This window comes from Amaricoccus solimangrovi (genome assembly GCF_006385685.1).
GTDB lineage: Bacteria > Pseudomonadota > Alphaproteobacteria > Rhodobacterales > Rhodobacteraceae > Amaricoccus > Amaricoccus solimangrovi.
On record NZ_VFRP01000027.1, the window covers coordinates 1 to 50,735 of the forward strand.

General features: G+C 67.4%; 48 protein-coding genes and 1 CRISPR repeat array. Of the genes, 17 read left to right on the plus strand and 31 right to left on the minus strand.

Annotated elements, in window-relative coordinates:
* The first annotated feature begins 482 nt into the window (after positions 1 to 482).
* Positions 483 to 1,985, plus strand: coding sequence for a calcium-binding protein (locus FJM51_RS19160; RefSeq protein WP_140455747.1), 1,503 nt, complete (start codon positions 483 to 485; stop codon positions 1,983 to 1,985).
* Between the two features lie 312 nt (positions 1,986 to 2,297).
* On the opposite strand, the gene FJM51_RS19165 is transcribed toward FJM51_RS19160, so the two are convergent.
* From FJM51_RS19165 to FJM51_RS19240, 16 genes are all read right to left on the minus strand, one after another.
* Entirely contained in the window at positions 2,298 to 3,014 is a 717-nt protein-coding gene (locus FJM51_RS19165; protein WP_140455748.1) for an ABC transporter ATP-binding protein, read from the minus strand.
* Positions 3,011 to 4,249 carry an ABC transporter permease gene (locus FJM51_RS19170; RefSeq protein ID WP_140455749.1) on the minus strand — a complete coding sequence of 413 codons (1,239 nt, stop codon included), beginning with the start codon at positions 4,247 to 4,249 and terminating at the stop codon, positions 3,011 to 3,013. Before FJM51_RS19170 ends, FJM51_RS19165 begins: the two co-directional genes overlap by 4 nt.
* Complete coding sequence (locus FJM51_RS19175; protein WP_140455750.1) at positions 4,246 to 5,241, minus strand: efflux RND transporter periplasmic adaptor subunit; 996 nt, start codon at positions 5,239 to 5,241, stop codon at positions 4,246 to 4,248. The genes FJM51_RS19170 and FJM51_RS19175 overlap by 4 nt, the downstream gene beginning before the upstream one ends.
* A gap of 788 nt (positions 5,242 to 6,029) precedes the next feature.
* Positions 6,030 to 6,524, minus strand: coding sequence for an RES family NAD+ phosphorylase (locus tag FJM51_RS19180; protein ID WP_140455751.1), 495 nt, complete (start codon positions 6,522 to 6,524; stop codon positions 6,030 to 6,032).
* A gap of 5 nt (positions 6,525 to 6,529) precedes the next feature.
* Entirely contained in the window at positions 6,530 to 6,880 is a 351-nt protein-coding gene (locus FJM51_RS19185; protein WP_140455752.1) for an antitoxin Xre/MbcA/ParS toxin-binding domain-containing protein, read from the minus strand.
* A gap of 402 nt (positions 6,881 to 7,282) precedes the next feature.
* A CRISPR array of direct repeats spans positions 7,283 to 10,057; the repeat unit is 29 nt; unit sequence CGGTTCATCCCCGCTCGCGCGGGGAACAG.
* A gap of 81 nt (positions 10,058 to 10,138) precedes the next feature.
* Complete coding sequence (gene cas2e, locus FJM51_RS19190) at positions 10,139 to 10,426, minus strand: type I-E CRISPR-associated endoribonuclease Cas2e (protein WP_140455753.1); 288 nt, start codon at positions 10,424 to 10,426, stop codon at positions 10,139 to 10,141.
* Positions 10,427 to 10,441: 15 nt separating this feature from the next.
* Positions 10,442 to 11,380: a type I-E CRISPR-associated endonuclease Cas1e gene (cas1e, locus tag FJM51_RS19195; RefSeq protein ID WP_140455754.1), complete on the minus strand. Its 939-nt coding sequence runs from the start codon at positions 11,378 to 11,380 to the stop codon at positions 10,442 to 10,444.
* Positions 11,377 to 12,048, minus strand: coding sequence for a type I-E CRISPR-associated protein Cas6/Cse3/CasE (gene cas6e, locus FJM51_RS19200; RefSeq protein WP_140455755.1), 672 nt, complete (start codon positions 12,046 to 12,048; stop codon positions 11,377 to 11,379). Before cas6e ends, cas1e begins: the two co-directional genes overlap by 4 nt.
* A complete protein-coding gene (gene cas5e, locus FJM51_RS19205) occupies positions 12,045 to 12,734 on the minus strand; it encodes a type I-E CRISPR-associated protein Cas5/CasD (protein ID WP_140455756.1) in 690 nt (229 codons plus the stop codon). The genes cas6e and cas5e overlap by 4 nt, the downstream gene beginning before the upstream one ends.
* Positions 12,734 to 13,816 (minus strand): type I-E CRISPR-associated protein Cas7/Cse4/CasC, encoded by a 1,083-nt coding sequence (gene cas7e / locus FJM51_RS19210; RefSeq protein WP_140455757.1) that lies wholly within the window; start codon positions 13,814 to 13,816, stop codon positions 12,734 to 12,736. Before cas7e ends, cas5e begins: the two co-directional genes overlap by 1 nt.
* Positions 13,813 to 14,361 (minus strand): type I-E CRISPR-associated protein Cse2/CasB, encoded by a 549-nt coding sequence (casB, locus tag FJM51_RS19215; protein ID WP_140455758.1) that lies wholly within the window; start codon positions 14,359 to 14,361, stop codon positions 13,813 to 13,815. Before casB ends, cas7e begins: the two co-directional genes overlap by 4 nt.
* Entirely contained in the window at positions 14,358 to 15,839 is a 1,482-nt protein-coding gene (gene casA, locus FJM51_RS19220) for a type I-E CRISPR-associated protein Cse1/CasA (RefSeq protein ID WP_140455759.1), read from the minus strand. The genes casB and casA overlap by 4 nt, the downstream gene beginning before the upstream one ends.
* Before the next feature lie 329 nt (positions 15,840 to 16,168).
* Entirely contained in the window at positions 16,169 to 18,715 is a 2,547-nt protein-coding gene (gene cas3 / locus FJM51_RS19225; protein ID WP_233713188.1) for a CRISPR-associated helicase Cas3', read from the minus strand.
* A gap of 341 nt (positions 18,716 to 19,056) precedes the next feature.
* Positions 19,057 to 22,056 (minus strand): M10 family metallopeptidase C-terminal domain-containing protein, encoded by a 3,000-nt coding sequence (locus FJM51_RS19230; RefSeq protein ID WP_140455760.1) that lies wholly within the window; start codon positions 22,054 to 22,056, stop codon positions 19,057 to 19,059.
* A gap of 323 nt (positions 22,057 to 22,379) precedes the next feature.
* Positions 22,380 to 23,258 (minus strand): hypothetical protein, encoded by an 879-nt coding sequence (locus FJM51_RS19235; RefSeq protein WP_140455761.1) that lies wholly within the window; start codon positions 23,256 to 23,258, stop codon positions 22,380 to 22,382.
* Position 23,259: 1 nt separating this feature from the next.
* A complete protein-coding gene (locus FJM51_RS19240; protein ID WP_140455762.1) occupies positions 23,260 to 25,062 on the minus strand; it encodes a hypothetical protein in 1,803 nt (600 codons plus the stop codon).
* A 118-nt stretch (positions 25,063 to 25,180) separates the two neighbouring features.
* Here FJM51_RS19240 and FJM51_RS19245 point away from each other — a divergent pair, with 118 nt between their 5' ends.
* The 3 genes from FJM51_RS19245 to FJM51_RS19255 all read left to right on the plus strand — a co-directional run bounded on the left by FJM51_RS19245 (position 25,181) and on the right by FJM51_RS19255 (position 28,715).
* Positions 25,181 to 26,374, plus strand: coding sequence for a phage exclusion protein Lit family protein (locus FJM51_RS19245; RefSeq protein WP_140455763.1), 1,194 nt, complete (start codon positions 25,181 to 25,183; stop codon positions 26,372 to 26,374).
* A gap of 181 nt (positions 26,375 to 26,555) precedes the next feature.
* The gene (locus FJM51_RS19250; protein WP_140455764.1) at positions 26,556 to 27,653 is read left to right on the plus strand and encodes a hypothetical protein; all 1,098 of its coding nucleotides are present in this window, start codon (positions 26,556 to 26,558) and stop codon (positions 27,651 to 27,653) included.
* 9 nt (positions 27,654 to 27,662) lie between these two features.
* Complete coding sequence (locus FJM51_RS19255; RefSeq protein ID WP_140455765.1) at positions 27,663 to 28,715, plus strand: hypothetical protein; 1,053 nt, start codon at positions 27,663 to 27,665, stop codon at positions 28,713 to 28,715.
* Positions 28,716 to 28,809: 94 nt separating this feature from the next.
* Here FJM51_RS19255 and FJM51_RS19260 read toward each other — a convergent pair whose 3' ends face one another.
* Genes FJM51_RS19260 through FJM51_RS19275 form a run of 4 tightly spaced genes read right to left on the minus strand, consistent with a single transcriptional unit; the run spans position 28,810 to position 29,775 of the window.
* Complete coding sequence (locus FJM51_RS19260; RefSeq protein ID WP_140455766.1) at positions 28,810 to 29,115, minus strand: hypothetical protein; 306 nt, start codon at positions 29,113 to 29,115, stop codon at positions 28,810 to 28,812.
* The gene (locus tag FJM51_RS19265) at positions 29,112 to 29,321 is read right to left on the minus strand and encodes a hypothetical protein (RefSeq protein ID WP_140455767.1); all 210 of its coding nucleotides are present in this window, start codon (positions 29,319 to 29,321) and stop codon (positions 29,112 to 29,114) included. Before FJM51_RS19265 ends, FJM51_RS19260 begins: the two co-directional genes overlap by 4 nt.
* On the minus strand, positions 29,318 to 29,527 hold the full coding sequence (locus FJM51_RS19270) for a hypothetical protein (RefSeq protein WP_140455768.1): 210 nt from the start codon (positions 29,525 to 29,527) through the stop codon (positions 29,318 to 29,320). Before FJM51_RS19270 ends, FJM51_RS19265 begins: the two co-directional genes overlap by 4 nt.
* A gap of 38 nt (positions 29,528 to 29,565) precedes the next feature.
* On the minus strand, positions 29,566 to 29,775 hold the full coding sequence (locus FJM51_RS19275) for a hypothetical protein (RefSeq protein WP_140455769.1): 210 nt from the start codon (positions 29,773 to 29,775) through the stop codon (positions 29,566 to 29,568).
* Positions 29,776 to 29,873: 98 nt separating this feature from the next.
* Between FJM51_RS19275 and FJM51_RS23875 the strand changes: the two genes are divergently transcribed.
* Positions 29,874 to 30,035, plus strand: coding sequence for a hypothetical protein (locus FJM51_RS23875; RefSeq protein ID WP_181164639.1), 162 nt, complete (start codon positions 29,874 to 29,876; stop codon positions 30,033 to 30,035).
* A 217-nt stretch (positions 30,036 to 30,252) separates the two neighbouring features.
* On the opposite strand, the gene FJM51_RS19280 is transcribed toward FJM51_RS23875, so the two are convergent.
* The 3 genes from FJM51_RS19280 to FJM51_RS19290 form a co-directional block, all read right to left on the minus strand.
* Complete coding sequence (locus FJM51_RS19280; RefSeq protein WP_140455770.1) at positions 30,253 to 30,657, minus strand: type II toxin-antitoxin system VapC family toxin; 405 nt, start codon at positions 30,655 to 30,657, stop codon at positions 30,253 to 30,255.
* Positions 30,657 to 30,911 (minus strand): type II toxin-antitoxin system Phd/YefM family antitoxin, encoded by a 255-nt coding sequence (locus FJM51_RS19285; protein WP_140455771.1) that lies wholly within the window; start codon positions 30,909 to 30,911, stop codon positions 30,657 to 30,659. The genes FJM51_RS19280 and FJM51_RS19285 overlap by 1 nt, the downstream gene beginning before the upstream one ends.
* A 303-nt stretch (positions 30,912 to 31,214) precedes the next feature.
* Positions 31,215 to 31,376 carry a hypothetical protein gene (locus FJM51_RS19290; protein ID WP_233713189.1) on the minus strand — a complete coding sequence of 54 codons (162 nt, stop codon included), beginning with the start codon at positions 31,374 to 31,376 and terminating at the stop codon, positions 31,215 to 31,217.
* A gap of 347 nt (positions 31,377 to 31,723) precedes the next feature.
* On the opposite strand from FJM51_RS19290, the gene FJM51_RS19295 reads away from it, so the two are divergent.
* Positions 31,724 to 32,104 carry a DUF3768 domain-containing protein gene (locus tag FJM51_RS19295; protein WP_140455772.1) on the plus strand — a complete coding sequence of 127 codons (381 nt, stop codon included), beginning with the start codon at positions 31,724 to 31,726 and terminating at the stop codon, positions 32,102 to 32,104.
* Between the two features lie 191 nt (positions 32,105 to 32,295).
* Positions 32,296 to 34,128: a ParB/RepB/Spo0J family partition protein gene (locus FJM51_RS19300; RefSeq protein WP_140455773.1), complete on the plus strand. Its 1,833-nt coding sequence runs from the start codon at positions 32,296 to 32,298 to the stop codon at positions 34,126 to 34,128.
* Between the two features lie 500 nt (positions 34,129 to 34,628).
* Here FJM51_RS19300 and FJM51_RS19305 read toward each other — a convergent pair whose 3' ends face one another.
* Both FJM51_RS19305 and FJM51_RS19310 read right to left on the minus strand, forming a co-directional pair.
* On the minus strand, positions 34,629 to 34,949 hold the full coding sequence (locus FJM51_RS19305) for a helix-turn-helix transcriptional regulator (RefSeq protein ID WP_140455791.1): 321 nt from the start codon (positions 34,947 to 34,949) through the stop codon (positions 34,629 to 34,631).
* Positions 34,950 to 34,976: 27 nt separating this feature from the next.
* Positions 34,977 to 35,225, minus strand: coding sequence for a type II toxin-antitoxin system RelE family toxin (locus tag FJM51_RS19310; protein WP_140455774.1), 249 nt, complete (start codon positions 35,223 to 35,225; stop codon positions 34,977 to 34,979).
* Positions 35,226 to 35,707: 482 nt separating this feature from the next.
* Between FJM51_RS19310 and FJM51_RS19315 the strand changes: the two genes are divergently transcribed.
* The 3 genes from FJM51_RS19315 (at position 35,708) to FJM51_RS19325 (ending at position 37,514) form a co-directional block, all read left to right on the plus strand.
* The gene (locus FJM51_RS19315) at positions 35,708 to 36,595 is read left to right on the plus strand and encodes an ArdC family protein (RefSeq protein WP_140455775.1); all 888 of its coding nucleotides are present in this window, start codon (positions 35,708 to 35,710) and stop codon (positions 36,593 to 36,595) included.
* Positions 36,596 to 36,654: 59 nt separating this feature from the next.
* A complete protein-coding gene (locus tag FJM51_RS19320) occupies positions 36,655 to 36,876 on the plus strand; it encodes a hypothetical protein (protein ID WP_140455776.1) in 222 nt (73 codons plus the stop codon).
* Positions 36,877 to 37,100: 224 nt separating this feature from the next.
* Complete coding sequence (locus tag FJM51_RS19325) at positions 37,101 to 37,514, plus strand: hypothetical protein (RefSeq protein WP_140455777.1); 414 nt, start codon at positions 37,101 to 37,103, stop codon at positions 37,512 to 37,514.
* A 241-nt stretch (positions 37,515 to 37,755) separates the two neighbouring features.
* Here FJM51_RS19325 and FJM51_RS26000 read toward each other — a convergent pair whose 3' ends face one another.
* The 4 genes from FJM51_RS26000 to FJM51_RS19345 all read right to left on the minus strand — a co-directional run bounded on the left by FJM51_RS26000 (position 37,756) and on the right by FJM51_RS19345 (position 40,734).
* Positions 37,756 to 38,085 carry a VapC50 family PIN domain-containing toxin gene (locus FJM51_RS26000; RefSeq protein WP_438502768.1) on the minus strand — a complete coding sequence of 110 codons (330 nt, stop codon included), beginning with the start codon at positions 38,083 to 38,085 and terminating at the stop codon, positions 37,756 to 37,758.
* A 255-nt stretch (positions 38,086 to 38,340) separates the two neighbouring features.
* On the minus strand, positions 38,341 to 38,766 hold the full coding sequence (locus FJM51_RS19335) for an excisionase family DNA-binding protein (RefSeq protein ID WP_181164640.1): 426 nt from the start codon (positions 38,764 to 38,766) through the stop codon (positions 38,341 to 38,343).
* A gap of 634 nt (positions 38,767 to 39,400) precedes the next feature.
* Complete coding sequence (locus FJM51_RS19340) at positions 39,401 to 40,015, minus strand: hypothetical protein (protein WP_140455779.1); 615 nt, start codon at positions 40,013 to 40,015, stop codon at positions 39,401 to 39,403.
* Positions 40,012 to 40,734: a nucleotide-binding protein gene (locus tag FJM51_RS19345; protein WP_181164641.1), complete on the minus strand. Its 723-nt coding sequence runs from the start codon at positions 40,732 to 40,734 to the stop codon at positions 40,012 to 40,014. Before FJM51_RS19345 ends, FJM51_RS19340 begins: the two co-directional genes overlap by 4 nt.
* Positions 40,735 to 41,271: 537 nt before the next feature.
* Here FJM51_RS19345 and FJM51_RS19350 point away from each other — a divergent pair.
* The 5 genes from FJM51_RS19350 (at position 41,272) to FJM51_RS19370 (ending at position 46,210) form a co-directional block, all read left to right on the plus strand.
* Complete coding sequence (locus tag FJM51_RS19350) at positions 41,272 to 41,826, plus strand: DNA mobilization endonuclease VirD1/MobC family subunit (protein ID WP_233713190.1); 555 nt, start codon at positions 41,272 to 41,274, stop codon at positions 41,824 to 41,826.
* A complete protein-coding gene (locus FJM51_RS19355) occupies positions 41,823 to 43,541 on the plus strand; it encodes a relaxase/mobilization nuclease domain-containing protein (RefSeq protein ID WP_140455781.1) in 1,719 nt (572 codons plus the stop codon). Before FJM51_RS19350 ends, FJM51_RS19355 begins: the two co-directional genes overlap by 4 nt.
* Complete coding sequence (locus tag FJM51_RS19360; RefSeq protein WP_140455782.1) at positions 43,541 to 45,508, plus strand: type IV secretory system conjugative DNA transfer family protein; 1,968 nt, start codon at positions 43,541 to 43,543, stop codon at positions 45,506 to 45,508. Before FJM51_RS19355 ends, FJM51_RS19360 begins: the two co-directional genes overlap by 1 nt.
* A 142-nt stretch (positions 45,509 to 45,650) precedes the next feature.
* Positions 45,651 to 45,896 (plus strand): type II toxin-antitoxin system ParD family antitoxin, encoded by a 246-nt coding sequence (locus FJM51_RS19365; RefSeq protein WP_140455783.1) that lies wholly within the window; start codon positions 45,651 to 45,653, stop codon positions 45,894 to 45,896.
* The gene (locus FJM51_RS19370) at positions 45,896 to 46,210 is read left to right on the plus strand and encodes a type II toxin-antitoxin system RelE/ParE family toxin (protein WP_140455784.1); all 315 of its coding nucleotides are present in this window, start codon (positions 45,896 to 45,898) and stop codon (positions 46,208 to 46,210) included. The genes FJM51_RS19365 and FJM51_RS19370 overlap by 1 nt, the downstream gene beginning before the upstream one ends.
* Positions 46,211 to 46,462: 252 nt before the next feature.
* Here the strand turns inward: FJM51_RS19370 and FJM51_RS19375 are convergent, their stop codons facing one another.
* A complete protein-coding gene (locus FJM51_RS19375; RefSeq protein WP_140455785.1) occupies positions 46,463 to 49,174 on the minus strand; it encodes a P-loop NTPase fold protein in 2,712 nt (903 codons plus the stop codon).
* Between the two features lie 258 nt (positions 49,175 to 49,432).
* The gene (locus FJM51_RS19380; protein ID WP_140455786.1) at positions 49,433 to 50,065 is read right to left on the minus strand and encodes a tyrosine-type recombinase/integrase; all 633 of its coding nucleotides are present in this window, start codon (positions 50,063 to 50,065) and stop codon (positions 49,433 to 49,435) included.
* Positions 50,066 to 50,187: 122 nt separating this feature from the next.
* On the opposite strand from FJM51_RS19380, the gene FJM51_RS19385 reads away from it, so the two are divergent.
* The gene (locus tag FJM51_RS19385) at positions 50,188 to 50,430 is read left to right on the plus strand and encodes a type II toxin-antitoxin system Phd/YefM family antitoxin (RefSeq protein WP_140455787.1); all 243 of its coding nucleotides are present in this window, start codon (positions 50,188 to 50,190) and stop codon (positions 50,428 to 50,430) included.
* A complete protein-coding gene (locus tag FJM51_RS19390; RefSeq protein ID WP_140455788.1) occupies positions 50,423 to 50,686 on the plus strand; it encodes a hypothetical protein in 264 nt (87 codons plus the stop codon). Before FJM51_RS19385 ends, FJM51_RS19390 begins: the two co-directional genes overlap by 8 nt.
* Positions 50,687 to 50,735 lie beyond the last annotated feature (49 nt).

The following is a 50,735-nucleotide window of genomic DNA, read 5'->3' on the forward strand; positions in this document are numbered from 1 at the left end:
GATGAAGGCCATCGCCGAGGCGAGGATGGTCGCCGCGAGCACCCATGGCCGGGAAGCCGTCGCGCAGCGGCCCGCGTCGACCGGATCTCCGGGAGATCTATCCGGGGCGAGGGGGGCCTGTGCCATGCGGCCAGTGTCGACGGCCCGCGGGGAGGCGTCAATCGGCCCGATGCCAATCGGTGATAATCTCCCGGCCCGGCCACGGCGCGGATGGCCCCACCTCCGCGCGCCATCTCGGCCAGGGCCATCCGGTCCGCGCGACGGAAACGGAGCGAGAGCACATGACCCAAGGATGAACGCGCCGTCGAGGCAGCCGCCCATGGAGCATCAAAGTCCCTACGCGCGCCTATATCCAGAAGGCAGCGAGGGTACGCAGCATCGAGCCCTTGGACGTCAGGCAGTAGGGGGTCCTTTCTCGGAGTTGACAGCACCACTACACCTACGACTATTCCCCCGCCATTTGTGGCGAGGGGAGAACCACTTTGTTTCGAACGATTTATGAGAACGACGCGGATATCACGCTCACGGACGAGGCCGACACCGCGATCATCCAGGGTAACAACGACACTGTTCAGGGCGGGCTTGAGGACGACTGGCTGACGGCGTCGCTGCGCGCTGGTCAACCGGCGGAGCTATCGACGGTGCTTTCCGGAGGAAATGGAGCCGACGCGCTCCACGCGGCCCTCACGGTCGACGGCATTTCCTACTCCGAGCCGGAGGATCCCGGGCACGTCGCCGCGACGCTCAGTGGCGGAAGCGGCAATGATGTAGTCGGTATCGATGCGGCTTCGCTCTACGCCGACCAGGAGCTCACGGCAAGCGGAGGTTCCGGATCGGACAAAATAGACATCGTATCGGCCTTCATTTATGATGTATCTGAAAGTGATCATGGTGAATTTGACAATCATAGTGCATATATAGACGTTGACGGTGGCACCGGATCCGACACGATTAACGTCTCTGTGGAGCAGTGGACATTTGGGACCGTTCGAATTGATGGCGGGTCTGGAGACGATGAAATCAACTCTGCAAACGGTGAGAATACGATCTACGGCGGAGACGGCGATGACCATATCGCAGCTCTCGGTCAGGGCAGTAGCGCCATCGATTCGTGGGGAAGGAACACGGTCTATGGTGGCGGAGGCGACGACTTTCTCGATCTGAACGCGCACGGCGAATTCTCGACGTCGAACATTGCCTACGGGGACGGCGGCGAGGACACCCTGAACCTGTATGCCAGCGGATATGAGGATATCAGTAACGTCGCCGACGGCGGCGCCGGCGACGACAAGCTAAGTCTCTCCCTCTTTGCCTCGGGAGGTCTCTACTATTCGGCCTCGGGATCCAACGAGGCCCACGGCGGGGACGGCGACGACGACGTTCGTCTCGTCATCGATCTGACTTCCGGGGAGGATTATGCTCCGTCCTACGGCTATAACACGGCCTACGGCGACGATGGCGACGATCGCTTGTCGGCGACGCTGACGGTGGATGACATGAGCGGCGATCAGTTCCGCTCCGAACTCCACGGGGGTGACGGCGATGACCGCCTGAGCGTCAGGGGCGGCGACGGCAACAGCCTCTTCGGTAACGTGGGTGATGACACGCTGCTTGGCTCCTCTGGCGCGGACAGGCTCATCGGCGGGCAGGGCGACGACTACCTCAGGGGCCGAGGCGGCGAGGACGAGTTCGTGTTCAAGGCCGCCCGGAGCGGCGAGCGCGACCAGGTCGCGGACTTCCACATCGGCGAGGATGTCATCGACCTCTCGGACATGGACGCGAACGCCTTCCGCTCCGGCAATCAGGCGTTCCGCTTCTCCGGCCCCGACGACTGGCACGGGACCGGGCGCGTCTGGCTCGAGGACGTCGGGCGGACCACCACGCTCGTCCATATCGACACCGGGCGGACAGAGATGACGATCGCGCTGCTCGACGGGCGCGAGGTGCACGCGGATGACTACGGGGCGGGCGACTTCCTGCTCTGATCGGATCCCACGGCAACGAGACGAAGGGCGGCTCCTCGGGCCGCCTTTTTTCATGCGGCGGCGCCGGAAGCATCACGCTTCCTTCCCCTCATCCTCGCCCGACCAGCCAGCCGTGCACCCTGAGAAGCTCTCCCGCCGAAGTGCTCCCCCATCGCGGTCCAGCCGCCCGACGATCCGTTCCTCGATGCGCGGGGAACAGTCGCGGGTGAAAACACGGACCGGTCGGATCGCCGAACAGACGGGCTCAGGGCGTTCATCCCCGCTCGCGGGGGGATGGCCTCCGACCGCCACACGGAGCCGGACCGAGCCCGATCATCCCGGCGCCGGGGTGGGGTCTGGCGCTCCCGGGCGGTCGTCGGTGATCAGCCCGCCGTCGATGAGCTCGAGCCGGCGGTCCATGCGCGCGGCGAGGCCGAGGTCGTGCGTGACCGCCAGGATCGTCTTGCCGCGCTCGCGCACGAGGTCGCGCAGGATTGCGAAGACCTGTTCGGAGCTCTTGCTGTCGAGGCTGCCGGTCGGTTCGTCGGCCAGCACCAGTGGCGGATCGTTGGCGAGCGCCCGGGCGACCGCGACGCGCTGGCGCTGCCCGCCCGAGAGCTGTTCGGGCAGCTTGTCGAAATGTCCGGCGAGGCCGAGGCCGCCGAGCAGTTCCTCGGCCCGCGCGCGCGCCGCCCGCCGGGTGAGGCGGCCGAGCCTCAGCATCGGGATCTCGACATTCGCGCGCGCGGTGAACTCCGGCAACAGGAAGTGGAACTGGAAGACGAAGCCGATCGTGGTCAGCCGCAGCTCGGACCGTGCCCGCTCGTCCAGGCGCCCGGTATCCTGCCCGGCGATGGCGAGCGTGCCCGCCGTGGGCCGGTCGAGAAGGCCGAGCAGGTAGAGAAGCGAGGACTTGCCCGAGCCGGAGGGGCCGGTCAGGGCAACGAATTCCCGCGCCTCGATGCTCAGGCTCACGTCGCGCACCAGCGTCACCGGCACCGTCGCGGCGAGGGTGCGGCCGAGGTGGCGGGCGTCGATCAGCGGGCTCATGTCGCGCCCCGGATGATGTCGACGGGATTGAGCCGCGCCGCCCGGCGCGCCGGCAGGTAGCCCGCGATCCCGGCCGCGCCGAGGGCCAGCGCCGAGGAGATCGCGTAGTGCCACGGGCTCCAGGCGAGCGGCAGGCGCGTCGCATCGCCGAGCTCCGGCACCTCGAAGCGCACGCTCCCGAGCGCCAGGCAGAGCCCGTAGCCGATGGCCCAGCCGAGAACGGCGCCGGCGCCGCCGATCGCCAGCCCCTCGATCAGGAACAGCCGGCGCATGTCGGTCTCCGCGAAGCCGAGCGACTTCAGGATGGCGATGTCGCGCGCCTTCTCGTGGGTAATCGTCGAGACGATGTTGAAGATGCCGAACCCCGCGACCAGCAGGATGGCGGCGACCACGGTGTACATGATGAAGTTGCGGATCACGAGCGCCTCCAGGATCGCCTCGTTCGCCTCCTGCCAGGACACCGCCTTGTAGCCGAGCCCCGCCTCGGCTCGCGCCGCGATGGCGGGGGCGGCGTCCGGATCCTCGAGGCGGAGACGGATCCGGTTGATGACGTTCGGCCGCTCGGCGAGGATCCGCGCGGTCCGGAGCGCCATGTAGACCTCGCCCTCGTCGCGCGCCCTGGCGCCGGTGTGGAAGAGGCCGACCACGCGGAAGCCGCGCGAGAGGCCCGATGGCGAGACGATGTCGACGGTGTCGCCGAGGGTGGCGCCGAGCTTGCCGGCCAGCCCGTCGCCGATGACGACGTTGTCGCCCCCCGCGTCGAGCGACCGGAACCCGCCCTGGACGAAGTCGCCGGCGACCGAGGAGGCGCGTTCCTCGATTTCGGGCTCGACGCCTGTCACGGTGACGCCCGCGTCGCGGCCGGCGTAGCGCGCGACGCCCTGCGTCACCAGCGCCGGCGCGACCGTTCCCGGCACCCAGGCCTCGAGCCGCGCGCGCGCCGCGGTCGGATTGGCGATCCCGCGCCGGTCGTCGACGATCCGGAGGTTCGAGAAGGCGACGACGTCGTAGGCCGCCTCCGCCGGCTGCGGGGCGGGCGCGCGGGTCTCGTCGGTGATCTCGACATGCGGCATCGTGTCGACGAGCTGGCGCACGAAGTCGTCCTGCGAGCCCTGCATCAGCGCCGCCATCGCGATCGAGAACCCGACGCCGAGCGCGACGCCCAGGCCCGCGACCAGCGTCTGCCGCGCCCGGCCCCGGATGTGCGCGACGGCGAGGGCGAGGAGGAGCCTCATTGCCGAACCTCCACGTGCGCGCCCTCGGCGAGGTCGGAGGGCGCGGGCGTGATCACCGCCACGCCTTCGTCGAGCCCCTCGGTCACCGCGACCTCGGTCGTGCCCCGGATGCCGAGCGTCACCTCCCGGCGTCTCGCCACGCCCTCCTCGACCACCCAGACGGCGCCGGAGGCATCGACCGCGCCGGTCGGCACCAGGAGCGCGTCCTTCTCCTCCCGGACGATGACGTTCACCTCGACGCTCATGCCGATCATCAGCGGCGTGTCGGCGGGCAGCGTGAAGCGCACCCGGTAGGTCTTGTTGACGGGGTCGCCCATCGGCGTGACGCTCGCGACCTCGGCCTCGAGCCGCCGGTCCGGAAAGGCGTCGGCGGCGAGCAGCGTCCGCTGCCCCGGTGTCACCCGCGGGATGTCCTCCTCGTTCACCTCGGCCACCACGCGGAGCGGAGCGATCTGACCGACCCAGTAGAGCGCTTCGCCCGGATCGGCGATCTCGCCGACCTCGCCCTCCTGGCGCAGGACGACGCCGTCGGTCGGCGCGCGCAGGACGTAGTTCTCGAGGCGCGTGCGCGCGCCGGCGATCGCCGCCTCGACCTGCGCCGCCTCGCTCTCGGCGCGCTCGAGATCCGCGCGCGTGGCGATATCGCGTTCGGCGAGGCGGCGCAGCCGGTCCCACTCGCGCGTGAGATAGTCCTGGCGCGCCTGGAGCTCCGCGATTACCGCCTCCGCCGACCGCGCGTCGAGTCGGGCGAGCACCTGGTCCTTCGCCACCGTCGCGCCCTCGCAGCCGCAAAGCTCGACGATGCGCGCCTGGACGAGGGGCGCTACCTTCGCCCAGGTCACCGGCTCGACCGTGCCGGTCGCGTAGACGACCTCCGCCGCGGTTCCGCGTCGCGCCGGCACCACCTCCACCGCGCGCGGCGAGGACAGCAGGACGAAGGCCGCCGCCGCGGCGAGGAGAAGCGCGAGAATCGGGACGACGCGGGTCAGCATGGGTGTTCGCCTTCCGGGACCGCCGCCCGGGGTAACGGCCTTCGGACGCGCCGGCGCTGATCTCGATCAAACCGGACGAACCTCAGGCCGGAACCTCCGATGTCCGCGCCTCCGCGCCGCTTCGGGAGATGATCGCGTTTTCCGATGGGATCCGCCAGCCACGCGGCGTCCGGACGGCGCGCACGCGGTCGTGTGATCGACGCGGCTTCAGCGAAAGCGTCCCCCTCGCCAGCCCGCCGCGATCGCATCCGCCTCGTCGCAGAACCAGCGCTCTCCGGCCGCCTCGTCGATCTTCGATCAGCGCCATCCTGTCGTCGGTCATCGGGTCCTCGTGGGCTGTGGTTGAAGTCGGCAAACTCCACCTTAGCCGCACATCCCGATGGCCACCCCGCCTACACCCGAAATTCCACCACGTCCGGGGACGCTACCCGTGAAAAGCGCGACGCCGGTTTCGCTGGTTACCGCTGTGAGCTCGAGAAGTCCTCTGCCACGGCCTGAGCCAATGACCGCGTCCCTTCCTTCTCTTCGTGTTTCTGGCACCTGCCGTTGGCTCGCACATTCACAGGCAGCAGGGGCCGAGCAGGCGGGGAGGGGGATGATGGGCGGCTCCACGCCGCCCACCGGGCCTGTTCAGGCTGTTGGGCGAGCATGTCGAAGGTGACGCGCGCCCGACACGATGTCCCGGCCGGCCCGCGTCTCGAGGTCCCAGCCTTCGGCGAAGGGCCGCGTGACCTCGCCGCCGCCCCCGCGCGGGGCCGTTCTCGAGGTATTTGAAATCGCCATGGCGATCATCCGAGGCGCCCCTCGTCATCGACGAGGATCAGGCGCGCCGGCGCGGCGTCGCCCCACCGCCAGAGCACCAGGTTCAGATCAGATTCCCCCGCGCCTCTGGCGTAGCTTCGGGCCCGCAGGCCGACGTATCCGTCGGCGATCAGGCGCTCCGCGAGAATTTGCGTCGGCGCCTTGCCCTCGTCGCGCATTCTGATCCGCCAATCGTCGGCTGCGAGGTCCGCCGGGCTCAGGCCGTACGCTTTCAGCGCATCCCGGTTCGTCGCGTCGAAGATGGGGGTCAGGTCCCCGCGATAGGCGACGAGCGTCGTGGGCTGCAGCGCGCCGATCTGGTTGGCCTCCCGGATGGCCGTCATGATCGAAAGGGAGGTGTAGAGGGCCGGCATGCCTTTCGGATTGAAGCGCCCGCCGTGCCGCCGGGAGCCCTCGCCGGACAGGGGCTCTCGCGCCCATACCGGATTGAGAGCGCGGTAGAGGAGGCCTTCGAAGCGCATGCGGGTCAGGCGTGCACGCCAGCGTCGACCGCGTCGATGTAGTCCATGACCTCCGCCGCCCGGCCTTCGCGCACGAGTTGCATCGCGGTCAGCCCGTCGAATCCCGCGAGGGGCTCGGACCGAAACCAGGCATAGGCGATCAGCGCTGAGCCGAAGCGCGGCTCGACGCGGTTCAGGATCTCGACCATCTCGCGCAGCCGCTTCTGCGTTTTCGGGCTGGCCACCCGGTCCGGACGCATCACGGCGTCGCGGCCGAGGCCCACGGTCCGCGCGACTTCGTCCATCGTCGTGCGCAACGCCTCGGCGATCCGACCAGGCGCAAACTGCCCGCCTTCCGCGAAAGTCTCGAGACGCATGCTCATTCTCCACTTTGATTGACGGAATATGGTGTCAGTAGGAATAGCAATCAAGATGCTGGTACGCCTGCCGAAGCGCTGACCTCCCCAGCAACGGTCGCCTCGACGAAGCGCAGGATCGGGCGCAGGGCCGCCTCCCGTTTCGGCATGGCATTGCGCGGAAACAAGGCCGGCCATGCCGTCGGTCAGGACCGCGCGGACGTCGCGCGCAAGCGCCGCGCCTGGTTCGGGGCGCCGCCCGGTCTCGATCCCGCGAAGCCCGCGCGTCGACGAGACTTGGGTCGCGGGAACATGCTGCGGTCCAGCCGCTCGACGATCCGGACGTCCATGCGCGGGTGAAAACACAATCCGCCCGGATCGCCGGACAGCATGATTATCGCACACAACGCGTAGTTTCGATCCCGGTTCATCCCCGCTCGCGCGGGGAACAGTCGATCCAAGACCTGGCGCGGCGCGAGGGGATCGGTTCATCCCCGCTCGCGCGGGGAACAGCCGCGCTGGAAGAACCAGGTGACGGCCGTGGACGGTTCATCCCCGCTCGCGCGGGGAACAGCTCCCCCGGATTGGCCGCGTGGTAGAGGCAATCGGTTCATCCCCGCTCGCGCGGGGAACAGGTGTCGCCCGCGAGCCATTCGGCGAGCAACAGCGGTTCATCCCCGCTCGCGCGGGGAACAGTCGTCGTCGCCCGCGAGCCCGGCCTCGACCTCCGGTTCATCCCCGCTCGCGCGGGGAACAGGCCATCGGCGTCTCGCCATCGGACTGCATGATCGGTTCATCCCCGCTCGCGCGGGGAACAGCGTGATCTTCCCCGTGTGCCGCCATGCCGGGCCGGTTCATCCCCGCTCGCGCGGGGAACAGCCGCGATGCTCCACGCGCAGGATCCGGCAGGCCGGTTCATCCCCGCTCGCGCGGGGAACAGGTCATCGAGCCAGTCCAGCGCCTGCTGGGCGGCGGTTCATCCCCGCTCGCGCGGGGAACAGTCGGCGGAGATCGAGATGAGCTTGTCCATGTCCGGTTCATCCCCGCTCGCGCGGGGAACAGGCCAGACAGCGGCCCGGCGCACCACGAGATGACGGTTCATCCCCGCTCGCGCGGGGAACAGGGCGATAACCCTCTCGCCGCGCGTCATCCGATCGGTTCATCCCCGCTCGCGCGGGGAACAGGTTCCCGCCGCGCTCCCGGTCGCCCGGAAGAGCGGTTCATCCCCGCTCGCGCGGGGAACAGATCATCCGCTGGTTTCGGATCGGGCCTGCCGACGGTTCATCCCCGCTCGCGCGGGGAACAGGCCGTGGCCCCGTCGATCTCGATCACCTCGAACGGTTCATCCCCGCTCGCGCGGGGAACAGATCGGGACCAGACGCAGGATGACCCGGCCGATCGGTTCATCCCCGCTCGCGCGGGGAACAGCGGCGTCGGGTTCGTCATCACCGACGATTGCCCGGTTCATCCCCGCTCGCGCGGGGAACAGATGGCAAACGCTGTTTGACGACCCCGACCCGGCGGTTCATCCCCGCTCGCGCGGGGAACAGGGCGGATCGCGCGCAATTTCGCTGGTTGGGTTCGGTTCATCCCCGCTCGCGCGGGGAACAGGCGCTTCTTCCTGAATTTCGGCATTCTCAGTCTCCTTCATCCCCGCTCGCGCGGGGAACAGGCGACATACCCGCCCGGAAGGGTCCCCCATTTCGGTTCATCCCCGCTCGCGCGGGGAACAGTGCCGGGCTCGGTGGCCCTCGCGGCCGTGCAGCGGTTCATCCCCGCTCGCGCGGGGAACAGCCGGAGATCGTGCGCCTCCGCTGGGAGGAAATCGGTTCATCCCCGCTCGCGCGGGGAACAGATTCAAGCGGTCGGGCCGGATTGAACCTCCGCCGGTTCATCCCCGCTCGCGCGGGGAACAGCATCTTGTAGAACGAACTCATGCCGTGAACCTCGGTTCATCCCCGCTCGCGCGGGGAACAGGCAGTCCTCCAAAACCCGAAGCAAATCAAGTGCGGTTCATCCCCGCTCGCGCGGGGAACAGGCATCGTCCCTGACATCGCTCGGCGGATCTAGCGGTTCATCCCCGCTCGCGCGGGGAACAGGTCACGGTCGAACTCACGGCGTCGAATGACGACGGTTCATCCCCGCTCGCGCGGGGAACAGGCGTCCAACGCGATCACCGACGGCAATCTGTACGGTTCATCCCCGCTCGCGCGGGGAACAGTCCAACCCGGCGGAAGTTCCCGAATCGTTCCGCGGTTCATCCCCGCTCGCGCGGGGAACAGTGGAACGGCCAGACCTGGCGGCCGCAGGCGGTCGGTTCATCCCCGCTCGCGCGGGGAACAGTGGATCTCGACCGTCTCGCCCGTGGCGAGCGTCGGTTCATCCCCGCTCGCGCGGGGAACAGCGACCGCGCGGGGGCCAGTCGTGTTGCTCGCGCGGTTCATCCCCGCTCGCGCGGGGAACAGGGCTCGCCCGGCTTGGTGCCGAGGACGTATTCCGGTTCATCCCCGCTCGCGCGGGGAACAGGCGCCGCGCAGCTCGAGGAAGATGTCCGCCGCCGGTTCATCCCCGCTCGCGCGGGGAACAGCTGCCCGTCCGCGAGCTTCCGTTCACGCGCACCGGTTCATCCCCGCTCGCGCGGGGAACAGTCGAAATGGCGGTACAGGGATGTCTTCTCGGTCGGTTCATCCCCGCTCGCGCGGGGAACAGGGCGTGTCAGAGAACGACCGGACGAGCATCGTCGGTTCATCCCCGCTCGCGCGGGGAACAGGCTGTCTCTGGTCATGGCCTCCCCCCGAGCGCCGGTTCATCCCCGCTCGCGCGGGGAACAGGCGGCGACAACAAGCTCGGGAACCTCCAGATCCGGTTCATCCCCGCTCGCGCGGGGAACAGCATTGGCGGATGCGCTATATCCTGTTCATCGTCGGTTCATCCCCGCTCGCGCGGGGAACAGTCGGCTATCATCTGATAGGCGTGGGCCTCCGCCGGTTCATCCCCGCTCGCGCGGGGAACAGCTTGCCGATCGGCACGTCGACCCACTGGCTCCCGGTTCATCCCCGCTCGCGCGGGGAACAGCGCGTCGATCTCCGCGAGGGTCATCGTCAAACCGGTTCATCCCCGCTCGCGCGGGGAACAGGAGATCCACCCGGTCGCGGGCGAGATGGCGACGCGGTTCATCCCCGCTCGCGCGGGGAACAGTCTGGCTGGAACAGACTAATCCATAAGTCTTTTTCCGATGTCAAAGAGCGCACCGACTTTGAAGGGTGCTTGACCGAGGGGTCAACCCTCCTTGAGAGGGGAGAACGCGACGAGCTTGAGACCATCGAAATCCACCGGCATGCGCCGGTTGGCGCCGACCGTCCGGAAGTCATAACCCTGGTCGGTGGGCGCGCTCCACATGAGGACGGCGTCGCCGTTCTCGATGCCGCCGATCACCTGGTCCCAGATCCGCTCCCGTGTCCGCGCCGAGTAATCCCCGACGAAGACGCCCGCCCGGACTTCGAGGAGCCAGGCGGCCAGGCGTCCCCGGAGGCGGGGAGGCGCGTTGGTCACCACGATGACCATCATGGCGCCACCCGGACATCAGCCACGGTGGCCCTCGTCGCCGGAGGAAGCCTCGTCTTCGAAGGCGGGGCCAAGCGCCTCCGGGGGCGGGTCCGGTCGCGGCAGCGCGCCCGCCTCAAGCACGATCTCGATCTGGGGAATGATCTTTCCAAGAAGGCCCGTCTTGCGGAAGGCGTCCCGGCAGGCGAGCCGCGTGGCCCGGTCGGGATGCATGTCAAGCTTGCCTGTCGCGGCGAGCCCTGCGATCCGGAAGGCTTCCGGCACGACGGTTTCGAGCTTCCAGAGATCGGCGATGTCATAGACGAAGGAAAGCGGCTTGCCGGTGTGGAGGAAGCCGATCGCCGGCGCGTAGCCGGCTGCGAGGACGGCGGCCTCGGTCAGACCGTGCAGGCAGGCGGTGGCCGCCGAGAGGCACCGGTTGGGGGTGTCTCCGGCTTCCCAGTCCTTCGGATCATAGCTCCGTCGTTGCCAGCGGACTCCATGGGCCTGGGCGAGCAGCTCGTAGGATTTGCGTACCCGCGCGCCCTCGATGCCGCGCAGCTGGTCGATCGAGCGTCGGAGCGGCGCCTCCTCGCCGAAGCGGATCGCATACATCCGCCGGACGACCCGGAGCCGCGCTTCCGGGTTGAGCGCGATCGCCGCCTGCCAGAGCAGGCGATCGGCGCGCGCCCCTCCCGGCTGTCCGGCGGAATAGAGCCGCACCCCCGCCTCGCCGACCCAGGTTATGAGAGTGCCAGTCCGCGCGGCCAGCGACACCGCCGCGTGAGAGATCCGCGCCCCGGGCTCCAGCATCACGCCGGCAAGACCGCCTACCGGGATATGGGTGCGTGTGCCGTCGGCGTTGACGGCGACGAAGGCACCGTCCTGTACGTCGAGCTGAGCCCGCTCGACGAAGACGAGCGAGGCGCGATCCTTGAGGGGGATTGGCCGGGGCGGCGGCAGGCCGGGCAGGTTCATTCCGCCCTCCGGATCAGCATGAGGCCGCAGCCAAAGGCCTTGGCACGGCCGAAGCCTTGGGAAAGCGCGATCAGAAAGGACGGCGGATCGGTGATTTCAAGGAGCCCCGTCATATCGAGAATGCCGAACTGGGGCTGCCGCTCGCGTCTGCCACGATGCCCGGGAAGGACTGCGACGGAATAATCTCCGACCTCGGTGCCGATCAGGCGAAAGCCGGCACGTTCGCCTTGCCGAGACAGCCATGCCGCGCCCTCTCGCTGGGCGAGTGCTATTCTTTCGGGCGCGCGGGCGCCTTTGGGTAGCGCGTGAAGGGCGTCCATCACCACGTCGACTCTGCCGATGCCTTTCCGCGCGCGCGTGGCATTGGCCCTCAGGGCGAAAGACAGCCGATCTCCCGGCGCGAGCCGCGGGCCGAAATCCTTGATCGCCGGCGCCTCGAACAACTCGGAAGGCGCGGGCGGGCGGGCTGAGAGCGTAAGGAATTCGCCCTCGCTCTGCTCGCGCCAGAGGAAATCGCGCTTACGGTCGGGGTTGTCGGCGAAGGCCGCCCAGAGCAGACGGTGATGAGCATCAATACGTGGGCCGGGTTCCTCCGGGTTGATAATCGCGTCGAGTGCCCGCGCGGACGGTTTGCGCGACAGTCGCAGGCGCGAGAGATAGAGCGTCATGCCGCCCTCCCAGTCGGCCGGATCGCCACTTGGCGGATGGCGATGCCCCGGGAGGCGAAATGCCACTTCATCCGGTCGAGCGGCTGGTCCCGGCGCTGCTCGACATGGGGATCGCCGGGTTCGGCGTCGGTCATCAGCCAGCGCGCCGTTGCTCCCTGCCGCCAGGGCGGCAGGATGAGGGCGGCCAGGGCTTCCTCCGGCCCTTCGGCGTCGAGGAGCGTCGCGCCGGGCGGCGTGGACAGAGGACAGGACTTCCGGCCGAGGTAGAGGGTGAAGCGGGGCGCGGCCAGCGCCGCGCGCAAGGGATCGAGATCGCCGCCCCAGACCGCCACGCCGAACAGCGCGTCCGCGCGGTAGTCGCGCAAGGTGATCGTCGTGCTGGCGCGGTTCCCCGCGGCCGCCAGCGCCTCCGGCCGAGAATTGGGCCGGCGGATCGCGGCGGAGGGCACGGTCTCCACCGTGTGGTAGTCGCGCAGAGGTGTCCCTTCATCGAAGGCGGCGACGGCGATCCCGAGCGCGTCGAGCGCGCTGAAATCCCCGCCGCGCTCGATGCCGCGGGCCGCGCCGAGAAGGCCGAGGATCGCCGACCGGCCCGGCCAGGTCAGCGATCCGCGCCGCTCGTGCCCGGCCACATCCCCCATCGCGGCGAGCGTCGCCGTCAGGGTGAAGACCAGATGGGGTTTCATCACGCGGCCGACACCGAGGCGGCGGCGAAGGCGGCGATCTCCTCGAGGGTCACGTACCCAGGCTCGCCCGTCCTGCCGACCCGCATCCGCAGATGCTCCAGCTCCGGCAGCGCATAGGCATCGCCGAGATCCTTGACGAGCTTCTCCAACGCGACCACCGAACCGTCGAGCCAGTCGTCGCCCGAGATAGGGCGGAAGAACGCCCCTGTCAGATCGCGCGGAGCCTGCATGCCGCGCTCGGCCCGGATGTAGGCTGCGCGCGGATGGTGGGCATGGCTGTTCTGCTTGCCGGTCGGCGTGGCAATGGCGAGCGCGCGCGCCAGCGCCTCAAGCCCTTTCGCCGCCAGAGCCGCGTCGCCGTCCAGATTGCTCACCAGCAGGTCCACGTTCACGCAGACATACTGATAATAGATCCCCGATCCGAAGGAATGCTCCCCGAGATGGCCCGCGCCGGTCTCCTCGGCCTTGTTGAGATCGTCGACGGCGGAGAACCAGTCTTCCTCGGCGAGTGCGCGGTGGGTGGTGATCGCATGTCCGACCTGCACGGCGGCGTCGCGGCTAAAGTCCGGATCGTCGGCCAGCATCCGGCCGAACATGGCGATGTCGATCGCCCCATCCGCCCGGCGCAGAACCAGCTTCCTGAGATCCTTGTCCTTCGGGAGATCCTCGCCCGAGAGGATCCGGGCGGCCAGATCCTCCGCCAGCCGCCATTCCTCGGGTGAGACGAAGGCGAGGGTGGTGGCAACGATCTTTTCGGGCGCCTTCTTGTCCGGCGTCTCAAGCTTGCCGAAGATGCCCGCCACCTGCTCGGCCGCCTTGTGCGCCGCGTCAGGCGAGGCGCCTTCCTCGACCAGTTTCTCCTTCAGCTTCTCGAACAGCCGCTTGGTGCGCTTGCCCTGATGGTCGGCGAGATCGAGAGCAAAGAACGCGCTTTCCCGGAGTGCCCGCTTCACGGATTGCGACGACAGCCTGAGCCTTGGGGCGCCGCCCACCATGGCCTGCTTGGGCCGCCCCTGATCGTCGCGGTTCGGGTTCGAGGGGCCGTAGACCGTCAGCAGGTGAAACTGGAGGAAGGTGGTCATTCGGTCGTCTCCTTGGAGGCAATCTCGTTCGGCAAGGTTTCCCTGAGGTCTCTCGGCGTTTCCGCCGCGTCGTCGAAGTAGTGAAAGCACCAGCGCGCCCGCGTCGTCTCGGTCCAGCGCAGAAGATCCTCGCCCAGGGCGGCGACGTTGCAGGCGCGGTCGGCGAGACCGATGGCCCTGCGCAGGAGTTCGGCCAGTTCCGTGCCGTCGGAGCGCATCAGGCGCTGGAAGCGGAGTGGGGAGAGCGCCGGATCCGCGCCGCCGAGGCGCCGTGCCAGCGTTCGGGGCACATGTTCGCGCACTTCCGCGAGCAGCGTGACGAGCCGGGCGAGGCGCGCGCCGTCGCGCAGGTCGAGCGCGCGGGCGAGGTCGTGTACCTCGGGCTCCGCCAGCGCCTCGATCGGGCTCGCCCGGCGCAGACGCGCGGCCAAGGCGCGCGCGCGCCCACTCTGGCGATCGCCCAGGGCATGGGTCCACCAGCCGAGGATGATTTGCCCCGGAGACTTCTCGGCGGATGCCTCGCCGGTGTCCTTCGGCTCGTTCATGCCACCTTCCCCTTCTTGACCGGCCGTTCCAGCCTCAACGCGGTGAACATCGGGCCGCCGTATTTGCCATGCCCCGCGAAGGCGGCGAGAAGAAGGTGCCGGGCCGCGACGATGCGCTGGATGACATCCGCTTCCCTTTGATGGAGCCCGGGCAGGGCGAGCGCGTCGAACCGTGCCAGCGCGTGACGGCGCAGATCCGAAAGCCAGTGCGCGGCAACCTCCGCCGGGGCTGCTTCGGCCTTGAGTTCCTCGAACCGCTCCCGAAACGGGAGCTCCGTCGCGGCGTGGAATGCCTCGCGCTCCGACTCGCGCGCTTCGCCCCCGGCGAGGATTGGTTCCAGCGCCGCGCGTAGCGCCAGCGCCGCCTGGTCCGCCGCCTCGACGAGCCCCGCCAGCATCAGGCCGGATTCGGGCGGCAGCGCCACGAAGGGCTGGACCGAGAGGGTGAAGTCCAGCGGTTTCATGTTGTCCATGGCCCAGCCGGCGACGATGATCCGGGCCGCCCGCGCCTCCGACTCTCGGACACGGGCCTCGTACTCGTCGAGCACCCCGGCGCGTTCCCGGAGATCGTCGCGCTCGGTCTTGGCGACGACGCCAAGCCAGTTGCGATAGCCGAAGAGCCCGGCGCGCGGATGCTTCGGCAGCGGCGCGTCTCCAGGCTTCATCCGGTAATAGGGCGTGAGGGGATGCCGCCAGAGGCCGTAGTTCGTGCCGTAGGGACGCTGGATCACGCCGGTGACCTCGCCATTCTCGAACACCAGCCGCAAGCGCCGCGGCATCCCGAAGAATGCCTCGATCGCGAGGCCGTCGCCCTCCGGCTGATGAACTTCCCGGCCTTTGTCGGAGAGAGCCGTTGGCCGCGTCCACGGCAGCCGAGCCAGGGGCTGGGGCGTGCCACAGGGGACATTCGCCCAGACCAGCTTCCAGAGCGAACGGTCCGGCGGTTCCACGAGGGTGACGAGCGGCCCGCCGCCCCGCATGGAGGTGCGGTTGCCCGCGCCCCCCGAAGGGGCATGAGCCTGCAGCGTGTAGAGCGCCATCGCGGCGAGCGCCGGGTCGAGCGCGGGATAGCGGTCGCGCCAGACCATGAGATCCGCGTTCTTCTTCGCCGCGTTCTCGCCCGCGGAATCGATGAAGAGCATGTCTGGCGCGCCGGGCGTGCCCGCCAGCGGCTCCAGATCCTGAAGGAAGCGCGGGCCGTCGCCGTCGAGGTTGAACGCCTCCGCGTAAGGCGCAAGCCGGTCGCGCAGCCGGTCCGGGTCCGGGGCGCGGCGCGCGAGCCAATTCTCGCGGGTAGCCGGCGGGTCGGCAAGCGCGACAAGGCCGATCAGAAGCTCAAGACAGGCGATGTTGAGATCGGCGCGAGGCCAGGCGGGGAAAAGGACGTCGGAATCGGTGATCTGGTCGGGGCGGATGGTTCGGGGACCGGACAGGGTCGCGACCGGAATCCACGGATCGCGGATCAGGTTGAAAGGCATTTTCTCTCACCGAATTCCCAGGAGACAAAAAATCCCGCCGAGGCGGAAGCCTCGCTCCCGTCTCGGCGACCGGAAAAATACCGGCGCCCAAGGATGAGTGGTACTTCAGCGTATTCTATGCACTGCACTACCCCATCTATTCCTGCCGCTGCAAAAGCCCCGAAAATCTTGGGTCTGCCAACCTCGGGTTGCGATTCGCTCCCGAGCGTTTTCAATTCTAGACAAGCCTCATAATACCGGTCAAGTTTAGGATTCGCTCTTTCTGAAACAGAAAGAGCTGCCTACTTCATCCCCGCTTGGGCGAGGAACAGCTGGGCAGATAGACCTGCCTAAGGTTCATCCCCGCGTCCGCGAGGCTGGAACAGCAAACCCAAGTTCCCATCGTACCGCAACCCCTCGCAGATCGCCCCACCTTCTTCCACCGGACAGACCGTCAGGTTGACGCGCTTCCAGTCCGGCCAGCCTTCCGTGAAGGCCGCGATCTCCGGCGCGGACTGGTCCGGCAGGGCGAGATCCCGGAATTGCGTCGCCCGGGCGCTGACCTCGCTCAGCAGCTCCGCCTCCGCCCGGCTCTCACCTTCGACCCAGGGGACGAGGCCGGAGGGGGCGCGACGTGTCAGCAGCAGCGCCCGCGTCTCCTGGCCGAGGCGGGTGGGATAGTCCCGGTCATCCGCCGCGCCGCCTCCGTCGCGGTAGCCCGCCGCGATCTTGACGATATTCATCCTGGCAAGGCCGGCCTCGGCGTAAGCATCGCCGAGCGCCACCTCCTCCGCCGCGGCGAGGGTGTCGGGGACCGGGACACGGTCATCCCCATGCACCGCCTCGATCAAGGCGCGCAGGCCACCCGGCGCGACGATCTCGCCCGCGCGGAAGAGCACCTCCGCCGTGCGCCACTGCTCCGCCAACTCGTAGACCCAGGCGCCGCGGGGCTGGACCTCCGCCAGCCATCGTGTATCCGCGGGCCGATCCGGATCCGGTGCGACCACGTGCAGGACTGGCGCGGGAACGGGCCGTCCGGCGGCGGGTCGCCGGACCATGTGCCGCCAGAGTCGTCCCGCCCGCTGGATGAGCGCGGCGACGGGGGCGAGATCGGAAACCATGACATCGAAGTCATAGTCCAGGCTCATTTCGAGAACCTGAGTTGAGACGATCACCTTTCCCCGCCCGTCGTTCCGACGCCGTCCGCCTTCGGGCCCGAAGGCCGCCAACGCCGCCGCCTCGATCCGTTTGCGGTCGGCAAAGGCATAGCGAGCGTGAAGCAGGTCCGCCTCCACTCCGGCGGCGCGGAGGGCCTCGACCGAGGCGATGGCATCGTCCACCGCGTTGCGCACCCAGACACAGGCCGCTCCCGACGCCGAGGCCTGGGCGATCAACGCCACCCCCTCGTCGATCGAGCCGAGCCGCGCGATCTTCACCGGGCCCTTGGGCGAGACGGTGTCCGGAAAGCTCCGCTTCGCCGCGCCGCCGGGAATCGAGAGAACCGGATAGGCGGGATCCATATCCTCGACGAACGCGCGTCCCGCTCCTTCCTCGAAGGCCCGGGAAAGCCGTGCGCGCTGCTCGAGCGGGAGTGTCGCCGTCAGCAGGATCGCCGAGCCGCCGCCCATGGCATGGAGGCGCAGCAGCGTCTCCAGTTCCGTCGCAAGATAGGGATTTCCGAGCTCATGGACCTCGTCGACGATCAGGATCTTCGAAGCGAGCGCATGAATCCGCAGGGTCGCGAATCGGGTTGGCAGGATTCCCAGCAGGGCCTGATCGATGGTTCCCACGCCGACATCCGCGAGCAGCGCCCGCCGGCGGCTGTCGGCGAGCCATGGGCCGCAGATCACATCCTCGGACCAGCCGCTCCGCGCCATCACTTCGCGAAACTCGACGGACAGGCCGGCGCGCCCATGGGCCAGCGTGAGGGAGGGTGGGGTTACGAAGATCCTGCGCGCCACGTCCCGTGCCCGTCGAAACATCGCATCCGCCGTCGCCATGGTCGGCAGGGCGAGATAAAGGCCGCGTCCCTTGCTCGCCAGAAGCATCCGCTGAGCCAGAAGCAGCGCCGCCTCGGTTTTGCCGGCACCGGTCTCATCCTCGATGATGGCGAGCGTTGGGCCATCCCTGAGCGGGATCGAGGCGGCTGCCTCCTGCATCGCGCGGAGTGCGAAATCGAACAGCCGCGTAGCACTCGGAACAGACGCCACAAGACCTGCCTTCTCCACGGCGTAGGCTGCGCGCAGCCGGGTTTCCGCGAGATAGGTCGCGGCCGAGGTGGGTGGTTCCGCCGCGGGAAACCAATCCGGATTCGATCCGACCCAGTCGGCGACGACCGTCAGACCCGAGAGCCGCCAGCTCAGGATCATTGCCTCCGCCTCGTTGATCCCGGCGAGCGAGGCGCGCGGCCAGAGGTCGAAACAGGCCGCGACGAAACACCGCGCATCCTGGGCCGCCGCCTGTCCGGCATCGAGACGCATCCGCCATTGGCTTTCCGCCGTATCGCGTGGCGGCCCGCCATGATGCCCGGCGATGGCGGCGACAAGGGGGCGGAGTGCGAGATATGTGCCACCCAGGCGCTCGCAGAGAAGGTCCTCCATCGCCTCCTCGCGCAGCCAGGCTTCGGTGACCTGCCAGTGGCGCGCGTTCTGTTTCAGGCCGGCGCGGAGCATCGCCCGGAACTGCGCGCCGATCTTGCCAAGGTCATGAAGTGCGATCAGCAGGCAGAACAGGTCGCGGCGGTCGGATGGCAGATCAGGAGTCCCTTCCCTCAGGAGCACTTCCGCCACCGCGGCGACATCGAGCATGTGACAGGCGGCGGGATGCTCCAGGCCCCCATCCATGGCACTCTTGCCTGGCCAGTCCGTCAGATAGGAAGGCGCGCCGTCCTGGCTCAACTCCGAACCCTTTCAAAACCTCCCCGTCTACCGGGAAGGTAGCGGTAAAGCGTCGAAAGCGCCACGCAGAGGCGCCGCGCCGTCTGCGCGAAGATGATCGCCGGATTGCGCGGCAACGCCCGTGGGATGGCAAGATCTCCGCCGATCGCGCGGGCGGTCGGTCCCGGGCCGCTTCGGGGCCGCTCGGACGACATCGAGGCCGGCACCGGTCCGCTCGGATCACGCCGCCGCGCTTGAACGCTACCATCCCGCCGAAGACGTGGAAGCGAGCCGCCCGCCGGCGCCGATCGAAGCGGGACAGCGACGACGTTGGCCGTACCCTTTCGACCCTGGCACATCACCTACAGAACGAAATCCCCAGCGACATACGCACTCGCGCGCACGGTCTGATCGTGGATCTCCAGCGCGAATTCGAAGTCGGTATCCGAATCCGTGTTTCCGCGGAGATGCGTCACATCTCCCGACTCGACAACCCAAAGGCTCCCCTTGCCCTTGGCGGTTCCAAAAACGAATGCCTGATCCCCGGCGGTCTCGGTATCGGCGTCAATCGCGGATAGATCAATCGTATCACCGGTGGCGGCGCCGGCTCCCTCGAATGCAACCGCTCCGTTGCCGGCACGGATCACGTCTCGGGCGGAGCGTGAGGATTCGGATGTCGCGCCGAAGGCGAACACGTCGTTCCCGAGGCCTCCAATCAATGTATCGATGCCGCCTCCGCCGAACAACCGATCGGCTCCGTCGATTCCGGCCAAGGTATTCGCTCCGGAGTTGCCGGAGATACTGTTGTTCATCGAGTTCCCCGTACCGGTGATCGCGCTACCGGTGAGGGTAAGGTTTTCGACAAGGACCGGAAGGGTGTAGCTCCGGTTCGCCAGTACCGTATCGCCACCGCCCGCGTCAGTCTCCACGACCAGATCACTGGCGTTGTCGACGACATAGGTGTCACGGCCACCACCACCCTCCATCCGATCAGCCCCTCCGCCCCCGTCCAGCGTGTCGGCGCCGCCCAGCCCGACAAGGGTGTTGGCCGACGCATTTCCGGTGAGACGGTTGGCGACGCCGTTCCCTGTTCCCGACGTGGCCGTGCCAGTCAGGAGGAGGTTCTCGAAGTTCGCACCCAAGGAGAAGTTGATCGCGGCCTCCACCGTATCGGCGCCCGCCGACGCGGCCTCTACCAGAACGTCAGAGGTCGTATCCACCGCATAGACGTCGTTGCCGGTGCCGCCCTCCATCCGGTCAGCACCCGTTCCCCCATCCAAGCGGTCATCCCCCGCCGCCCCGAGCAGGGTGTCGGCGCCAGATCCTCCGGTAAGTGTATTGGATGATGCATTCCCCGTAAGAACGTTGTTCGCGCCGTTTCCGCCTCCGTTTGAGGCGGACCCAGACAGGGTAAGGTGTTCGAAGTTGGAAATCAGTGTTAAATTTACACTAGATATAACGGTGTCAGATCCGCCACTTGTTGTTTCAATTAGATTATCCGAGGATGTGTTTACGATATAAGTATCATCACCATCGCCTCCGGTCATGCGGTCGGCGCCGTCCCCGCCATCGAGGGTGTCGTTCCCGGCTCCGCCTGTGAGCCGGTCGTTTCCCGCATAGCCATACAATGCGTTCGCCGACGCGTTTCCCGTGATGTAGTTTACGAGCTCGTTACCGTGCCCCTCGACCGCCAGGCCGGTCAGATTGAGACGGTCCAGGTGAGCGGCTAGCCGGTAACTCACCGAGGCCCATACGGTGTCGGTGCCGCCGCCAAGCTTTTCCTCGCAGGCATCCGCGGCGTCATCCACATAATAGACGTCATCGCCGGGACCCCCTTCCATCGAGTCCACCCCAGCTCCTCCGTCGAGGACATCCGCGCTGTGATGGCTGACGAGCTTGTCATCTCCGCCACCACCGACAAGTGTATTGCGGCTGGGTGCGTCGAAATCGGCGATAATTTCGTTCGCGAGCTCATTTCCGGTGCCCGTTACCGCTGAGTCCCCGCGCAATTGCAAGACTTCCAGGCCAGCGCCCAAGGAGTAGGAGACCGTGGAAATGACCGTATCGGTGCCGCCGCCATCCGTTCCCTCGCTGGCAATGTCGCCCACGTTGCGGACGAAATAGAGGTCGTCTCCGGCTCCACCGTCCATGACGTCGTTGCCGGTTCCCCCGTCGAGCGTATCGTCTCCTGCCATCCCTCGCAGCGTGTCGAGGCCGGCACCACCGAGAAGATTGTTCTCGGCCAGGTTGCCGGAGATGCGGTCGTTGCCTGTCCCACCTATCGCGTTCTCGATCAGAGATCGGTGATCGTCCTGAAACAGAAGCGCGTTAAATACATTGCCGCGGGCCAGGATCGGGTTGGAGGCGGTGCCACCCAGGCGGGCGAGTTGAGTCGTGGAAAACTTTGAATGATCTCCCGGATCAAGACTCAAGGTTAGGTTGGTAGAGTAGTTCGATAAATCATAGGTATCATTTCCGCCGCCATCCCAAATTGTTTGAAATATTTTATAACTTGAAGTTGGAGCGGAATCTTCGTTTCGCAGCATGGACAGCCGTTCGGCGTCGCCGTCGTTCTGGATATATGATGTCCCGGACGTGGCGTTCCACGTATAGACTGTATTTCCCGCGTTGGTTGAGTAGTTCGCTCCATAGAGATGCTGCAGCGCCGCGATATCATACATCATGAAGGTTCGCGCGAACCCTCGCGCCTCGACCGCGAAGCTTGCGTCCGGGGCGCCCACGTACGAGTGCGACGCCATCACGGTGTACTCGATCGAGTCCACAGCGGAAGGAAGGAAGCCATACGGCCCGGATTCACCGGCTGCTTTCAGACCCAGCGCCCCTCCCAACTCACGGAGAATGGCGAAATAGCTTTTGTCTCCCAGACGAGGGCTTCCGATCTCGGACCCCAGGAAGATGTCTCCATTACGGATGCCGTCACCTGGACCGTAGGATACTGAGGATGTTTCCTCAAGATTTCTTGCTATTCTTATCGTCGCAATGCCGTCATTCGGCGTTGTTATGTCTGGACGATATGGTGGTCTGTAGTTGATATAATTATCAGTTGACAACCACGTAAAGCCCGAGACCGACTGGGATGATAGCGCCGGTCTTTCCGACGAGTAATCATCTTCAAGAAGATAGTATACAGTATTTAATATAGATGCTCCAGCCTGATTAAATCCGTTTAAATCATCGCCATAGTTAATGAGTGGTGATGAATTATCATAGTCATATATCGAATTTGGGTTGCTATATGTAACGATTCCATTCCATTTGTATCCGGAAATTATTCCATCTACACCTTGATCACCGGAACTAATCGTATAAACAACGGGTGTGGAATCGTACAACAACGCCATCTTCGGATCCAATCATTAATAAGTTTCGAATCATTATCAATCGAAATTTTTATAGACTAGATCTCTAGAGATTTCTAGCTGCTCGAAGAGCAGCATCATGGATGAGTTCCCGGAATCGGGACGGCTCCAGGAGCTCCGTTTCGCAATGGGGGACGTTCAACCAGGGTGCGCGCAGGTGTCGGTCTCGCCGAGTAGCCGCTCGCGGAAGGCCGCGTCCTGCGCCAGGTGGACCACGGTCACAGCCCGTCCTCCACGATATGCGGCGCGACGGCGGCTGCGAACCGCGGTGACCGAATCCGCGCATCATCATCCCCGGCGCGGCGTCAGGCCCGAAGCTTATCGTAGATTCGTGCGCATATGGGCGGACTGCTGAGATAGGCCTCCACGCTGTGCGGGTCTGCCTCTTCGTTGAGCCCGTCGGCAATGTTGTCGACACCGGAAAGGCCAATTGTTTCGCGCGTTAGGGGGCGATTCAGAGCAACGAAGTCGTCGCGGCGATAGGCGTTGACCCAAGCTGCGACGGGTGGGTCCGGCACGGTGCGCCGCGCCGGCAGGATCGAGCGCATCATGCCTATGCCCAAGGGCGAGCCGAGCGTCATGAACAGCGGCACGCGGCGGTTCCGAAGCTTGGCATCCCCGGCGAGAAGCTTATAGCTCACCACCGTTCCAAGGGAATGCGCTATCAGGATCGTCTCTTCGTCGTGCGTGTCAAAGATCTGCTTGCGGACAGTCACGCCAATCTGCGCGGCGAGCCCGGGATCGTCGATGTAGGCAACCGCCTGCGGCAGATAGCCCTTGGCAAGCCATTTGCCATGGTTTCTCAGGTGCCGTTCGACGGCGGCGGCGGCGTGTACGAGCCGCTGCTTGACCGGACCCTGCGCAACGGCGTCACCGGGGCTGGCCGCCCCGGGGACGCAGTCCAGCGTCTCGCCAGTCATGTCCCGAAGATAGGTCTCAAGAAAAGCCTGACCCAGATGACCTCCGGATGTATTGCCTCCTTGATGGACCGCTCGGCTCTTTGCCCCGGCCACCGCGTTTGCCAGGATCGTGCCGTAGAAGCCGACGTCGATTTGCGGCCGCTCCACCTGCGTCAGGCCCAGTGTTTCCCAACCGCGCAGGAGGGCGGCCCACCACCGCTCGGCGATGCACTGCGGCGTGGATTTTTCATTGTTGATCCCGTGCACGAAGGCGATGCGCACCATCTTATTTTCTTTCTTCGAATAGGTGTTGCATCAGGGTCAGGAACCGCTTCCCGGCCGCGTGGCCGCCAAGGGTGGCTATGGGCGCGCCGGTGAGGGCCTCGTCCAGCTCCAGAAATCGTCGCGAGGCGAACCCGGGGTCGGTCAGCGTGCCAAGTCGCGACCAGCCTGCCCGGAGCAGCGGCACGATCCCGGCAACGGGCACCTCCGCGACCGCGCCGGCCTGTTGCCAGACAAGGTCCGGCAGGCCGGCGGCGTCACCGCGTTCGTCGCGGGGTACTTCGGGCAGGTCGATGCGGTAGCCCCGATGCGACCACCGCATCGTGAGGCGCGCCAGGAGCGCGATGTCGAAGGGTACGGCGTCCGCACGTTGGACAAAGAAGCGGCACAACCGGCGGATCGCGGCGATATCTCCGATCCGGTCGAGAAGATGGGCGGCGATAACCCCGAGCAGAGGATCGGCATGCGGCATCCCGCTGAGGTCGCCGGCAATGGACTTGATAGCACCTGTGGGAAGGGTGCCCTTCAGGAAGGCCTCAAACAGGCGCATCGGATTCAGTTCGCTCACTTGCGAGGGCGTCTCGGTGGGGTACCAGGCCACAGACCAGGCGCCAGGCGCCAGCCCGCCATCGCCCGCGCCGGTCAGCAACTGCACAGCCAGCGGCCCGCTCTTGGCGCTCTGGGGCAGCGGGATGTAGAGATCACCGGATTGGAGCGTCATGGTGCTCTGACGCGCCGTTGCACCGAGTGCAAACCGGACAAATCCGTTGGCGGGGTCGATGGAATGTCGCGGCTGCCCGTCGCCGACGAACAGTCGTATCGGGGTGTCGTCGCGGCCCCCCCCGTTCACCGAGACGAAAAGATCCTCGGCCACGTTGAACTTCCTGGCGGATTCCGCACCATTTTCCCAGAACTCTCGACGGAGGTCCGACGCGGATGCGTTCAGGATCAGGTGCAGGTGCGCCGCGTCTCGCGTGCGGGGATCCTCGACGTTCGGGGCCGGCTTGGCGTCCGAGCTTGATGTGACCGGGCCGAATCCGAGTCCGGAAAGCTCTGCCCCCAAGTCCAGGTAATCATTGTTCGGATAGATGTAGGTGGGTGTCAGATCGGGGTATTGCTCCTTGCCGATGAGGGCGGCGGCGTCCGGGAGCTTATCGGCGATGAAGGTTCTGAGGCTCTGGGATGTCACGACGCGCCGACCGCGCTCCTGGAGATCGATTGTGTCGAACGCGGCGCGTGGCGGCTTCGCGCTCAGCGCCTGTGTCAGGAGATTTGAAAACAAGGGCTCCCCGTTCGGGGCGGCGAACGCAGGCTGGCCGCGGCATGTGGCGCGGAACGTGTCGTAGTCAGTCTGGGTCCTGCTGCCGGAATACTCGTCAAGGATAGGCGAGAACTTGGTCGGATGCGAGTCAGGGACCTGGCATGCATCGCTGAACATGGTGACCTGTTCCGGAGCGTAGGTGGTCAGAACATCGCGGAACGCGAGCACATCCACCCTCTCCCTCCAGTGACTTCGTCCGCGCGACAGATACCAGATCTCGGTTCCCTCGGAATACGCCCCGTGTCCACAGAAATAGACAGTGATCCGTGGACGTTCCAGAAGCAGGTCTTCTGGCAGTAGTTTGATGATGAGATCCGAGGTAACCGGATCCTTCTGGTCCGTGAGAATGATGGGGTCATCATACTTTGGGTTCTGCCGTGCGTAATCGGCCATGCGCGCCATAACCTGGTGTATGCCCGGCAGGCTTTTCATTCCTTCGGGCGACTTGACTGCGATGCCGATGAAAAGACGATTTCTGCTGTACATGAAATTCTCAAATCAAGCATGGGGCGCGAATTGAAAGTAACCATATGCAATTGGGACCTCAAGGCTTGTCGCGCGCCTCTTGCGCGGCTGGCGAGTGCATGTAGGCTGGCAGCATCCCATGTCGGGAACCGATATGCATTCACAGCAAGACAACGAGACGTTCCGGGCTCGCTATCGAACAGACGACGATGCGGTGACCTTTCTCCGGCTTTTTCCAGAGCGCGGACATGCTGTCGAACTCGCGCATGACCTCAGCGAGCTCCGCCGCCAGGCCGACCATGCCATGCGGATAGCTGCCGGCTATTGGCCTCGCGATTTCGCGGAATCCTGCGGGTTCGACTACCGCTGCTTCGTCTACGACCGCTATGCCCCCAATGCGTTCGCGGCCTTCCGCGAAGGTCGGCACTGGATCGGGCTGTCCAGCGGGCTTGTCTACGTCATTGCCGAACTGGCCGTGCGCGCCGCCGCGGCCGCGGACATACCCGGTAGCTCGCCCTGTGCCGCCGAGCCAGACGCCCATCGGGGCTTCGGCTTTCGCTTTAGCGACGAGGCGTTTCGGGGCGGTCAGGAGGAGACCGCTCGGTTTTTCCGGCAAACCCAGGATTTCGATCAGGCGCGGATGCGGGTAATGAACGCGATCTGGTTGGATGCGCAGACGCTGGTGTGGAGGCATGAGTTCTTTCACGCCTCGCTGGGTCATACGCGGTTCGCGGACCACGCGCTCGGGCTCGGAGCCCTGGACGAGGATGCGGCGCCGCCGGACAATCCAGATGGTTTCGAGATCCTGCGGGCCATGGAGTTTCATGCGGACTGGGCTGGTTTTGGATCAATGATCAAGGCGAGCCGGTCCGGGCTCGACCCGGTCGGCAGCGATCTGGTCAAGCGGTTTGGCCTGCGATTCCGGGTAGCTGTCATGACCGCCGCCGTCCTGTTGCTGCCCTTGTTCTTTCGTGTAGCGGAGGATCACGCCCCCTCTACCGCGCGGACCCATCCCCACGCCGCGACCAGGCTTCAGATCTTCCTGCTTCGGGTGTCCGACATCGACGAGCCGAACGAGCGTGGGATCTGGGAGGCCGGAGCGCTGGATGCGATTGGGTGGCTCGTGAGCTATGCCCGGCGGAACAGTGAGTTCTCGGCCATTGCCGGGATGCTGGACGACGCGACGTGGAAAGTCGCGAACCGTGAGCGGCAACGATGCATAGATGTGTTCGATGCCTTGCAAGAGGTTCTCGGCCCTTACGCGGTCCTGCCCTTGGGGCACCCGCATCAAGGCGATATCGCGCCGATCCCGACAGACAGCGATGGTGCGTGATCCGGGGGTGGCGATGACTCGCCTGGGCAGAGGTATTCTGTCGCTCGGCGCGCCGGTGGGGCGGTTCGCGAGCCGGCGCGCATGATTGCCCTGGAACGGCTCGAGGCGATGGACAGCGCACTGCGTGAATTCTCCCAGGAGTTCAAGGCGCGGGCGCGTACGGGACCGGATACTGCGACGAATGACTGAGCCCTTGTCCTCCGCCGCGCAGATGATGGAAGCGCTCTCCCGCTATCTTGAAACCGGCTTCACCCCCGTACTCGCCCCGTCGCTGTCCATCGGCTTCGAGGTCGCCAACGTTGAGCGGTTCAATGCGTCTGTGGTCATGGCGGACGAGACCCGATTTGAAATTTCCACGCACCTTGGCTGCGCGACGGTACTTGAGCATTGCATTGCAAGCATGGAGACGTCCGGCTTCCTGTCGAGCCATACAGGCCTCGCGGCGGTTCTTTTTGGTTCGGCCGCGGAGACTGAAGAGTTGCACCGCGTGCTGCTGCACTTCGCGGCTCTATTCGTGCAACTGCATGAGTTCGCGCATATTCTGTGCGGTCACCTGAAGTATTGCGACGCCAAGGGGTTGCTAAAACGCACTGGAGCGGGTCTTCGCCTCGACGAAACCGGCGCGGATGGCCATTCGCGGAAGGTTGAGGCTGGAGAAATCCCTTCGGATTGGCTCAAGTTGATCGAGCTGGAGGCCGACAGCATGGCCTTCGAGATGCTCCTCGGGTTTTCCTACGAGTTCCTGCTGGCCGGGGATGTCTTCGCTGAGAAGCTTCGGCGGGAGGCGGACCCGGACCGCCTGTCGGCGCGAATGACCCACACTTTGGGCGAGATTGCCATTACGGCGGGGGCGGCGGTCTTCTACCTGTTGGAGATGGAGCGGGAGGGGCGGGACGCCTATCCCCTGCCGGAAACGCGTCTGCTGAATATTCTGAACGCATGGGTGCAAAAGACGTTGCTGCCAGAAGGGGGCGGGCGCGGGTTGGTCAAGGTGCGCCTCGACGACGGGCTGCGAGAGGCACTGGCAGACCGGATCGTGCCCTCGTGTTTCACGGCAGCGCAATTCGGCGTGGCCTGTGCCGAGGCCTATCCGGAGCTGCCCGCTACCGGGCGGGGGCGGATCAGCTTTGACGAGGCGGCGCTGATGGACGGATTCATCAACGGTCTGCTCGGCGAGGCAACAAAGGGCGCGTCGGCGGGGCAGCGGGAGCTTGCTGCCCTCCAGCCGCGTCTCGCGGCGTTCCAGTTGCAGTTGACGCGCCACCCGCTGGGAACGTGAGGCATCGCAATGTTGCGAACCCATCTGGCTGAACTGTACCTGATGTCTGCCACGGACATGTTCCTCGACGCGCAGCCGCAGCTTGACCGGGCGCAGCTGTCAATCGGGTATCAGTTCGCAGACTTCTGGGGGATGGCTGCGGCTTGTAATTCCACAGAGACGGCGGGAAGTATCCGTGTGGATGTGACGATCACTCAGAAATGTCTCGAGAATCTTTCCGCCGATCTTGATCTCGATGACGAAAGCGTGAACGCATTCTTCGAATGGCGCCTGAATTGGCTGGCTTGGCACGAAATCTCCCATTGGTTCCTCGGGCATATCGAATTCTACCGTAAAATGAGGTGGCTGAGCGATGTGGGGCTCTGCGAAGCTCGCATGACCGGCGTGCGCGCCGCGCCGGTGAAACCGGAGGACGTCCGCCATCCCCTCGCTCATGTGGCTGAGCTTGAGGCCGACGCATTCGCCGTACGCCGTCTCTTTCACCTGATGTCACAGATTCCGCAGAATGACGCGGAGCATGGCGACGCCCCCGGCGATGACCTGCAATACTGTTACTATACAGTCATGACTACCATCTGTTGTTTTTTCGCGGATGGGCAAGGCCTTGGCGATGGGCCGTTCCATCCCTCCTGGCAGGTGCGGTCCCTGAACGTGTTCACGTCGCTCTTCGGAGCGTATCTGGAGCGTATCGGCGTTGATCCCAAGGGGCTACTTGGCGGAGATGTTTCGGGCTTGAGGCATCATGCGAGTCGTTTCATGGATACCGGCATTCAACCCGTAATCGACGGGATCGAATATTATGCGCGGTCTCTGGGCATTGACCAGCGGATCCATGGCGACGACGGTGACGGGCTGTTCGCTCCCGGGGCATTGCTGGACGTCTTCACGGGCGTTGAAGACAACGCAATTGTTGCTCAGTATCTCACGCTCTTGCGTGCGCACAAGGACCTCGTGAGCCGGACGCGCCGCGCTCGCCTGCGTCACGGACACGACGGTGAGCCCGCTCAAATTCAAACCGGGCCGTGGAAGCGCCCTGGGTTGATCGGTGGCTCCAATTCTTGAATATCGGTCCTGGTCAAGCTCGGTTTGGGGCGCAGGTCCTGGATGGCGAGCGGACCCTCGGGCTCGTCGCGGCGAACGATCCATCTCTCGTCCGTCATCGCGCTCTCCTTCGGGTTCGGGGGTGTTCGTCCCATCCCGCCGGCTCGCGGCCGTCGCCGGGGTTCCAGGCCAGCCAGGTGAGCAGCGCCGCGCGCAGGCTCGGGTAGATCCAGCGATCCCAGGGCTCCGGGTCGCCGATGCCGCCAAGCGCCAGCGCGAAACCGTCGCCGGCGGCCGCGACAATGGTGAAGAGCCGGGCCTCCGGGAAGAGCCGGGCGTGCAGCGTGTCGGCCTCGCCGAGCAGCCGCGCGCGGAAGACCGCGTCGCGCGCCCGGGCGAGCGACGGGTGGACCACGGTCATAGCCGGCACGCCACTGAATGCGGCGCGTCCTCGGCGAACCGCGGCGGCAGGACGAGCCCGCGCCCCGCGGGGGCCTCGTCTATCGGCTCGAGCGCGGCGCGGGCCGGCGCCCCGTTGATCGGGATCGGCTCCGGCTCGTCCGAACGGATCCCGAACCGGCGCGCGGCAGAGCCGGGCGGCCGGCCGAGGATCGCCCACATGCTCATCGGCCCGCCTCCGCCCGCGGCGCGACGAGGCCGCGCCGGAGCTGAGCGCGGTAGTTCATTGCGTTCCGGCTCGGGCAGGCGGGCCCCACCCGGCTCCCCGCCGGCAGGTTGGTGATCAGCCGGCGTTCGGTCCCGAGCGCGGCGTAGACCTTCCAGTGCCGCGCGCCATTCTCGATCTCGACCCGCATCCCTTCCCCCTCCGGCATCGTCTCGATCTCGACGATCCAGTCGCGCAGTGTTCGCGTCAGCCGCGCGGGCCGTCTGATGACGCGCGCTCGGCCATCAGGCGCAGCAGGTCGGCCTTGCGGTACCGCGGTTTGTCGTCCTCCATCACGAAGGGCACGCGTGGCGACTTGCCCGTCCTGCGAGCCCGACCCCGGTCCTGGTCGAGCGAGCCGACCGTGCAACTGAGCAGCCTCGCCGCCTTGGCCTGCCCCCAGATCGTTGGCGCCATGCGGCAGATGCATGGCGAGGTTGCAAAGCTGTGTCTTCTCTCTGGCATGCCAGATACGTAAGTTGCTGGCGGAGAATGACACCGGAAAGGTTATAAAAATGATCGCCGATACTTATCACGAAGTCCCGCGCAATCGTGAGTTCGACTCCCGGAAGCCGGCCAAGCAGGTTCGCGCCAGCGACGCGATCATCGGCTGGTTCGCGCATTACGCCTCGTTCCTGGCGGGCATCTGGGGCAAGGACACCGCGCCCCTCGTCTGATCACCGGGGCTTGGCGGCTCGGGGTCCTTCTCCGCGCTCCCGGGAGGCGCCGGGGAGGAAGCCATGAACCAGGGCAGCTTCATGTTCCTGAAATAATGGTTGATCGGCGCCGGCGCGGACCCCTCCGCGCCGCCCCGACAAAGGGGTGGTCAGCTTTTTCGACCACCAGCACGACACAGCACTTCCTTACCCTCGCATGCCGGTCCGCGGCGGCCTGTCAGGCGCTCGCCCAAGGGTCCAGGACAATCGCTCCCGTATCGTCGAAATCCTTGACGTTGCGGGTGACAACAATGAGATCATGCACGATCGCCGTGGCCGCGATCAGCCCGTCGATGTCGCCTCGGGGCCGGATGGCTGCGATCCTGCCCCACTCCACGGCGACCGCGGGCGTGACAGAGAGGACGCGGTCGGAGAAATCGCGGCGCAGGCTGGCAAGCCACTGCGCGAGATGGGCGGCCGCGCGCGGATCCCGCCGGCGCCGAAGTTCGATACCGCGCATGATCTCGCCAATGGTCAACACGCTCAGGTAGATCGCCGACGGATCGGCTTGGCGCAGCCAGGATACCGCTTCCGCGGTCCCTCGCCGCGCTTCCGAGACGATGTTCGTATCCACCAGAAACATCAGAGCGCCGGTGCCCGGCTAGGCGACTTGTCGCGGCGCTGGACATCGTCGACGAGATCGTCGTCCCAGGTCGGCCCGCTCAGCAGGGCATCGATCATGTTGGGAGTTCCAGCGCGCAACGCGGTGTATTCCTCGGCGGACAGCACGACGACGGCTGGAACTCCGCGCAAAGTCACCACCTGAGGTCCTTCTTCGCGCGCGCGTCGAACGACCTTCGAGAACTGGTTCTTTGCATCCTGAAGTGGCCAATCCATCGTGTACCCCCTCTCTGTCTAGACAGGCTAGACTGTAAGCCATGTTGCTAATGGCTTCAAGCGGTCTGTGTCGGTCTCCTGTCCGGCTGAGCTTGCCGCGACAGACCGTCTGGCTCGGGTGGAGCCGGGGGTTCGCGACAATCGCCATCACTCGGGACGCGCGACGCGCCAGTCATCGTCCAAATCGCTCCATCGCCGGAGGGAAGAGGCTTCCCCGAGCGGCGGATCGCCGACCTCGCTCGCCCGGCGGAGCACGGCCCAAGTCTGCCACCATTCGGGCTCAGGCGCCGCTTCTCCGCTCGGTCAGTTCGCGCATCTCGGCCAGGACGTCGGTGTGGGAAGCTGGCGAGCGATCGTCCTCGAACGCCTCGCGGACCTTGGCGCGGGTCCGCCGCGAGCCCCGGCGGGGAGGCCGCCTTCCCGGGCCACCCGAGCGAGGAGGATGCGGACCGCGTCCGATAGCATGAGACCGACTTCGGCCAGAGCCTTCGCAGCCTGAGGGTAAACGGACTTCGTCTTTCATGGATAGCCGCTCTCCGGCCTTCGGCCTGCGCGCTCGCCGCGATGCGCCGGGCTTGCGATCGGGAACCGCCGGTTCCCCCATGCAAGAGGCGCGGCGCGGTCTCCCCAACCTTCCTCCGCCTTCGGCTCCGTGCAGGCCGGGAGATGCCCCACCGCGCCCCGCCTCTTGCATGGGACCCCCTCCGGCCCTCGCCGGGAGGCAGGCTTTCAGGAGAGGGCCGCGTCGCGGTCCTCGCCTGAAACCCGCCCCGAGTCTGGCAGTGACCGACCGGGAAGCAAGGAGAGCCAGCATGACCATCCTCGAGATCGAACGCGGCGACGAACAGGCCCGCCTGATCGCCGAACAGAACGATCGCTTCCGGACAAGCTGGGGCGCGGATGCCTCGGTGCCGGGCCGGATCGTGATGACGCCCGGTGTCGCAGACCTCGGACCACTCGCGCTGCTTCGGCTGATCGTCGCCGTCCGGAACTTCGACGCGTTCAGCGCGGACAACGACCCGTGGGGCCAGCGCGACTTCGGCATCGTCGCGGTGGGGCAGGGCGGTGAGACCGTCCGGGTCTACTTCAAGATCGATCTCTACGACGCCGACTACACCTTCGGCTCGGAGGCGCCGGAGGATCCGGAGCGGACCCGGCGCGTGCTGACGCTGCTCCTGCCGGAGGAATACTGATATGGCCGCCGACTGGCTCGCCGCGCGCCGGTGCGAGGCCTGGGCGCTGATCGGCCGGGGCGATGCCTTCGGCATCGGCCGCCGCTTCCTGATCCGGCACGGGCTCGTCTGAACCGGAAGGGCAGGGGGGCGATGCCCCCCACGCCCCACCAACCCCTTATCCGAATTCTCATGTCTCAACGGAGGCCAGCATGGCACTCGACCAGAACCCCACCGCCGCGATCCTCGCAACCGTCCCCGTCGCGCGGCTCTACGTCCACCCGTTCAATCCGCGCAGCGAGATCGACGAAGCGGGCATCGTCACGCTCGCCGAGAACATCCGCGCGCTCGGGCTGATCCAGAACCTCGCCGGGATCCAGGACGACGACGGCCGGATCGGCATCGTCGCCGGCGGGCGGCGGCTGCGCGCGCTCGAACGGCTCGGCGACGACCCGCGCTTCGCCGCGGTGCCGGTGAGGATCGCGCCCGATCTCGCGACCGCGCGGCTCTGGGCCGCGTCGGAGAACCATCTGCGCGTCGCACTCCATCCCGCCGACGAGATCCGCGAATACGCGGCGCTGGCCGGGCGCGGCGTCGTCGCGGCGGAAATCGCCATCGCCTTCGGCGTCACCGACGCGCATGTCCGACGGCGGCTGAAGCTCGCCGGACTGCCCGCGCCGGTGCTCGCGGCGCTGCGCGCCGACGAGATCAGCCTCGGCGCCGCCGCCTGTTTCACGCTCTGCGACGATCTCGATCATGCGCTCGGCGTGCTGGAACAGGCGCGGGGTCGGGGCTTCGACGCGCAGCGCCTGCGCCGCCTCCTGAAGCCGGCCGCGATCCGCGACACCGATCGCCGCGCGCGCTTCGTCGGGCTCGAGGCTTATCAGCAGGCGGGCGGCCGGATCACCCGCGACCTTTTCGAGGGCGAGGTCTATTGCGACGACCCGGAAATCCTCGACGCCTGTTTCGCGGAGAAGCTCACCGAGGCGGCGGAGGCGCGCCGCGCCGCCGAGGGCTGGAAATGGGTCCGGACCTTCGAGGAGCCGTACCTGCCCTACGAGGAGTCCCGCGCGCTCGGCGCGGCGCGGCTCTATCCGGTGCCGGGGGAACTGTCGCCCGAACAGACCGAGCGCTACGCCGCGCTGGCCGAGCGCGCCGAGGCCGAGGATCTCGACGCCGACGAGGCGGCCGAGCTCGACTGGCTGGGGGCGCTGCTCGATGGCGGCTTCACCGCCGAGCAGGTGGCGCTGGCGGGGATCGTCGTCTACGTCGGGCACGACGGCGCGCTGCGGACCGAGGCCGGGCTGGTGCGCGCGGAGGATCGCGCCGAGGCCGAGGCGGCCGGTCTGCTCGCGCCGTCGCGCCACGCCGACGACGCTCGGACGAAGTCGAAGTCGCCGCTCTCGGCCGCGCTCGCCGAGGATCTCGCCCGGGGCGCGCGCGGCGCGCGCCAGCAGGCGGCGCTGCGCGATCCCGATCTGATCCTCGACCTGCTCGCCTTCGAACTCTCCGGCCGGATCGGTGCCGCGCAGGCATTCGGGCTCCGCCGCGACATCGTGCCGAACCAGCCCGGCACCGCGACCGGCTTCGCGCTCGACGCGCGGCTGACCGAAGCCGCGCCGGCGCCGGAAAACCCGTGGGACTTCGACCGCGCCGAGGCGTTCCGCGCCTTTCGCGAGACCGGCGCGGAGCACACCCGCGCCGAACTCCTCCGCCACCTCGCCGGGCTGCTTGCCGTCTCGGATGAAAAGCTCGGCGCGTTGATCGACGCCGAGGCCGGGACCGACATCCGCGCGGTCTGGACGCCGACCGCCGAGAACTTCCTCGGCCGGGTGAGCGGCGCCTATCTCGACGCGCTCTGGCGCGAGTTGCTGGACCTCGCACCCGAGGCGCCGGCCGCGACCGCCTTCGCGAAACTGCGCAAGGGCGAGAAGGCCGCGCGGCTCGAGAGCCTCTTCGCCGATCCGGAGACGCGCGCCGCCCTCGGGCTCGGCGGGGAGCAGGAAGCGCGCGTCGCTGCCTGGCTGCCGCCGGAAGCGTTCTGACAAGATGGCCAGCGGGACCTCCCCGCTGGCCACGCCTCCGCTCCACGGAAGCCCGCGCGGCGCACCGGCTTCCAGAACCGCGATCCGGAGATCGCCTGATTGGCGATCGCGCCATGCGAAGGACGGGAGCGGGGATCGACGGGCCTTCGGCCCGCTCACCCCGCTCCCGGCACCTTTTTCCGTTTCCTGTCGCCCGCGCATTCGCGCGCGCTCGGTGGAACGCCGGCCGCTGGCCGTCGTTTCCGGCTCCCCGTGCCCTTGACCTGCCGCCTATGAGCCAGGCGAGGAGCCTTTTCCCGGTTGAGCCACGCCGCCTCGCCAATGGAAGGCGGCGCCGACAGGCGAAAGCGGGTCAGGAGTCCCGGCGGCCCGGCATCGGAAGGAGCGGCGGCGTGGCGGACAGGATCGACGTTCGGCGGGAGGTCCCGGAGCGCATCATCACCGTGATCGAGGCGGGTGCCTCGCGGGGACGTCCCGAGGCTCGCGTGGGGCGGTCCGGCTCAGACCACGTCATCCAGCGGGACGTCGAGCGCTTGCGCGATGCGCTTCATCGTCGCTACCGAGCCATTGCGCTTGCCGCTTTCGATATCGTGGATCTGGACCCGGTGCAGACCGGCGCGCCGCGCGAGTTCCGCGGCGGACAGGCCGCGCCATTCGCGCAGGACCATGACGGGGCTTTCGCCGGCGATGACGCGTGCGAGAACCGCGTGCGGCATGCCTTCGCCGCCATCCGCGATCGCGCGGTCGAAGGCCTTCACATCGGCCAGATCCTCCGCCGCCTCGAGCAGGCGCTCGTACTCGGCGCGGGGAATGGTCACCATTTCGTTCAAAGTCCGCCTCCCTGCGTTTCAGTCGTAGATGCCGCCGCGTGGACCCACATCGAGAACCTCGAGAACCTCGCCGTCCCGCATGATCACGCGCCAGTCGCCAACCCGAAGCCGGATACCGTCACGCCCCTGAAGCGCCTTCACAGTGTTCGCCTGCGCCACCGGGTCGGTGGCATAGGCCTCGATCTTGCCCATGATCCGCTCCGCCGTGGTGCGCGGCATCCGGCGAAGCGCCTTCCGCGCGGCGGGGCGGTAGGTGATCGGCTTCATGCACATATGTTAGCTATTGACTAACAGGTGGTCAATGGCCGGCGCGATCAGGCGCCCGCGCAGCTCGCGCGTGCCGAGCCAGCAGGTCCATCCGGAGATCGCCGTGCCGGCGATCGCGCCATCCCAAATGACGGGCGCGGGATCGACGGGCCTTCGGCCCGCTCACCCCGCTTCCGACACCGTTTCCATCTCTGATCCGCCCGAGCATCCGGGCGAACGCGCGTCAACCGGCGAGCGCCGGCCGCTGGCCGTCGGCTCCGCCGCCCCCCGTGTCCTCGGCCTCTGGCCTGCGGGCCGCGCCAGGGGCGCCTCCGCCCAGGTCTGACCCGCGCCCGCCCGGCCACGGGACGGGCCGCGCCCGCCCCGTTCCGCTCCCGGGAAATGCATGGACGCATTTCTCGGGAAGCAGACCGGGGAGGCGCCGCCCATCGGCGGAAGCGGGGCAGGGACCCCGGCCGCCCAGCATCGAGAGGATTGGAGACATGGCGGGCAGGATCGACGTTCAGCAGGCGGTCACGGATCGCATCATCGCGGCGATCGAGGCGGGAACCCCGCCCTGGCGCAAGCCCTGGACCGGCGACGCGGTCGGCGCCGGCTTTCCCACCCGCGCCTGTGGCGAGGCATACCGGGGCATCAACGTGATCCTGCTCTGGCTCGAGGCGCATGAGAAAGGCTACGCCTCGCGCTTCTGGTTCACCTACCGCCAGGCCCAGGCGCTTGGCGGGCAGGTGCGCAAGGGCGAGAAATCCGCGAGCGTGGTCAAGTTCGGCACCTTCGAAAAGCCGGGCGAGACACCCGACGATGACGCGCGCGCGATCCCGTTCACCAGGCTCTACGCCGTCTTCAACGCCGAGCAGATCGACGGCCTGCCGGAGGACTACTACCGAAGCGCCGAGCCGCCGCGCGATCTCGGCACCGAGGCCGATCCCGAACTCGAAGCCTTCTTCGCCGCCACCGGCGCGGTGATCGTCTCGACACCGGACCCGCGCGCCTACTATGATCCGAGGAGCGATCGGATCCACATGCCGCCGATCCGCACCTTCCATTCGATGGCCGGCTATTATGCGACGTTGGCGCACGAGGCAGTCCACTGGAGCGGCGCTGCGAACCGCCTCGACCGCCTCGCGAAGTTCGCCGACCGGAGCGCCTACGCGTTCGAGGAGCTCATCGCCGAGCTCGGCAACGTGATGCTCTGCGCCGAACTCGGGCTGACGCCGGATTTCGGGCAGAGCGCGGCCTATGTCGAGAGCTGGCTGAAGGCCTTGCGCGACGACAAACGCGCGATCTTCCGCGCCGCCGCCGAGGCGCAGAAGGCGGTGGACTACCTGCGCGATCTCGCCAGCCGCGCGGCGGAACGCGCGGTTGCCTGAGGCGGTTTTCATCCCGGGCGGCGGCGGGTATATCGCCGCCGCCCGGAGGAGGAGACAAGATGCGCGCGCATGTGTTCAGGAGCGAGGCGGGTTCTTACGCGCTCGCGACCGGGCGCGGCGCGGCGGCGCTGCCCGCGCGCCTCGGCCCGTGGCGCCGGGAGCGGGAGATCGTGATCGACGGCGGCGACGCCGGCCGGATCGGCCTCGCGCCCGAGCAGATCGAGGCCTTGCGTCGAGATGGCGTCGTGCTGCTCCCCGGTGGCCTGATCATCGACGACTGATCCGCGCACGCTCCGCGCGGCGGCGGCCTTTCGCCGCGCGCCGGGCAACGAGACACTCCGGAGCGCGGCGGGGAATATCGCTTGCCGAGTAGATTGACGGTTGACGCGGACTCGCCAATGCGGGAGCACCGCGAAATCATCAGCTTCAACCCCAAGTGGTGAAAAACCCCACGCACGTCTCCGCGCGGCCACGTCCGCGCGGCTCCGGATGAAAGGCCCCCGCGATGTCCCGCGAACTCTCCCTCAGCATCACCGTCGATTGCGATCCGGCGCGGCCGCTCGGCGGCGCGGGCAGGGTGCCGGAACTGGCGCTGCTGCTCGAGGCGGACGGCTCCTGCCGGATCTCGGCGCGAGAGCGGCGACGCAACGCGCTCGACTATCCCGAGTCGGTCCGTTTCTTTCGCGATTTCGTCTGGCGCCAGGTGCGCGGGCAGGGCGCGCCGGTGGTCGGCGATCCGCGCAAGGTCGCGGAAATCGCCGCCCGGCTTCGCCCCTGGCTCGCGCGGGTCCATGCCGGGCATTCGCTCGCGCCGCGCGGCGCGATCCTGCTCGGCGAGCTGACGCCCGACGCGCAGCAGGCCAGCCAGCGGATCCAGCAGATGATCAACGCCGCCGACTGGACCGCCGCCGCCGCGTAGCAGCGCCTTTTCGCCCGGGACCGACGCGCGATCCGGAGATCGCCGTTCCGGCGATCGCGCCAATCCACGGACGGGACGACGGATCGGCGGGCCTCTGGCCCGCTCACCGTCGTCCCGGAGCCTTTCTTGTTGTGTTTGCCCGCGCTGCCGCGCGGGCGCGGGCGGTTGCCGGCCGATGGCCGCCTTCCCGCCGGTCCGGGGGTGTGGCGCGGCGCGAGCGGGAGTGCTTCCCGCGAGTGCATCAGCCCTCGCTGCGAGGAACCAGCACGGCGATCCCTTCGAGGTTCTTCGCGAGGTTCGGCACGCCCGCCTTCGCCAGCGCGGCGAGGTAGTCCGAGAAGCTCAGCGGGGGCGCGCGGTAGTGCGTGAAGTCCGCGATGACGGCGGCGGTGAACTCCCGGGGGGCGAGGCTGAACAGGTCCATCAGGAAGTCGTCGGGATGTCTCGTATGGAGACGAAACACCTCGAGCGCTTCCCTCGGGAAGTCCGCCTCGTTGAACGTGACGATCACGTTGGCCCGCGTCATGATCGCGGCTGCGACGACATGCCGGTCGTCTTCATCGGGAAGCACGATCCCGCCGACAAGAGCCTCAAAACCTTCGACCAGGCAATCCGGAACGGCGGCGTTCATCAGCGAGCGCGTGCGCGCCAGCTGCTCCCTAGCGAGGTCGGGTCGGTTCGCCAGCAGGTTCTCGATCCACTCGTCATGAACGAGGTCGCTCCAACGCGCTCGAAAGAGCTTGGTCTGGGCGAGGTTAGAGCACGAGGCTCCTGAGCCGCGCGCCGTAGAAGACATTCGCGTCGAAGAACGCGGTGAAGGTGGAGATCATTCCAGTCCGAGGCGCCTCGCTTCGTCGTGCAGATTCGCGAGCGCCGTTTCCTGCTCCACCGCGCGGCGGCGCTCATAGGCGACAAGGTCGGAAAACCGGATGCGCCGATGCGTGCCGACCTTCCGGAACGGCAGGTCGCCGGCCTCAAGCTTTCGGACGAGATAGGGGCGCGAGATGTTCAGGAAATCGGCCGACTGCTGGGTCGAAAGCTCGGCGTCGTACGGAATGATCGAAATCGGCGTTCGCCGCGCCATGGCCTCGAGGACGGCGTGGAACATCGCGACCGCCGCCGCCGGCAGCGGCACGACGATCCTCGCATCCTCGTTGTCGATCGAGATCTCGACATTCTGGTTGGCTTTCGCGACCGCGCGCAGGCGATCGGCGGCGGCGCGGGCGACGACGGCCTCGGCTTCGTCGGCCACGAACGGTTCGTGCGTCTGATCCATGAGTGCGAGCATCGCATGTTTCCTTTTCGCGGGCGGGCCCGTGGGTGGGAACCCCCACCCACTCCTCCTGTACTACCGATGCATATAGGGTGTCAGCAATCGAAATAAACGCAACAGGTCAGCCAAGCGCCCCACCCACGGTTCCAGGGTAGGCAAGCGGACTGGCGACTGGACCGCCGCCGCGTAGCCGCGCGCGTCCGCCCGAGACCGACACGCGAACCGGAGATCGCCGATCCGGCGATCGCGCCAATCCACGGACGGGACGACGGATCGACGGGCCGCTGGCCCGCTCACCATCGTCCCGGCGCCTGTTTCTTCAGTCTCCTCACCCGCGCCGCCGCGCGGGCGCGGGCGGTTGCCGGCCGATGGCCGCCGTCCCGCCGGACAGGGCCCAGGCGCGGCGCGAGCGGGGGCGAGGCGCGCGGAGACCACCGATATCGGAGCGCGCCTCGCCCCCGCGGGGGATCGGTGCAAGGCCAGCGGCGTTCAACAGCTGGCGCCGATCGTTCCGACCGAGCACGCCCCGTCTCGCCGTCCCCGCCGCGCTCGGCGTCACAGGCGCCGGGGCGGGCAGTGGGCCGACACTTCGGGAACGGCGGGGCTGGTGGGCTCAGCCCTTCGCGAGCCAGGCCGAGAGCGCGCTGACGGCGATGCGCTGCGCGATGAAGCCGTCGGCGCGGCGATCGTAGGGATCGATCCGGCGCCGGACATCGGCGACGAGCGCGTCGGGAAAGCGCCGGGTCGTGCCGAAGGCGCGGCCGGTGACGGGATAGGCGGGCTGGTCGAGCACGATGGCGCCGGCGCCATAGCCGCCGATCCAGGCGTCGAGCGCGGAGCTCAGGATCATGCCCATGGCATCGGCCTCGCCATAGGCGTCGATCAGCTTCGCGAACTCGCTCCCGGGTGCCGCGACCGGCACCGGTACCCGGAACTTGTAGACCTTGCGGCCGCCCGTCGCGCCGTCCGCCACGCGCCGCGCAGGCTTCCGCGGGGCCGCCTCGAGCGGCGCCGCCGGCTCCGGCGGAGGCGACGGGGAAGGCGACGCGGCGGGCAGCTCGCCGGGCAGCGCCGGCGCGGGCCCCGCTGCCTCCGATGGGATCGCCTCGGCCCCCAGCTCCGTGCCTTCGGGCGCCGTCGGCTGGTCCGGCAATCCGGCCTTCGCGCGGGACTTGTTGAGCTGGGCGCGGAGGCTGGCGTAGCTCGGCGGCTGGATCAGGCCGCTCACGCGCGCGCTGCCATTGGCATGGCGCCTCCGACCAGATCGAGCAGCTCCTCGGTCACCTCGCGCGCCTCGCCGATCGCGGCCATCAGGTGGTTCGCGAGCAGCCGCTTCGCTGGCGAGGCCGCCAGGATCTGGTGATAGCTCGCGAGCGGCCCGGTGATCTTGAGATCGGCGAAGGCGGCGCGCTCGGTCAGGTGCTTCTCGAACCGGGGCAGGGGGCGCACCGCCTCGAGGTTCGCCTGCTCGGTCGATTTGAGCCGGCTTTGCGGAAAGCGGGTGAACAGCAGCCGCGCCGGGATCGGTCGCCCGATGCCGCGCGCGAGCGTCTCGGTGACGAATTCCATCGTGGTGAGCGCCTCGTCGAGATCGAGCACGGTGAGCGCGGTCGGGATCACCACGAGCTCCGAATTCGAGAGCAGCAGGGTGTTCAGGTCCGAACCGCCGCCGGCGGTGTCGGCGAGCGCGAAGGCGCAGCCCGCCGCCTTCGCGGCGGCGTGCGCGCGCGCGACCAATTCCGGCGCGTCGCAGGTCGACAGCAGGCAGCGATCGCTCCAGGTCCCGATCGCCTCGGCATTCTCCTTCCAGCGCGCGAGCGGCGCGTTCTCGTCCGCCTCGAAGAGCGCGACCCGGTGGCCCTTGGCGAGCAGCATCGAGGCGATCGCCATCAGCGCGGTGGTCTTTCCGGCACCGCCTTTGAACGAGACGAAGGAGATCAGTTTCATCGGGCACTCCAGGCTTGGTCTTCGCCCCGGTTGTACCATCTGCTCGCGGGACGACAAGACCGCGCGGCTACAAAACCACGCGGCGACAGCGAGACAGCGCCACTTAGCAGCAGCGCGACGATCCCCCGATGCGCCGCTGCGCTACCACCGTATGGCGGCGGTGCTCCGGCGCCCCGGGACGTCGCCACTCCGGCACGCATTGGCGACGCCGCCCGAGCGCCTCGGGACCCGTCCGCGACGGGGCACCTTCGCCGCGACACCGCTCCACGCCGGTGCTTCGGCGACGCACCGCTTCATCGCTCCGTGCACGCAACGCGATAGTACTACGCCGCCACGCGAACGCGGAGCCCTGTGACCCTCGCCCCGCGCGGTCACAGGGCTAAATGACTGATTCATCGCGTGACTACGACGCTCGGTCGCCGCATCGCCACGCAGCCCGCGTGGCTTTGGCTGGAGCGAAGATAATCGCTTGAAGAGTGGGATTCGGTTGGGGTAGGGTGCGAGGCAGGATAATTGACTTTGTAGAACATCGCCGCCGTGCCCATCGATCCGCCCACCGACGTGCCTCCCCCAACCGACCATCCCGCCGCCGCGCCCGAGCCCGACGAGACGGCGCCCGCCTGGCGGAACCGCCGCCGGATCCGGGGCCGATGGCGCGATCCCGAGCAGGCGCGGAAGGCGCCGCGCGCCGACAAGCTGCTGTCGGTGCGCGTCACCGAGGCCGAGCTCGCGGAGCTCGACGCGCAGATCGCGGTGCTCGGGATCAGGCGCAACCGCGCGCTCCGGATCGCGGCGCGCCGGATCGGCGGCTTTCTCGAGACCGACGCGGGCGTCGTCGCCGAGCTGCGCGCGCTCAATCGCCAGATCGCCGGCGTCGCCACCAACGTGAACCAGATCGCCCACGCGGCGAACCGGACCCACGATCCGGACTATCGCGCCTTCCTGGCCGAGCGCGCCGAGCTCGGTCGCGTGCTCATCGAGGTGCGCGGCTTGCTCCAGCGCATGCTCGATCTCGGCGCGCGCCGCGAGGATGGCCTCGCCCGGCTGCGCGCCGCCGCGGCGATGGACGCCGCCGAGGACGACCCGACATGACCGCCGTCGCTTCGGTTCCCGAGCTGCTGCGCCGGGGCGCGGCGGCGCCACCCCACCTCTCGCCGGTCGACGCGGTGATGGGCGAGGACTGGGCGCGGCTGCGCCTCGGACGCGGCGCCGCCGCGCGCGAGGGTCAGGGCGGTGCCGGTCTCTCCGGGCGGCGGCGACGGGCGGCGATCGCCGGCGTGCTTTCGCCGAGCCCGCAGGCGATGGTGAAGCTGATCGGCACCGGCGGGGCGCGCAACGCGCGCGGGCTCGGCGCGCAGATGAACTATCTCGGCCGAAGCGGCGCGGTGGCGTTGCGCGCGTCCGAGAGCGGCTTCGGCGTCGAGATCACGGCCGGGGAGGCGAGCCGGATCGCCGCCGACTGGGGCATGCCGGAGGCCGATCGCGGCGGCCCGGACCGGACCTCGCATTTCGTGGTGAGCTTTCCGCGCGGCACCGATCCCGAGGCGGCCGAGCGCGCCGGCCGGGCCTGGGCGGCGGAGCTCTTCGACAGCGGCGCTTACGGCGATCGCTGGGACTACTACACCGCCTTCCACACCGACACCGCCTATCCGCATATCCACGTCGTCGTCGGCCGGCGCGGCCTCGACGAGGGCACCTGGCTCAGGATCTCGTCCTGGGGCGCGATCAGCTTCGACCGGCTGCGCGAGGTCCAGGTCGAGGTCGCGGCGCGCGAGGGCATCGCGCTCACCGGCACCGCGCGGCTCGCGCGCGGCGTGCACGCGCGCCCGGTGCCGGACGGCGAATACCGCCGGGCGCGGGCCGAGGGGCGCGATCCGGTCGCGCCGGAGCACAGCGCCGCCTCGGCGATCAGCACGGCGGCGGCGATCCTCGGCTACGCGCGCGCCTACCAGGGCGCGGCGGCGATCCTCGGGAAGGATGACACGGATCGCGCGCGCCAGCTCGAAGCGGCGGCGGCGACGATACTCGAGGGGCGGGCGCTGACGTCCGAGCGCGACGCCCTGGCTGATCTGACGACGAAGGAGGCCCTCGCGATGACGCGAACCATCGAAGCGAAGCAGGACGAGGCGCGGGAGAATTTCGCGCGGCTCGACCAGACGGTCGGGGAGATCCTCGACGCCGCGACGCGGAGCGGATTCATCCGGCGCATCGCCGAGCTGAAGGCCGAGGCGGCGCCGCTCCTGCGCGAGAACACGCCGTTGCAGCGCTATGGCGCCGAGGCCGCGCATCCGGACTATCGCGGCTTTGTGCCCGATCCGGGCGATCCGGCGGCGGTGGCGGCCCGCGCCGAGGCCGACGCGCGGCTCGCCCGGCTCGCCGAGCGCTTCGATCTCGATCCGGCGGCGAGCGTCGCGCGCCATGGCGCCGAGCGGGTCTCGCTCGGTCTCGGCCAGGACTACCGCACCCAGGAAATCATCGAACGCCAGCTCCGGCGCGACGCGCTCGACAAGCCTTACGAGCGTCCCGAGGTCACCAACGACCAGCTCCTCGCGTTCCACGCCGAGGCCCGCGCAATCTATCGCGAGGCGGAGATACGCGGGCGCGATCCTGCCGGCGAACTGTCGCGCGATCGGCAGGAGGCGGTCCGAGACGCCGCGACCAGTCCGAGCCAGCGCCGCGAAGATCGCGCCCCGACGCGGGGTGACAACGCGAGAAACATCGAACCACCCACGCCCTCGCGCGAGGCGTCCACCGAGCCGCCGGCGCGGCCGGTCCGCGCGCGCGACGACGACGAGAGGAGCCGGTGATGGGGCGGCGCAAGGAGGATGTCCTGCTCGGCTCGGCGCTCGGGCTGATGGTCGGCGCGCTGCCGGGCCTCTTCGCCGCCGGCGCCTTCGTCACCTGGCGCCTCGGCGGGGATCTCGGCGAGATCGGCCTCGGGACATTCCCGGCGCTGCTGCCGGATCTGGCGGCGCTCGGTGACTGGCCGTTCAAGTCCGGCGCGCTCGTTGGGCTCGGCACCGCCGCCGCCTCGGCGCTCGCCGGCGTGGCGCTGCTCTGGCGCGAGGAGCTCACCAGCCACGGCACCGCCCGCTGGGCCGAGCCGCGCGAGCTGCGCCGCGCCGAACTCCTCGCCCGCCGGGCCCGCGAGATCCGGGGACCGGTCTGGGGCAAGCTCGGGCGTCCGCGATCGCTCGCGGCGTATCTGAGCTCGGAGCGGATCGTCCATTCGCTGATCGCGGCTCCGACCGGCGCGGGCAAGGGCGTCGGCGTCGTGATCCCGACGCTGCTCACCTATCTCGGCTCGATCGTCGGCCTCGACATCAAGGGCGAGAACTACGCCAAGACCGCGCGGCGCCGGCGCCAACTCGGCGACCGGGTGTTCAGGTTCGCGCCCTACGCGAAGGACCGCCGCTCGCATCGCTACAACCCGTTCGACGAAGTCGCGGCGGCGCCGGAGCGGCGGCGCTTCGCCGAGGCGCTCCGCCTCGCGGGCAGCCTGATCGAGGCCAAGGGCAAGGGCACCGAGTCCTGGGTCGACGGCGCGCGCGAGATCTTCGCCGCGACCGCCGTGGTCGCGCGCGAGCGCGGCACGCCCACCATCGCCGCCGTCTACGATCTCCTGACCCAGGCCGGCGCGGCGACGGATCTGCTCGCGGCTCTCGCCGCCGCCACGAAATCCGGCGAGGCGCGCTCGGTCTTCAACCGCTTCGCGAGCCAGCCCGAAAAGGTGCTCGGCAGCTACATGTCGGTGATGTTCGACGGCGGGCTCCGGCTCTGGGCCGATCCGGACGTGCGCGACGCGACCGCCGCGAGTGATTTCGAGATCACGAGCTTCCGCTCCGATCCGGGATCGGTGTTCATCTGCGTGAGCCAGAAGGATCTCGGCGTGCTCTCGCCGCTCATCCGGCTCATGTTCCAGCAGATGTTCACCGCGCTGCAGGAGACCGAACGGGGCGAGAACGACAAGTTCGACGTGCTCTTCCTGCTCGACGAGTTCGCCTCGCTGGGCAAGATGGAGGAGATGAGCCGGGCGATCACCACGGTGCGCTCCTCGGGCGCGCATCTGATGCTGATCGTCCAGTCGCTCGCCAACCTCAAGGAGACGTATGGCGCCGAGGGCGCGGCAAACTTCATGGGCAACTGCGAGCTGCAGCTCTTCATGGCGCCGACCGACATGGACACGCCGCGCTACATCTCCGAGGCGATCGGCGACGCGACCCGCCGCGCCCGGGTCAAATCCTGGCGCCAGCGCGGCTGGGACGCGGCGACGATCCAGGAGCGCAACGAGGGCGCCCGGCTGATCCGACCGGAGCAGATCCGGCTGCTCGGCCCGGAAACCGCGGTCGCGCTCATCCGCGACCAGAACCCGGTCCGGCTCCACAAGGTCAGATACTACGAGGATCGCGCGCTGAAGGCGCTCTTCGCTGGGCAGCAGAGCGAGGCGATGAACGAGCCGCCGGAGATGGAGGCGACGCCGCTACCCGGCGAGGCACTGGCCGTCGACGAGGTGCCGGATGCCGGCCGGGAGCCGCCTCCCACTGCGGCCTCGGTGATCCCGACCCCGGTACCACCGTCCCCGCCCACGCCCGCCGGCGCCACATCGCCGGAGGTGCCGTCGGCGGAGGGGGGCGACGCCGAGACCGGGGAGGCCGCGACGCATCGTAAGCTCGACAGGCTCGTGTCCGATCAGCGCGGCATCGCCTCGGAGATGGCGAGCCTGATCAGCCAGGCGCGCGCGAACCTGCGGTCAAACCATTCGCCGGAGGAATGACGCAGGGGCGGGGCGCCGGCTTCGGCTGTCGCCCCGATACGGTCGGCCGCGGCGGCGGATGCCGACGGCCGCCGCGCCATCGATAACAAAAATTGCGCAATCTGTGCTGTCAGCGTAGAGTGAGCCGGACAGGAGGTCACACATGAACGTATCGATTGGCCCGCGTTGGGAGGGCTTCGTGGAGGGTGTCGTGAAGGACGGGCGTTACGGCTCGGCGAGCGAGGTCGTGCGCGAAGGACTACGGCTGGTCGAAGAGCGCGAGGCGAAGCTGGCCGCGCTGCGCCGGACGCTGGAAGCCTCCATCGCCGAGGGCGGCGAGGCGGAGTCGGACACGGTGCGAGCTCAGCTCGAGGCGAGGGCGAAGGCGCTGTCGGGCGAAGGATTCTAGTGCCGCGACTGGTCTATCTCGCCGCCGCCCAGCGGGATCCGCTCGCGATCCTGGACTACATCATCCGGGAAAGCGGCAGCCTTGCCGTCGGAGGCGCCTTCGTCGACCGGCTCCAGGCGCACTGCGAGAAACTGGCGTCGCTTCCGGGCACGATGGGCCGGGCGCGGCCCGAACTGCTCCCCGACATCCGAAGCTCGGCCTACGGGAGCTATGTGATCTTCTTCAGGTATCGCGACGAGGCGCTGGAGATCGTGAACGTGTTGGAAGGACATCGGGATATCGAATCAATGTTCGGGCAGCCGCCTCCTGACTAATGCGGGCGGAGGTCGCGTGAGGGCGGAGAGCAGTCGTCCGCTGCGCCGCAGCTGGATCGGCCACAAGGGCGAGAAGCAGTCGTTCTCCGCAGCCGCGGCACCGAATGGTCGTTTCTGGACGTGTGGAACGACATGCCATTGACCTCCGACCGGCGCCGCCCAACCTTATCCCCACGCAAAGTCCCAAATCCTTCCGATCAACCCGAAGGTGCCAATCCAGAATCAACCGGCTCCTAAAAGATGCCCCGGCGCTCACACCACTTGTCGCGCGACCGAGGCGATGCGGCGGTCGATCCCGGGCGTTTCGTCGGGATTCGAAAGCTGGACGGCGCGGAACACCTCGAGCGTGGAATCGATGGAGATTGGACGCGAGATATCCCGCTCTTCGAGAAGCAGCCGGAACAGCTGTATCTTGAAGATGAGGGCCCGGATCGCACGGGGCGACGCGGTATGTCCAAGCTCCCTGAAGTACTCTGGTGCCGCCATTCCGAGGCTCTCGACCTCCCGATCGGTGAAGCGAACTGGAGCGGTCTCCGCTTCGAGATAGGAACGATCGGAATCAAAACGGACATTGGCCGCCTCAGGCGGTGGCGCAAGCCTTTCCGCCAGTGCCCGCGCTCGGTCGAGGTTTTCATTGGCTTGGGAGCTGCGGCGGATCGCCTCCGCATGCCTTCGGCCATTGGCCTCAGGCGATCTGTCGCCGCCGAGGCCCTTGAACTTTGGGCGGCCGCTGCGAATCGTCGCCTCATCGAGAAGGGGCTCGGGCAGCTTCCCCTCCCCTGCAAGGGCCTCCTCGCAGTCAAGAGCAATGGAGGCAGCGTTCTTTTCACGGCGGTCCGCTGCCCGGCGTTCGAGATCCCGCAACCCCTCATTCTCGCGTCCGGCCAGCGCAATCGCAAGGTTCTCGATGTCGTCACGGCTCAGTCCCGGCACCCGGATATGACAGGCAAAGAGCTTATCTTTTTGTTCTCGAACGAGTTCATCTCGGAAGCGTGTCGCCGGGTGCTTCCTCGCCATCTCGGGGGCATCCGGGAAACCCGCAGTCCCCGCGTCCGTCCGCTTAGCGATCCACTCCTTGAAGCGTTCCGCGATCGCATGGTCGAGCTTGTCCTCGTCGACGAGCATGAGAACTTGGAGGCGCGCACTGATGACCGGATCGTCCAGCAGGAGGCGGGTGCCCTCAATCACGCCGAGCATCTCGTCGGGAGCACACCGGTCGATATCGTCGATGACAAGCAGCACCCTGTCTGGCCGACCTTGCGACATGAGCCGTGGACCAATTAGGATCGCCAGTGCTGAGATCGTCCAGCAGCCCCAGATAAGCCAGTTGGCAAGCCAATTCGTCTCGGCTGGGCCACTTCTGTCCGTTCCGAGCCCGCTCGGATTGGAGGCGGATACGGCTTCGGGAAGACGGCCACCGACCCGCTGTGACACCTCCGCGAAGAACCGTGACACCTCCGCGAAGAACGGGGCGAGGTAGCTGCCCCAGAAACCGGGTCCTCCCAAGTCCTTGCTCGGGTGCATCCCCTCAAAAAGGAAGCCCGCCGAAATCAAGGCTGCGAGCAGTACGACAGAAATCGGCTGAGCGAGCGAGGGGGAAGGATCGGCCGCCGCAGGATCCGGGTCCGGCGCCCTGCTATCCTTGGGTTCGCTGATCCGCCCTGATGTCCAGGCAACCAGCAGCGCGCGCACGTCGTCACCGATCAGGGCGAGCATTCCGAGCTTCTCCTGGTGCCCGGCGAGCCGCATATGTCGCGCGAAGAGTTCGCGCACCTTGGGGGCAACGCTGATTGCGACGCTCGCGAAATGTAGCAGGAAAGCGAACCCGACGAGGGAGCCGACCAGAATCGCGGCTCGCAGCATCAGTCCGAGTGGCAGTGCCGCGAGGCATATCGCGAGAAGCGCGAGAACGATCGGCCAGTAGCCCGACTTGGCGGCCGACGCACGCAGCGCCAGAGCGACCCGTGCCAGAACGCCTTTGTCCTGGCTTGCACGACTGACCAGGCTGCTATGGAGAAAGATCCAAGCCTCAGGCGAAGCTCTGTATTTCCATGCGTTGTGCTTGACGACAGCATACCGTGGCCAGCGGGCGAGCGGCCAGACGCGCCGGTAGCCATTCTGGCCGGGAAGATCGGGATCGATCATCGGTCCGAGCTGATCGGTGAGCGTGGTCTTTCCCGATCCCCACGGGCCGAAGAGGGCGAGCGTGAACTCTCCATGCGCGGATCGCAAGATGCGCGCAATGACACGCGCATGCTCCCGAACGTCGAGCCTGAGCTCATCCTCATGGGCCTTTCGCGCCATGTAGACTCTGCGCCGGCTACCGATCACATGCTGCGCAACGAAGCCTCCGAACCCGTACTCGCGAAGGGTTTCGGCTGCGCCCCCGGCATTATTCTTGAGCAACGTCTCGATCAGCGTGACAGCCTCGACTGGAGTACGCACCGCTGCCGCATTCAGAAGTCCATCCTTGAGCGCCGGGCTCAAGGCGACGCCAACGAGGTCGAATGAACTCAGCCCTTCGTATCCTTGCCATGGGGTTGGAAAGTGCTCCAAGCGGAATGCGAGGAATTTTCGTGTGCTCGAACTGTCCAATTCACCCCAGGCTCGTAGCGCAGCCAACTCCTGCGGCGAAGCCTCGGGCTCATCGCGTTCGATAGCAACTGAAATTGCGGCCACGACCAAGTTGAGGGGCATCACCCTTACCGACGGCTGCGGACCACGCCTTGCCGCCACGTTGTCATTGCTGTCGTCATCGTCGCCCGTGGAACGTTGTCGACGCACAAGACGGTCGGGAACGACAACGTCGGGCGTGGGGTGGTCGATGGTCTGCCTCGCAGCGCAAAGCAGAATGATGGCGGTCAGCGGCGCAAGACTCAGGCCGCTGAGTTCATCGACCAACAGCGGACTGACGGCGTCGAGGTAGCCGCGCGTGCCGTCCGTGGCGCTCTGTGTAGTGGCCATCGCCCCCCCGTCGTGCTTGTCCAGTTGCGGATTATAGTTGAGGTCAGGGTATTGGTCATTGACCTTAGGAAGCGCGGCCCTGGATCGGCAACGTAGTGTTGAGAGTCTACCGCGCTCTCCGACGTCCGCGACGGCGGGTAGCGATTCGCCCTTGGTAGCTTCGCCGAACGGCGGCAAATGGAAAATCGCGGCGCAACGACATTGGTCCGCTTAAATGACGGCTCTGCGCCGGGCCGGCGATAGCCGGCCCGGCCTTAGTCAAAGATCGATGGCCTCGGAGATGGTGAGGGCGTCGTCGAGGTCGACGCCGAGATATCGAACGGTGCTGTCCATCTTAGTGTGCCCGAGGAGGAGCTGGACGGCGCGCAGGTTGCCGGTCTTCTTGTAGATCTGGGCGACCTTGGTTCGGCGCATCGAATGGGTGCCGTAGGCGCTCGGTTCCAGCCCGATCGAAGTGACCCAGCCGCGCAGGATCCGTGCGTATTGCCGGGTTGAGAGATGAGGACTGCCGTGGAACCGGCTTGGCCAGAGGAAGTCGGCGCCGCGCATCTCGGGATTCGCGATCCAGTGCTCCAGCGATTGTCGCGTGGGTTCGGTGATCTCGAACCGGACCGGCTGACCTGTCTTGCGCTGGGTGATCGAGGCGCGCTCCCGCACGCGCCCCGCCGCGAACACGTCTCTTACCCTCAACCGGACGAGGTCGCAGCCACGCAGCTTGCTATCGATCGCCATGTTAAAGAGCGCGAGGTCGCGTGGCGTGTCGGCCATCTCGAGGCGCACGCGGATCGACCAGACGTGCTTGGGCTGGAGCGGGCGCTTCTGGCCGACGACGCGCCCCTTGTTCCAGGCGACGCGTTGAGGGCGAATGGCAGGCAGGAAATCCGTGGGCATGATCCAACCTCCGCCCTCCGACCCACCCGACTCCGGCCCGACGCCGACAGACGATCATACCGATCGGCAGCTTGCCGATAATCCCCAAAATAGCTAATATGGGGAGAGGCAGGAGGTCCCACATGAAGCAGTTTTCCTCGACCGAGTTAGCGAACCGCACCGGCGATGTGCTGGCCGCCGCGGCGGAGGCCCCGGTGACCATCGCCCGCCATGGCAAGCCGCGGTTCGTCATGCTGTCGACCGAGCAATATGACCGTCTGCGCCATCGCGGCGAAACCCGGCGATCCTTTCATGTCTCGGAACTCACCGACGCTGAGGCGGAGAAGTTGATCGGCGAGCTTCAGGACAGCATCGACAATGAATGACGCCAAGGGTCCCGCGATCGGGGACGTGTGGCGCTATCCCTTCCTCTGGAGCCGGGAAGCCTCCCGCGGCGAAACGGAGGGACGCAAGACGCGCCCGGTGGCCATGGCCTTGGTCACGCGCAATTCGGCCGTCGATTTGGAGGTGCTCATGGTACCGATCACCTCGCAACCGCCCCAGGACAATCCGTTCGCCATTCCCGTGCCCGATACTGAGAGCCGGACCCGAAATGAGTTGAGCGATATCATAGGGTTGTGATTCACGTCGGTTTGCGAAGACTGACGGAGATCCGATGCCCTGGACTGAT

Bases quoted from the DNA above. Each gene is read 5' to 3' on its own strand.
- FJM51_RS19165 (WP_140455748.1), bottom strand. From the start codon at position 3,014: ATGAGCCCGCTGATCGACGCCCGCCACCTCGGCCGCACCCTCGCCGCG.
- FJM51_RS19170 (WP_140455749.1), bottom strand. From the start codon at position 4,249: ATGAGGCTCCTCCTCGCCCTCGCCGTCGCGCACATCCGGGGCCGGGCG.
- FJM51_RS19175 (WP_140455750.1), bottom strand. From the start codon at position 5,241: ATGCTGACCCGCGTCGTCCCGATTCTCGCGCTTCTCCTCGCCGCGGCG.
- FJM51_RS19180 (WP_140455751.1), bottom strand. From the start codon at position 6,524: ATGCGCTTCGAAGGCCTCCTCTACCGCGCTCTCAATCCGGTATGGGCG.
- FJM51_RS19185 (WP_140455752.1), bottom strand. From the start codon at position 6,880: ATGCGTCTCGAGACTTTCGCGGAAGGCGGGCAGTTTGCGCCTGGTCGG.
- cas2e (WP_140455753.1), bottom strand. From the start codon at position 10,426: ATGATGGTCATCGTGGTGACCAACGCGCCTCCCCGCCTCCGGGGACGC.
- cas1e (WP_140455754.1), bottom strand. From the start codon at position 11,380: ATGAACCTGCCCGGCCTGCCGCCGCCCCGGCCAATCCCCCTCAAGGAT.
- cas6e (WP_140455755.1), bottom strand. From the start codon at position 12,048: ATGACGCTCTATCTCTCGCGCCTGCGACTGTCGCGCAAACCGTCCGCG.
- cas5e (WP_140455756.1), bottom strand. From the start codon at position 12,734: ATGAAACCCCATCTGGTCTTCACCCTGACGGCGACGCTCGCCGCGATG.
- cas7e (WP_140455757.1), bottom strand. From the start codon at position 13,816: ATGACCACCTTCCTCCAGTTTCACCTGCTGACGGTCTACGGCCCCTCG.
- casB (WP_140455758.1), bottom strand. From the start codon at position 14,361: ATGAACGAGCCGAAGGACACCGGCGAGGCATCCGCCGAGAAGTCTCCG.
- casA (WP_140455759.1), bottom strand. From the start codon at position 15,839: ATGCCTTTCAACCTGATCCGCGATCCGTGGATTCCGGTCGCGACCCTG.
- FJM51_RS19230 (WP_140455760.1), bottom strand. From the start codon at position 22,056: ATGGCGTTGTTGTACGATTCCACACCCGTTGTTTATACGATTAGTTCC.
- FJM51_RS19235 (WP_140455761.1), bottom strand. From the start codon at position 23,258: ATGGTGCGCATCGCCTTCGTGCACGGGATCAACAATGAAAAATCCACG.
- FJM51_RS19240 (WP_140455762.1), bottom strand. From the start codon at position 25,062: ATGTACAGCAGAAATCGTCTTTTCATCGGCATCGCAGTCAAGTCGCCC.
- FJM51_RS19245 (WP_140455763.1), top strand. From the start codon at position 25,181: ATGTCGGGAACCGATATGCATTCACAGCAAGACAACGAGACGTTCCGG.
- FJM51_RS19250 (WP_140455764.1), top strand. From the start codon at position 26,556: ATGACTGAGCCCTTGTCCTCCGCCGCGCAGATGATGGAAGCGCTCTCC.
- FJM51_RS19255 (WP_140455765.1), top strand. From the start codon at position 27,663: ATGTTGCGAACCCATCTGGCTGAACTGTACCTGATGTCTGCCACGGAC.
- FJM51_RS19260 (WP_140455766.1), bottom strand. From the start codon at position 29,115: ATGACCGTGGTCCACCCGTCGCTCGCCCGGGCGCGCGACGCGGTCTTC.
- FJM51_RS19265 (WP_140455767.1), bottom strand. From the start codon at position 29,321: ATGAGCATGTGGGCGATCCTCGGCCGGCCGCCCGGCTCTGCCGCGCGC.
- FJM51_RS19270 (WP_140455768.1), bottom strand. From the start codon at position 29,527: ATGCCGGAGGGGGAAGGGATGCGGGTCGAGATCGAGAATGGCGCGCGG.
- FJM51_RS19275 (WP_140455769.1), bottom strand. From the start codon at position 29,775: ATGGCGCCAACGATCTGGGGGCAGGCCAAGGCGGCGAGGCTGCTCAGT.
- FJM51_RS23875 (WP_181164639.1), top strand. From the start codon at position 29,874: ATGATCGCCGATACTTATCACGAAGTCCCGCGCAATCGTGAGTTCGAC.
- FJM51_RS19280 (WP_140455770.1), bottom strand. From the start codon at position 30,657: ATGTTTCTGGTGGATACGAACATCGTCTCGGAAGCGCGGCGAGGGACC.
- FJM51_RS19285 (WP_140455771.1), bottom strand. From the start codon at position 30,911: ATGGATTGGCCACTTCAGGATGCAAAGAACCAGTTCTCGAAGGTCGTT.
- FJM51_RS19290 (WP_233713189.1), bottom strand. From the start codon at position 31,376: ATGCTATCGGACGCGGTCCGCATCCTCCTCGCTCGGGTGGCCCGGGAA.
- FJM51_RS19295 (WP_140455772.1), top strand. From the start codon at position 31,724: ATGACCATCCTCGAGATCGAACGCGGCGACGAACAGGCCCGCCTGATC.
- FJM51_RS19300 (WP_140455773.1), top strand. From the start codon at position 32,296: ATGGCACTCGACCAGAACCCCACCGCCGCGATCCTCGCAACCGTCCCC.
- FJM51_RS19305 (WP_140455791.1), bottom strand. From the start codon at position 34,949: ATGGTGACCATTCCCCGCGCCGAGTACGAGCGCCTGCTCGAGGCGGCG.
- FJM51_RS19310 (WP_140455774.1), bottom strand. From the start codon at position 35,225: ATGAAGCCGATCACCTACCGCCCCGCCGCGCGGAAGGCGCTTCGCCGG.
- FJM51_RS19315 (WP_140455775.1), top strand. From the start codon at position 35,708: ATGGCGGGCAGGATCGACGTTCAGCAGGCGGTCACGGATCGCATCATC.
- FJM51_RS19320 (WP_140455776.1), top strand. From the start codon at position 36,655: ATGCGCGCGCATGTGTTCAGGAGCGAGGCGGGTTCTTACGCGCTCGCG.
- FJM51_RS19325 (WP_140455777.1), top strand. From the start codon at position 37,101: ATGTCCCGCGAACTCTCCCTCAGCATCACCGTCGATTGCGATCCGGCG.
- FJM51_RS19345 (WP_181164641.1), bottom strand. From the start codon at position 40,734: ATGAAACTGATCTCCTTCGTCTCGTTCAAAGGCGGTGCCGGAAAGACC.
- FJM51_RS19355 (WP_140455781.1), top strand. From the start codon at position 41,823: ATGACCGCCGTCGCTTCGGTTCCCGAGCTGCTGCGCCGGGGCGCGGCG.
- FJM51_RS19360 (WP_140455782.1), top strand. From the start codon at position 43,541: ATGGGGCGGCGCAAGGAGGATGTCCTGCTCGGCTCGGCGCTCGGGCTG.
- FJM51_RS19365 (WP_140455783.1), top strand. From the start codon at position 45,651: ATGAACGTATCGATTGGCCCGCGTTGGGAGGGCTTCGTGGAGGGTGTC.
- FJM51_RS19375 (WP_140455785.1), bottom strand. From the start codon at position 49,174: ATGGCCACTACACAGAGCGCCACGGACGGCACGCGCGGCTACCTCGAC.
- FJM51_RS19380 (WP_140455786.1), bottom strand. From the start codon at position 50,065: ATGCCCACGGATTTCCTGCCTGCCATTCGCCCTCAACGCGTCGCCTGG.
- FJM51_RS19385 (WP_140455787.1), top strand. From the start codon at position 50,188: ATGAAGCAGTTTTCCTCGACCGAGTTAGCGAACCGCACCGGCGATGTG.
- FJM51_RS19390 (WP_140455788.1), top strand. From the start codon at position 50,423: ATGAATGACGCCAAGGGTCCCGCGATCGGGGACGTGTGGCGCTATCCC.